The 56,123-nt window shown below is 64.4% G+C and carries 55 protein-coding genes and 1 pseudogene (1 of these 56 running past the window's edge); 33 read left to right on the forward strand and 23 right to left on the reverse strand.

The annotated features are described in order from the left end of the window. On the reverse strand, window positions 1–764 hold a 764-nt coding region (locus tag RM530_RS09580), incomplete at its 3' end, for a lyase family protein (protein ID WP_311365004.1). A gap of 188 nt (window positions 765–952) precedes the next feature. On the opposite strand from RM530_RS09580, the gene purB reads away from it, so the two are divergent. Both purB and RM530_RS09590 read left to right on the forward strand, forming a co-directional pair. Continuing rightward, the gene (gene purB / locus RM530_RS09585) at window positions 953–2,320 is read left to right on the forward strand and encodes an adenylosuccinate lyase (protein WP_311365005.1); all 1,368 of its coding nucleotides are present in this window, start codon (window positions 953–955) and stop codon (window positions 2,318–2,320) included. Beyond that, window positions 2,320–2,796 (forward strand): DUF7931 domain-containing protein, encoded by a 477-nt coding sequence (locus RM530_RS09590; protein WP_311365006.1) that lies wholly within the window; start codon window positions 2,320–2,322, stop codon window positions 2,794–2,796. The genes purB and RM530_RS09590 overlap by 1 nt, the downstream gene beginning before the upstream one ends. A 12-nt stretch (window positions 2,797–2,808) precedes the next feature. On the opposite strand, the gene RM530_RS09595 is transcribed toward RM530_RS09590, so the two are convergent. Genes RM530_RS09595 through RM530_RS18710 form a run of 3 tightly spaced genes read right to left on the reverse strand, consistent with a single transcriptional unit; the run spans window position 2,809 to window position 3,919 of the window. After that, entirely contained in the window at window positions 2,809–3,246 is a 438-nt protein-coding gene (locus tag RM530_RS09595; protein WP_311365007.1) for an acyl-CoA thioesterase, read from the reverse strand. Beyond that, window positions 3,243–3,644: a hypothetical protein gene (locus RM530_RS09600; RefSeq protein ID WP_311365008.1), complete on the reverse strand. Its 402-nt coding sequence runs from the start codon at window positions 3,642–3,644 to the stop codon at window positions 3,243–3,245. Before RM530_RS09600 ends, RM530_RS09595 begins: the two co-directional genes overlap by 4 nt. Next, on the reverse strand, window positions 3,641–3,919 hold the full coding sequence (locus tag RM530_RS18710) for a DUF1289 domain-containing protein (protein ID WP_349256214.1): 279 nt from the start codon (window positions 3,917–3,919) through the stop codon (window positions 3,641–3,643). The genes RM530_RS09600 and RM530_RS18710 overlap by 4 nt, the downstream gene beginning before the upstream one ends. Before the next feature lie 41 nt (window positions 3,920–3,960). Here RM530_RS18710 and RM530_RS09605 point away from each other — a divergent pair, with 41 nt between their 5' ends. After that, window positions 3,961–4,551 carry a hypothetical protein gene (locus tag RM530_RS09605; protein WP_311365009.1) on the forward strand — a complete coding sequence of 197 codons (591 nt, stop codon included), beginning with the start codon at window positions 3,961–3,963 and terminating at the stop codon, window positions 4,549–4,551. Window positions 4,552–4,559: 8 nt separating this feature from the next. Here the strand turns inward: RM530_RS09605 and RM530_RS09610 are convergent, their stop codons facing one another. Continuing rightward, window positions 4,560–4,844, reverse strand: a complete 285-nt coding sequence (locus tag RM530_RS09610; RefSeq protein WP_311365010.1) for a hypothetical protein — start codon at window positions 4,842–4,844, stop codon at window positions 4,560–4,562. A gap of 92 nt (window positions 4,845–4,936) precedes the next feature. Here RM530_RS09610 and RM530_RS09615 point away from each other — a divergent pair, with 92 nt between their 5' ends. Beyond that, complete coding sequence (locus tag RM530_RS09615) at window positions 4,937–6,160, forward strand: ABC1 kinase family protein (RefSeq protein ID WP_311365011.1); 1,224 nt, start codon at window positions 4,937–4,939, stop codon at window positions 6,158–6,160. Between the two features lie 39 nt (window positions 6,161–6,199). Here RM530_RS09615 and RM530_RS09620 read toward each other — a convergent pair. The 10 genes and pseudogenes from RM530_RS09620 to pdhA all read right to left on the reverse strand — a co-directional run. Then, a pseudogene (locus RM530_RS09620) lies at window positions 6,200–6,550 on the reverse strand (transposase); the annotation flags it as partial. Window positions 6,551–6,718: 168 nt separating this feature from the next. Further along, complete coding sequence (locus RM530_RS09625; protein ID WP_311365012.1) at window positions 6,719–7,282, reverse strand: GNAT family N-acetyltransferase; 564 nt, start codon at window positions 7,280–7,282, stop codon at window positions 6,719–6,721. A gap of 359 nt (window positions 7,283–7,641) precedes the next feature. Continuing rightward, window positions 7,642–8,532, reverse strand: coding sequence for a carbon-nitrogen hydrolase (locus RM530_RS09630; protein ID WP_311365013.1), 891 nt, complete (start codon window positions 8,530–8,532; stop codon window positions 7,642–7,644). Window positions 8,533–8,541: 9 nt separating this feature from the next. Beyond that, on the reverse strand, window positions 8,542–9,579 hold the full coding sequence (locus tag RM530_RS09635) for an agmatine deiminase family protein (RefSeq protein WP_311365014.1): 1,038 nt from the start codon (window positions 9,577–9,579) through the stop codon (window positions 8,542–8,544). 120 nt (window positions 9,580–9,699) lie between these two features. Further along, entirely contained in the window at window positions 9,700–10,020 is a 321-nt protein-coding gene (locus RM530_RS09640; protein ID WP_311365015.1) for a hypothetical protein, read from the reverse strand. Window positions 10,021–10,088: 68 nt separating this feature from the next. Beyond that, the gene (locus tag RM530_RS09645; RefSeq protein ID WP_311365016.1) at window positions 10,089–11,237 is read right to left on the reverse strand and encodes a dihydrolipoamide acetyltransferase family protein; all 1,149 of its coding nucleotides are present in this window, start codon (window positions 11,235–11,237) and stop codon (window positions 10,089–10,091) included. A 63-nt stretch (window positions 11,238–11,300) separates the two neighbouring features. Then, window positions 11,301–11,522 (reverse strand): hypothetical protein, encoded by a 222-nt coding sequence (locus RM530_RS09650; RefSeq protein WP_311365017.1) that lies wholly within the window; start codon window positions 11,520–11,522, stop codon window positions 11,301–11,303. 4 nt (window positions 11,523–11,526) lie between these two features. Further along, entirely contained in the window at window positions 11,527–11,949 is a 423-nt protein-coding gene (locus tag RM530_RS09655; protein WP_311365018.1) for a putative toxin-antitoxin system toxin component, PIN family, read from the reverse strand. Window positions 11,950–11,999: 50 nt separating this feature from the next. Then, window positions 12,000–13,010 carry an alpha-ketoacid dehydrogenase subunit beta gene (locus RM530_RS09660; RefSeq protein WP_311365019.1) on the reverse strand — a complete coding sequence of 337 codons (1,011 nt, stop codon included), beginning with the start codon at window positions 13,008–13,010 and terminating at the stop codon, window positions 12,000–12,002. Continuing rightward, window positions 13,010–14,098, reverse strand: a complete 1,089-nt coding sequence (gene pdhA / locus RM530_RS09665) for a pyruvate dehydrogenase (acetyl-transferring) E1 component subunit alpha (protein WP_432276087.1) — start codon at window positions 14,096–14,098, stop codon at window positions 13,010–13,012. Before pdhA ends, RM530_RS09660 begins: the two co-directional genes overlap by 1 nt. 344 nt (window positions 14,099–14,442) lie before the next feature. Between pdhA and RM530_RS09670 the strand changes: the two genes are divergently transcribed. The 6 genes from RM530_RS09670 to RM530_RS09695 all read left to right on the forward strand — a co-directional run bounded on the left by RM530_RS09670 (window position 14,443) and on the right by RM530_RS09695 (window position 22,764). Further along, a complete protein-coding gene (locus tag RM530_RS09670; RefSeq protein WP_311365021.1) occupies window positions 14,443–16,569 on the forward strand; it encodes a PhoX family protein in 2,127 nt (708 codons plus the stop codon). Window positions 16,570–16,715: 146 nt separating this feature from the next. Further along, on the forward strand, window positions 16,716–17,963 hold the full coding sequence (locus tag RM530_RS09675) for a lipoprotein-releasing ABC transporter permease subunit (RefSeq protein ID WP_311365022.1): 1,248 nt from the start codon (window positions 16,716–16,718) through the stop codon (window positions 17,961–17,963). Next, complete coding sequence (lolD, locus tag RM530_RS09680; RefSeq protein ID WP_311365023.1) at window positions 17,956–18,675, forward strand: lipoprotein-releasing ABC transporter ATP-binding protein LolD; 720 nt, start codon at window positions 17,956–17,958, stop codon at window positions 18,673–18,675. Before RM530_RS09675 ends, lolD begins: the two co-directional genes overlap by 8 nt. Next, on the forward strand, window positions 18,624–20,891 hold the full coding sequence (locus tag RM530_RS09685; protein WP_311365024.1) for a DNA internalization-related competence protein ComEC/Rec2: 2,268 nt from the start codon (window positions 18,624–18,626) through the stop codon (window positions 20,889–20,891). Before lolD ends, RM530_RS09685 begins: the two co-directional genes overlap by 52 nt. Window positions 20,892–20,981: 90 nt before the next feature. Beyond that, window positions 20,982–21,929 (forward strand): Tle-like phospholipase domain-containing protein, encoded by a 948-nt coding sequence (locus tag RM530_RS09690; protein WP_311365025.1) that lies wholly within the window; start codon window positions 20,982–20,984, stop codon window positions 21,927–21,929. Window positions 21,930–22,026: 97 nt separating this feature from the next. After that, window positions 22,027–22,764 (forward strand): ankyrin repeat domain-containing protein, encoded by a 738-nt coding sequence (locus RM530_RS09695; RefSeq protein ID WP_311365026.1) that lies wholly within the window; start codon window positions 22,027–22,029, stop codon window positions 22,762–22,764. 49 nt (window positions 22,765–22,813) lie between these two features. On the opposite strand, the gene hisI is transcribed toward RM530_RS09695, so the two are convergent. Next, a complete protein-coding gene (gene hisI / locus RM530_RS09700; protein WP_349256215.1) occupies window positions 22,814–23,290 on the reverse strand; it encodes a phosphoribosyl-AMP cyclohydrolase in 477 nt (158 codons plus the stop codon). A gap of 43 nt (window positions 23,291–23,333) precedes the next feature. Here hisI and RM530_RS09705 point away from each other — a divergent pair, with 43 nt between their 5' ends. Next, complete coding sequence (locus RM530_RS09705; RefSeq protein ID WP_311365028.1) at window positions 23,334–23,822, forward strand: transcriptional repressor; 489 nt, start codon at window positions 23,334–23,336, stop codon at window positions 23,820–23,822. Window positions 23,823–23,938: 116 nt separating this feature from the next. Here RM530_RS09705 and RM530_RS09710 read toward each other — a convergent pair whose 3' ends face one another. Continuing rightward, a complete protein-coding gene (locus tag RM530_RS09710) occupies window positions 23,939–24,775 on the reverse strand; it encodes a 6-carboxytetrahydropterin synthase (RefSeq protein WP_311365029.1) in 837 nt (278 codons plus the stop codon). Between the two features lie 112 nt (window positions 24,776–24,887). On the opposite strand from RM530_RS09710, the gene gltX reads away from it, so the two are divergent. From gltX to RM530_RS09730, 4 genes are read left to right on the forward strand one after another with little or no spacing between them, the layout of a single operon-like run. After that, window positions 24,888–26,306, forward strand: a complete 1,419-nt coding sequence (gene gltX, locus RM530_RS09715; RefSeq protein ID WP_311365030.1) for a glutamate--tRNA ligase — start codon at window positions 24,888–24,890, stop codon at window positions 26,304–26,306. Window positions 26,307–26,361: 55 nt separating this feature from the next. Next, window positions 26,362–28,308 carry a threonine--tRNA ligase gene (gene thrS / locus RM530_RS09720; protein WP_311365031.1) on the forward strand — a complete coding sequence of 649 codons (1,947 nt, stop codon included), beginning with the start codon at window positions 26,362–26,364 and terminating at the stop codon, window positions 28,306–28,308. Window positions 28,309–28,333: 25 nt separating this feature from the next. Then, the gene (locus RM530_RS09725; protein WP_311365032.1) at window positions 28,334–29,413 is read left to right on the forward strand and encodes a calcium/sodium antiporter; all 1,080 of its coding nucleotides are present in this window, start codon (window positions 28,334–28,336) and stop codon (window positions 29,411–29,413) included. Further along, a complete protein-coding gene (locus RM530_RS09730) occupies window positions 29,410–31,479 on the forward strand; it encodes a S9 family peptidase (protein WP_311365033.1) in 2,070 nt (689 codons plus the stop codon). The genes RM530_RS09725 and RM530_RS09730 overlap by 4 nt, the downstream gene beginning before the upstream one ends. Here RM530_RS09730 and RM530_RS09735 read toward each other — a convergent pair. Continuing rightward, a complete protein-coding gene (locus RM530_RS09735; RefSeq protein WP_311365034.1) occupies window positions 31,467–31,619 on the reverse strand; it encodes a hypothetical protein in 153 nt (50 codons plus the stop codon). The genes RM530_RS09730 and RM530_RS09735 overlap by 13 nt on opposite strands. 250 nt (window positions 31,620–31,869) lie before the next feature. Here RM530_RS09735 and RM530_RS09740 point away from each other — a divergent pair, with 250 nt between their 5' ends. From RM530_RS09740 to kdsB, 12 genes are all read left to right on the forward strand, one after another. Further along, on the forward strand, window positions 31,870–32,697 hold the full coding sequence (locus RM530_RS09740) for a M23 family metallopeptidase (RefSeq protein ID WP_311365035.1): 828 nt from the start codon (window positions 31,870–31,872) through the stop codon (window positions 32,695–32,697). Window positions 32,698–32,715: 18 nt separating this feature from the next. Next, window positions 32,716–33,171, forward strand: a complete 456-nt coding sequence (locus RM530_RS09745; RefSeq protein ID WP_311365036.1) for a DUF1499 domain-containing protein — start codon at window positions 32,716–32,718, stop codon at window positions 33,169–33,171. A 306-nt stretch (window positions 33,172–33,477) separates the two neighbouring features. Further along, window positions 33,478–35,763 (forward strand): TonB-dependent receptor, encoded by a 2,286-nt coding sequence (locus RM530_RS09750; RefSeq protein ID WP_311365037.1) that lies wholly within the window; start codon window positions 33,478–33,480, stop codon window positions 35,761–35,763. A gap of 57 nt (window positions 35,764–35,820) precedes the next feature. After that, window positions 35,821–36,501 (forward strand): Fe2+-dependent dioxygenase, encoded by a 681-nt coding sequence (locus tag RM530_RS09755; RefSeq protein ID WP_311365038.1) that lies wholly within the window; start codon window positions 35,821–35,823, stop codon window positions 36,499–36,501. Window positions 36,502–36,510: 9 nt separating this feature from the next. Next, the gene (locus tag RM530_RS09760; RefSeq protein WP_311365039.1) at window positions 36,511–37,164 is read left to right on the forward strand and encodes a PepSY-associated TM helix domain-containing protein; all 654 of its coding nucleotides are present in this window, start codon (window positions 36,511–36,513) and stop codon (window positions 37,162–37,164) included. A gap of 10 nt (window positions 37,165–37,174) precedes the next feature. Further along, a complete protein-coding gene (locus tag RM530_RS09765) occupies window positions 37,175–37,696 on the forward strand; it encodes a DUF2271 domain-containing protein (protein ID WP_311365040.1) in 522 nt (173 codons plus the stop codon). A gap of 31 nt (window positions 37,697–37,727) precedes the next feature. Then, on the forward strand, window positions 37,728–38,540 hold the full coding sequence (locus tag RM530_RS09770) for a DUF4198 domain-containing protein (protein WP_311365041.1): 813 nt from the start codon (window positions 37,728–37,730) through the stop codon (window positions 38,538–38,540). A gap of 4 nt (window positions 38,541–38,544) precedes the next feature. Then, window positions 38,545–39,963 carry a sulfite reductase subunit alpha gene (locus RM530_RS09775; RefSeq protein ID WP_311365042.1) on the forward strand — a complete coding sequence of 473 codons (1,419 nt, stop codon included), beginning with the start codon at window positions 38,545–38,547 and terminating at the stop codon, window positions 39,961–39,963. A 102-nt stretch (window positions 39,964–40,065) separates the two neighbouring features. Then, window positions 40,066–41,844, forward strand: a complete 1,779-nt coding sequence (msbA, locus tag RM530_RS09780) for a lipid A export permease/ATP-binding protein MsbA (protein ID WP_311365043.1) — start codon at window positions 40,066–40,068, stop codon at window positions 41,842–41,844. Further along, entirely contained in the window at window positions 41,828–42,886 is a 1,059-nt protein-coding gene (gene lpxK, locus RM530_RS09785) for a tetraacyldisaccharide 4'-kinase (protein WP_311365044.1), read from the forward strand. Before msbA ends, lpxK begins: the two co-directional genes overlap by 17 nt. Then, complete coding sequence (locus RM530_RS09790) at window positions 42,879–43,067, forward strand: Trm112 family protein (RefSeq protein ID WP_311365045.1); 189 nt, start codon at window positions 42,879–42,881, stop codon at window positions 43,065–43,067. The genes lpxK and RM530_RS09790 overlap by 8 nt, the downstream gene beginning before the upstream one ends. Before the next feature lie 26 nt (window positions 43,068–43,093). Then, window positions 43,094–43,861 carry a 3-deoxy-manno-octulosonate cytidylyltransferase gene (kdsB, locus tag RM530_RS09795; RefSeq protein ID WP_311365046.1) on the forward strand — a complete coding sequence of 256 codons (768 nt, stop codon included), beginning with the start codon at window positions 43,094–43,096 and terminating at the stop codon, window positions 43,859–43,861. 95 nt (window positions 43,862–43,956) lie between these two features. Here the strand turns inward: kdsB and RM530_RS09800 are convergent, their stop codons facing one another. Beyond that, on the reverse strand, window positions 43,957–47,232 hold the full coding sequence (locus tag RM530_RS09800; protein WP_311365047.1) for an Rne/Rng family ribonuclease: 3,276 nt from the start codon (window positions 47,230–47,232) through the stop codon (window positions 43,957–43,959). Between the two features lie 306 nt (window positions 47,233–47,538). Between RM530_RS09800 and RM530_RS09805 the strand changes: the two genes are divergently transcribed. Both RM530_RS09805 and RM530_RS09810 read left to right on the forward strand, forming a co-directional pair. Further along, window positions 47,539–48,486 carry an RluA family pseudouridine synthase gene (locus RM530_RS09805; RefSeq protein WP_311365048.1) on the forward strand — a complete coding sequence of 316 codons (948 nt, stop codon included), beginning with the start codon at window positions 47,539–47,541 and terminating at the stop codon, window positions 48,484–48,486. Continuing rightward, a complete protein-coding gene (locus tag RM530_RS09810; protein ID WP_311365049.1) occupies window positions 48,483–49,142 on the forward strand; it encodes an HAD family hydrolase in 660 nt (219 codons plus the stop codon). Before RM530_RS09805 ends, RM530_RS09810 begins: the two co-directional genes overlap by 4 nt. Window positions 49,143–49,153: 11 nt before the next feature. Here the strand turns inward: RM530_RS09810 and RM530_RS09815 are convergent, their stop codons facing one another. Beyond that, entirely contained in the window at window positions 49,154–49,735 is a 582-nt protein-coding gene (locus tag RM530_RS09815; protein WP_311365050.1) for a Maf family protein, read from the reverse strand. A 46-nt stretch (window positions 49,736–49,781) separates the two neighbouring features. On the opposite strand from RM530_RS09815, the gene RM530_RS09820 reads away from it, so the two are divergent. The 3 genes from RM530_RS09820 (at window position 49,782) to plsX (ending at window position 51,622) form a co-directional block, all read left to right on the forward strand. Next, a complete protein-coding gene (locus RM530_RS09820) occupies window positions 49,782–50,213 on the forward strand; it encodes a YceD family protein (protein WP_311365051.1) in 432 nt (143 codons plus the stop codon). 95 nt (window positions 50,214–50,308) lie between these two features. Then, the gene (gene rpmF, locus RM530_RS09825) at window positions 50,309–50,494 is read left to right on the forward strand and encodes a 50S ribosomal protein L32 (RefSeq protein ID WP_311365052.1); all 186 of its coding nucleotides are present in this window, start codon (window positions 50,309–50,311) and stop codon (window positions 50,492–50,494) included. Between the two features lie 57 nt (window positions 50,495–50,551). Next, window positions 50,552–51,622, forward strand: a complete 1,071-nt coding sequence (plsX, locus tag RM530_RS09830; RefSeq protein WP_311365053.1) for a phosphate acyltransferase PlsX — start codon at window positions 50,552–50,554, stop codon at window positions 51,620–51,622. Window positions 51,623–51,657: 35 nt separating this feature from the next. On the opposite strand, the gene RM530_RS09835 is transcribed toward plsX, so the two are convergent. The 3 genes from RM530_RS09835 to RM530_RS09845 form a co-directional block, all read right to left on the reverse strand. Continuing rightward, window positions 51,658–52,311 (reverse strand): FHA domain-containing protein, encoded by a 654-nt coding sequence (locus RM530_RS09835; RefSeq protein ID WP_311365054.1) that lies wholly within the window; start codon window positions 52,309–52,311, stop codon window positions 51,658–51,660. Window positions 52,312–52,373: 62 nt separating this feature from the next. After that, on the reverse strand, window positions 52,374–53,195 hold the full coding sequence (locus RM530_RS09840; RefSeq protein WP_311365055.1) for a Stp1/IreP family PP2C-type Ser/Thr phosphatase: 822 nt from the start codon (window positions 53,193–53,195) through the stop codon (window positions 52,374–52,376). Between the two features lie 16 nt (window positions 53,196–53,211). After that, a complete protein-coding gene (locus RM530_RS09845) occupies window positions 53,212–55,866 on the reverse strand; it encodes a CHASE2 domain-containing serine/threonine-protein kinase (RefSeq protein ID WP_311365056.1) in 2,655 nt (884 codons plus the stop codon). Window positions 55,867–55,947: 81 nt separating this feature from the next. On the opposite strand from RM530_RS09845, the gene radA reads away from it, so the two are divergent. Continuing rightward, window positions 55,948–56,123 carry the start of a DNA repair protein RadA gene (gene radA / locus RM530_RS09850; protein WP_311365057.1) on the forward strand. The gene runs 1,174 nt beyond the window's last position, so 176 of the gene's 1,350 nt are visible here — the first part of the coding sequence; its start codon is at window positions 55,948–55,950; its stop codon lies off the right edge, out of view.

The raw sequence follows: 56,123 nt of genomic DNA on the forward strand, positions 1-56,123 counted from the left end.
GTGAACCGGATCTTGCTGCGCTTCGATAATGCCGAGGCAAAGCGCTTCCCGAACTTCGGGTCCGCGTTGATGCCGGTCCCCACGGCCGTACCGCCCTGTGCCAGGGCCTTGAGCCTGGGTAGCGCGGATTCGACGCGGGCGATGCCGTTGCGGATCTGCTGGGCCCAGCCGGACAGCTCCTGATCGAATCGCACCGGCATTGCGTCCATCAAATGCGTGCGTCCGGTCTTGGTCTGCCCCGATAGTGACTTGGCCTTGCGCTCGATGGTCTTGACCAGATGCGCCAGCGCCGGCAGCAGATGCTCTTCCACGCGCAAGCTCGCCGCCACGTGCAAGGCCGTCGGAATCACGTCGTTCGACGACTGGCCATAGTTGACGTGATCATTGGGGTGCACCGTCCGGCCGAGCCTGCCGCTCGCCAGATGCGCGATCACCTCGTTGGCGTTCATGTTGCTGGAGGTGCCGGAGCCGGTCTGGAAAACATCCACCGGAAAATGCTCGTCGTGCCGACCGTCGGCGACCTCGCTGGCGGCCTCGATGATCGCGGCCGCCATGTCGGCTTCGATATAGCCCAGGGTCTGATTGACCTCGGCGGCCGTCAGCTTGACCAATGCCAGCGCGCGGATGAAGGCGCGCGGCATGCGCAGACCGGATACCGGGAAGTTCTCGACGGCGCGCTGTGTCTGCGCGCCCCACAGCGCTTTGCGCGGGACCTGCAACTCGCCCATGCTGTCTCGTTCGGTCCTGAATTTCCTGTCCTTCATGCCTCGATTCTCCGGTAGGGGCGGGCGATCGTCGCGACTGTCGCGCGCCTCGCAAGGCGCCTGGAAGCAGGCCCTGGTCCAGCAATCGGGTAATTGTTGACCAGCCCGAGTAAAATGCGCGGCCAATCATATCGGACCGGCCCTTGCGGATTACTGAGCCGCGGCCCCGACCACAGACGACGCCACGGATGAATCTGACCTCGCTTTCCGCCATTTCCCCGATCGACGGCCGCTATGCGGACAAGACCTTCAAGCTGCGCGAGATCTTTTCGGAGTACGGGCTGATCCGTTACCGCGTACTGGTGGAAATCCGCTGGCTGGAGGCGCTTTCGGCGGAGGCTGCGATTCCGGAAGTTCCCCAGCTCAGTGCCTCGGCACGTGACCGCCTTGAGGAAATCGCCGTCCAGTTCGACATCAGCGAGGCCCAGCGGGTCAAGTCGATCGAGCAGACCACCAATCACGACGTCAAGGCGGTCGAGTACTACCTCAAGGAGAAGATCGGCAATCACGGGGAGCTCGGCGCGGTGAAGGAGTTCATCCATTTCGCCTGCACCTCCGAGGACATCAACAATCTGGCCTATGCAATGATGTTGCACGATTGCCGCGATCAAGTGCTGCTGCCAGCCTGGGATCATCTGGTACGGCTGATCGGAGACCTCGCCCACCGCTACGCCGAGCAACCGCTGCTGTCGCGCACACATGGGCAGCCGGCATCGCCTTCGACGCTGGGCAAGGAAATGGCGGTGTTCGTGCAACGCCTCAAGCGCCAGCGCAAGCAGTTAGCTCAGGTTGAGATCCTCGGCAAGATCAACGGCGCGATCGGCAACTGGAATGCGCACATGGCGGCCTATCCGGACATCGATTGGCCGGCGTTTTCGGCGGCCTTCCTGAACGGCCTCGGCATCGATCAGAGTCCGGCGACGACACAGATCGAACCACACGACTTCATCGCCGAGTATTTCCATGCGGTCGCGCGCTTCAACACGATCCTGCTGGATTTCTGTCGCGACGTGTGGGGCTACATTTCGGTCGGCTACTTCCGCCAGCGCACCGTCCAGGGCGAAGTTGGCAGTTCGACCATGCCGCACAAGGTCAACCCGATCGACTTCGAGAACGCCGAAGGCAATCTCGGCATCGCCAACGCACTGCTCTATCACCTTGCGGAAAAGCTGCCGATCTCACGCTGGCAGCGCGACCTCTCTGATTCCACGGCCTTGCGCAATATCGGCGTCGGCATCGCCCACAGCAGCCTCGCCTATCAATCTGCCGAAAAAGGCATTTCCAAGCTCGAAGCCGATGCCTTGCGGTTGGGCCGCGATCTCGACGAGAACTGGGAGGTGCTGGGCGAAGCGATCCAGACCGTGATGCGGCGCCACGGCCTGCCCGAGCCCTACGAACGGCTCAAGCATCTGACACGCGGCAAACGTGTGGATCGCGTCGCCATGCGCGAGTTCATCAACGGACTCGCCTTGCCGGAAACCGACAAGCAGCGCCTGCTCGAAATGACGCCGGCGAGTTACGTCGGCAACGCGATCAAGCAGGCCAACGAGGCGTAATGAGGGGCGGCGCCTCGCTCGCTAGCAGCACGGCTTACACCGAGCGCGCCTGCGAGGCCTTGCAGACCGCGCAGCGCCAGTTGGACTGGCTCAGTCTGGCGCTGGAGCCGCGACTGTACGGATATCCCCAGTTCCATGCGCGCTTGCGCGCGTTCCTGCTGCGGCATCATCGCGTCCGAGTACGCCTGTTGTTGATCGAACCGATGCGCGTCTTGCTGCAAGCGGGGCAAGGCATCGACTTCATTCGCTCCATGAGCAGCCGTGTGGAAATCCGCACCGCCTCGCCGGAACTGGCGGTGGCGCATGAGGAATGGATGATCCTCGACCAGAGGCGCTGGCTGCACACCGCGCCACCGCCGGCACGTGGTGGGTTCGACGAGGCCCGCCCGGCCGAGGTCAGACCCAGGCAGCGGCTGTTCGACCAATGGTGGGAAGTGGCGCCGCCGGCGTCCGCACTCAGGCGCCTGCACCTCTGAAACGCCGCCGGCTCAGTTTTCCGGCGCGATGCGTTCGAACGCCATGATTCGGTCACGGATCGGGCCGGGAACCGGTATCGCGCGGTTCTCGGCGTAGTCGAACCAGACCAGCGCGGCCTGGACCACGGCGATCAACGTATCGCCCTGAACCATCCTGGATTCGGTACGAAAACTGGTCCGACCGATCTTGCGGATTCGGTAGGCGATTTCGAGCGTGGCCGGTGCATGCAGCTGCGCCTTGAAGTCACACTCGATGCGCGCCAGGATCAGGCCGAAATCCTGGCCTAGCCGTCCACCGGTCTGTGTCAGCTGGGCGAAATAATCCAGCCGCAGCGTTTCGTCATAGGTGAAGAAACGAGCGTTATTGACATGCCCGAGGGCATCCATGTCACCCCAGCGGACTTGAAGCGATTGCCGAAAGGCGAACTCGGCATCCAGCTCTGAGTTCATGCCAGGGCCCCGCGGTAGCGTTCAATCTGCTGTACCTGCCTGCGGTAGCCCCACAAGTTCCACAGCACGAAAGCGCCGGTCAGCCAGATATGGCAAACCGCGAACGGATGCGACTGCGGCGTGAAATCGAAGGAGTAGATCGTGCACCACAACAGCAGCGCACAGGCCAGCACCTGCCACAGCAGAATCAGCAGAAAACGACCGGCCAGTGACTGACGCGCAGCCGAGACACTGAGCAGCAGACCGAACGGGATGCCGCTGGCCGCCCAGTAGCGATAGGACCACTGCAGCGGCGTTTCCACATTGGCGATGAAGAAATGAGGCGCCCACCACAGCAGGGTGGCCACGGCCAGGACGAAATAGGCAAGCATCACCAATGCCGCAAGAGTTCGGTTCATCGCGAAGTGAAGGCCTTAGTGACAGTGTCGGATTCGATTATAGACAGCCGGTATTGCGCGGCGCGGCGAATCTGCTCGCGCGCCACGTGATGGGCCGTCGGCCATGCCTGAATTTCCGGCATGGTACGGCCGCACCCGACGCAGATTCCGGCGCTGTCGAGCTTGCATATCGAAACGCAGGGTGAGGTCGACTCGGGGGCAGACGCGTTGGCGCGAATCTCGGACAATTTGATGGCACGGCATGGATGGACGGTTGTCATGGGTGAAAATGACATACGCTCGCTACTATAAGCCAACTACAACGAAGAATTGCTGGATGAATGGGATAGTCCACCTGCTCGGCGCCGTGCTTCTGGCGCCGGTGCTGCTCGCCGCATGTGCGGGACAGGAGTTCTACGAGCACCTGCCGTTTACCGAAGGCGTGGTGCAGGACTACGATCTGGACGCCAGCAGCCGGCGGCGTTTGCAGTATTTCGTCTCCGACGATATTCACTTGGTGCGGGTCCGCGGTGACGGCCGTCGTGGTGTCGCGGACGGACGACTGTTCGACCGCTCCAGGCAGGAGATCGAGGAAATCGTCGTCACCGGCGGCACGCCGGGCATCGTCCTGGCCAGCGGCCTCGACTGGATGGCGGTGAGTTTCGAACGCGGGGGCTACCTGTACTTCACGTCGCGGCCGCAGAACTATGGGCTGGACGTCAGCACACGCCCGATCGAGGGGCGTTACTACCTCTACGCGCCGGACTGGAATGGTCGTTCCGGCACGATCATGTACGACAATCAGCAATATCAGGCCGTTGACGAAAGCTGGCGTTCATTTCTGCTGGTCGACCGCAGCGCAGTATCCGAAACTCGGGGCGCGCGGGCGATTCTGCCTGGACGCACCCTGGACACGAGTCGCCGCTAGCAGCCTGCTCAGCGCCAGACCGCGCTGTCCGCCAGTCGTTCGAAGGGCTCCCGTAGATCCTCGAAGGCCTCCGGCGCGGTCGCGCCGATCAGGCTGTAGCCCTTCGAATCACGCACCGTCAGTGTCACCAACGCGCGATGGGCGCCACTGTGCAGGCGGTAGCGCCGCTCGAAGCGTAGCGCGGGCATGCCGTCCAGCATGATCTGCACGGGCACACCGGCTTCGTAGTCCAGGCTGTGCTGTCGCGCCTGCGCTTCCTTCCCTGTGGCGCTTGGGTATGCTGGGTGGTCCATTCGACAGGTGCACTCCTCCAAGACCCGTGGTCAGACAAGGTCGTCGTTCATCCCGTTTGTTCCTGACTGGTGCTCGCACGCTGGGGCGCTCGGTGTTGGGTTCCGTTGGTGCGCTGGCGCGAGGACAGTCGCGGGATCAGGTGTGGCAGGCGGTGGGTGAGGACTGGTATCGCACGCTGTCGGAGATGAAGGGTGCAGCGATGAAGTTCGGGCAGATGGTCTCGCAGTACGCGGACGTGCTGCCGGCTCCGCTGGCGGAGCAGTTGCAGAAGCTGCAGCGCGACGCCCAGCCGATTCCGTTTGAGGAGGCCCGTGGGATTCTGGACGAGGTATGGGGTGAGGTGCAGTGGCTACGGTTGCCGTGGGTCGATCCGCAGGCCATGGCCTGTGCCTCCATCGGGCAGGTGCACGCGGCGCGGCTCGACGACGAGCGCGACGTGGTCGTCAAGATCCGCCATCGCGGCGTGACCGACGACATCGATTCCGACATCGCGATGCTGGGCCGCATGCTCAAGCTCAGCCGGGTGATGCCGGTGGATGCCAAGGCGATCGACGAGGTGCTGGCCGAAGTTGCGGATCGTCTGCGCGAGGAGACCGATTACTGCATCGAACTGGCCAATCTCCAGGCCTTGCGGGCGAGCAATGACGATCCGGCGGTGAGGCTGCCCGAGCCGGTCATTGATTTGTGCTCGGATCGCTGCCTAGTGCTCGAACGCGTCGATGCCGCGTCCCTGGAAGAGGCCAAGTCCTGGCCTCAGGCCGAGCGCGACCGGCTCGGCGACACCCTGATGCGATGGACCTTCGACCAGGTGTTCCGGCACGGCGTGCTGCATGCCGATCCGCATCCCGGCAACTTCGGTTTCTATCGCGACGGCGGGATCGCGGTCTATGATTTCGGCTGCGTCAAGCGCATCGCGCCGGAGATGGCCGCGCAGATGCGCGATTTCCTGCGTGCGGCCGACCGCCGGGACTGGTCGGCGATTCACCAGTTGCTGATCGAACTGCATGCACTACGCGGTACCGCCGGCGATCGCGGGAAAACGCCGGCCTTGGCCGATCTACAAGCGCTGTATCAACGTGTGCACGAGGCCATCTACGGCAGCCTGTTCGCCGAGCAAAGCTATGACTTTTCCGATCCGGCGGTGCTGGAGCGCTCACGTGCGCTGGCCACACGCTCGATCAAACATGTGGCGGACTTCCGTCCGGTGCGTGACATGGCCTTCGTGATGCGGACGCTGAGCGGAAAGTACTGGCTGTTGCGGGCGCTGGGTGCGCGCGTCGACTTACGGTCCATCATCGATCGTCACACGGCCTGATCTGAACGAAACTGGACGCATGATTCAGGCGACAACTACCTTGACACGCACCGTCTCGGCCTTGGGCTCGCTGCGCTCCGCAGGCTGTGCCAGCGCCTGCGTCGCCGCCTTGCGCCAGTCTTCCAGCTCGCTGGGAAACAAGCCCTTCTCGCGACACCACGCCGCCTTCTGCGCCTCGCTCATCGCTGCCGTCGCCAGCACCGATTCAAAGCGAGCCACAGCCGTCCAGCCACCGCTCTTCTTCCCGGACGCCAAAGCTTCCGACCTCCATCGTTCCAAAGTGTCCGCCGACACGCCCACCTCAGCGGCCACAACCTTCACGTCTGCACTCTCGGGCGGTAGCAACCGCGCAACCGCTCTGTCCTTGAATCCTTGTCCATATCGAGCCATGTCTAATTCCTGTCGCCCCCTCTCCGTGGTTTTCCAATCGAGACGACAACTATTCTGACGCGGGGGGCGCACCGCCGGGCTCGCGGTGCACGAGGTCATCGTCGCCGCGTTACAGGCGGGGCAGAACGCACGAATTGGTTCGGATTGAATAGGGGAAACAGTAAACTGTCACCGTAACCGTAACCCGGCATGGCTTGCTCCCGACAGGCGGTACAGAAAGTGCTGACGCAGGCCGGTGTTTTCCGGAACATGAGGATGCTCGAAGGTACCAGCCTGCCGCATACCCAAACGCTCCATAACGGCGCGTGATCTGTGGTTGCCGAGCGTTGTGAAGGACACAATTTCTTCCAACTGGAGTACTTGGAAACCGACACGAAGAGCCTCCGAAGCAGCTTCCGTAGCAAACCCTTTGCCCCAATGCTGAAACGCAAGACGCCACCCGACCTCGACGCAAGGAGAAAAAGGGAGTTCTGCCGATGGTGTGTGCAAGCCGACAAAGCCAATGAACTCTTGCGAGGCTTTGCATTCGGCTGCCCAGAAGCCCCACCCACGCTCTTCGATGAGTGACTGACAACGGTCAGCCATGGCGTCACTCTCCGCACGCGTAAGAAGAGTCGGGAAATACTCCATCACCTTTGAATCTGAATTGAGCGCAGCAAACGGCTCGCGATCAGCAGGTAGCCATTGCCGCAAAAGAAGACGCTCGGTTTCAAATTCGATCAGATTAGCCATGAGCCTGATGGTATTGACGCATAACGAATAGGGATAGATCGCGCGCAGCCGCGATCTATCCCGGGGGTTACGGTGACGGTATACAAAACGCACGAATTGGTTCGGATCGAATAGGGGAAACAGTAAACTGTCACCGTAACCTCGTAACCTTGGTGTCCACCGAGATCACGGGCAGACCGCGCCGTTGGAACTCGCGCGGGTCGAGCTGGCGAGCGGGGTTTGAGGCGCTTTGGAGGTTGGTGAAAGGCTTTGGGTTTCGCGCAAAGACGCAAAGCCGCCAAGGAAAACAAACGTCAAAGTCTTTTGCCGTTCTTCGCGCCTTTGCGGCTTTGCGCGACACATCAGCTTCTACTCGTGTCTCACCGCCTGAAGCGACAAGTCAGTTCCGAATAGGCATCGATGCGGCGATCGCGCAGGAACGGCCAGCAGCGGCGCACGTTTTCGGAGCGTGCCAGGTCCACGTCCACCACCAGCACTTCCGCGCGCTCGGTGCCGGCTTGGGCCAGGAATTCGCCCTGCGGGCCGACCACGAAGCTGGAGCCCCAGAACTGCGCGCCGCTCAGAGTGCCGGTGGGATCGGCTTCGAAACCGGTGCGATTGGCGACGATCACCGGCAGGCCGTTGGCGACGGCGTGCGAGCGCTGGATGGTGGTCCAGGCGTCGCGCTGGCGGCCCTTCTCGGCCTCGTCGTCGTCCGGATTCCAGCCGATGGCAGTGGGATAGAACAGCAGGTCCGCACCGGCCAGCGCCATCATCCGCGCGGCTTCCGGGTACCACTGGTCCCAGCACACCAGCACGCCGAGCCGGCCGACCGAGGTGTCGATCGGCTCGAAGCCGAGATCGCCCGGGGTGAAGTAGAACTTTTCGTAATAGCCGGGATCGTCCGGGATATGCATCTTGCGGTAGATGCCGGCCAGCGAGCCGTCCGACTCCAGGACCACGGCGGTATTGTGGTATAGCCCCGGCGCGCGGCGTTCGAACAGCGAGCCGATGATGACCACGCCCAATTCGTGCGCGAGTCCGCCCAGGAATTCGGTGGACGGGCCGGGAATGGCCTCGGCCAGGTCGAACAGTTCGGTGGATTCGTACTGGCAGAAGTAGGGCCCGGTGTGCAGCTCCTGCAACAGCACCAACTGCGCGCCGCTCGCGGCGGCTTCGCGAATCGCGGTCTCGGAGGTCCGGAGATTGTGGTCGCGGTGGTCGTCGCAGGCCTGCTGCACCACGCCGACACGGAGAATTTTGGGCTTCATCACCGTAGATTACCGTCGGCGATCGAATGCGGGAATCTGCATGGTCGTGCAATGCAGGCTGCCGTACTGGTGGATCAGCGCGCGGCAGTTCACGCCGACGATCGTCCGGTCCGGAAAGGCCTCGCGCAGATGGGCGATGGCGAGATCGTCCATCGGGTCATCGTAGGTCGGCACCAGCACACCGCCGTTGACGATCAGGAAGTTCGCATAACCGGCCGGCAGGCGGCGGCCGTCCGCATCCAGAATCGGAGCCGGCAGGGGCAATGGAATCAGGCGGTAGGGCTGGCCGTCCGCACGCGACAGGCCGGCCAGTTCCTGGGCCATGCCGGTCAGCAGCGCGTAGTGCGGGTCGGAGGTGTCCTCGCAGGCCTGGTACGCGATCGTGTCCACGCTGCAGAACCGTGCCAGCGTGTCGATATGGCCGTCGGTATCGTCGCCAAGCAGGTCGCCGTGCTTGAGCCACAGCACGCGATCCACGCCCAGCATCAGCTTGAGCCGCGATTCGATGCCAGATTTGTCGTAGTCCGGATTGCGCGTGGGCGTCAGCAGACAGCGTTCCGTGGTCAGCAGCGTGCCGATGCCGTCGGATTCGATGCCGCCACCCTCAAGCACGAAATCGACGGATTCCAGCGTATAGCCTTCGAACGCACCGGCCGCGTGCAGCTTCTTGCTGATGAGATTGTCACGGTCTGCAGAGAACTTGCCGCCCCAGCCATTGAAGCGGAAGTCCAGCATCACCGGTGTACCGTTTCGAAACACCGTGATCGGTCCATGATCGCGCGCCCAGACGTCATCGCTGGCGGCGGCGTAGATCCACAGGCGGTCCGGCGGTATGCCGGCTTCGATCAAGCGCTGTTGCAGGTCCACGGTCCCGGATTCGCGGCTGATGATCAGCGGCGCGAACCGGGCGATCGCGCAGGCCAGTTCCACGAAGTTGGTTTCCACCGCATCGAAGATGCCGGCGAAATCGCCATCGGCGCGCGGCCAGGTCAGCATCACCGCGATTTGCGGATGCCACTCGGCGGGCAGGACGGTTGAGGTCGGCATGGGCGTTCCGGGCGGAGGTTGGGGAGGCAAAGTCGCCGAGGGTGGCCGCGCCTGCGGCACCTTGAAAAACGCCCCGGCCAAGGGCCGGGGCGCGCAGTTTAGCGGATTGGTGCGTCGAGTTTAGGGTACGAGCCGGTCGCGATGGGCCACGGGAGGGGGGGCTCCGGGCACGACGGCATCAATTACCCGATCTTTCTCGAAAAACACCGAAAAGCCATCGTAGTTCCAGCGGTTGATCAGTGGCTGCTTGGGCGCGGTGCCGCCTGCTGCGGAGCGGCTGGCCGGTTCGCCGTAGCGGCGCTGTACCTCGGCCATGCTGGTGCCGCGAGTCGGGAGCGTGAGCTTGGCTTGCGCGGCTCCAGTTTCGGGCGCGCTCAATACTTCGGCGGTCGCGCAAGCGGCCCAGGCCAGCATCAGTCCAGAAATCAGAAAACGCAGCATGTGTATGGCCTCCGGAGTTCGTTCGGACTATAGCATTGCCGCAAATCACCGCCCCAAAGTCGTGTGGTTCACGTCGCCTTCTGCAAGTCCTCGATCATCGCCGAAAGAAAGCGCGTGGCTTCGCCGCCGGTCACGCAGCGGTGGTCGAAGCTGACCGACAGCGGCAGGATCCTGGCGATGGTGATCTGACCATCGATCGGGACCACCGCATCGCGAGTCGAACCGGCGGCGACGATCGCGACGGTGGGCGGCACCACCACTGGCGTCGCGTACTTGCCGCCGAATCGGCCGAAGTTGGACAGGGTGATGGTGTAGCCGCGCAGTTCCTCGGGTGGCATCGTGCGGCTCTGGGCGGCCTCCTTCATTTTCACCAGGCCGGCGCGCAGCGAGGCTTCGTCGCGGTTGGCGACGTCCTGCAATACGGCGACGAACAGGCCCTCGTCGGTATCCACGGCCATGCCGACGTGAATCTTGCCGAGCACGCGTCGGCCGATGTCGTGCTGGTCGTACCAGGCATTGAGCGAGGGTTCGCGTTTGCAAGCGGCCACCAGAGCGCGCAGCAGACGCATGGTCAGATCCTGCTTGCCTTGCCAGGCGTGAAGCACGGCGTCGTCGGTGACGGTCGCCGTGGCGATCTCGTCACGCGCCTGCGACATGGCGTTGGCCATGGCCTTGCGCGGTCCGCGCAGTTTTTCCAGTGGCCCGACCTCGCTCAGCACCTTGTGCACGCGTTGCACGTCGGCCGCGGTGATCATGCCTTCGGGCCCGGTGGCGGTGATGATCGTCAGGTCCACATTGAGGCGGTGCGCCAGCGCTCGTACCGCGGGTGTCACCTTGAGTCCGCCCGCCGTCCCGACGCGCGTAGCCCTTTCGGCGACGACCTCGTTGCCCTGCTTCATGGCGCCGACGACCACGCCGGTATCGCGGATCGCTTCGGATTCGGCTTCGGTGGTTGCCGGCGCAGGCGCTGCCTGCACGACTTCATCGCCTTCGAACTCAACCAGGGGTTTGCCGACCTCGACGGTGTCGCCATCGGCCGCGCACAGCCTGGCGATGCGCCCGGTCACCGGACTCGGCACCTCGACCACGGCCTTGGCGGTTTCGACCGAAACCAGCGGCTGGTCGACCTTGACCTCGTCGCCGACCTTGACCAGCCATTCGCGGATATCGGCTTCCTGCAGGCCTTCGCCGAGATCCGGTAATTTGAAGATGCTCATGGGTTCTCCTTCTTGGGCGCAAGTCTTGTCGCTTGCCCGCCCATTGCTATTCCGTTCTCGAGTTCACGCTGAAAAATGTGCGTCGAGCTTGTCCAGCGCCTTCAAGCCGTCCTCGACCGAGCCATTGGCCGCGAGCGCACGAAATCGTGTCTCAGCGTCGAACTCGGCAATGGCCTGCGTCGAAAATTCCTCGATGAGCTTGTTGATACTGATGTTCCGGCGCTTCGCGAGCGACTTCAGTCGCAGGTGTTTGTCGTCGGGTAAGCGAATGGTCAGTGTCGCCATTGGGCTACCTCTTCAATAGAGCTTCGGGCGTGACTACATTGATGTCGGCGAATTTGAGCTCGCCGCGTGCCAGATTGCGAAGATTGTTCGTGATCAGCCATTGAGCCTGACCGGCGACGGCGAGCTCGATCAAATGGTTGTCGCCTTCGTCGCGCAGGTTGGGGCGCCACAAAAAGTAAATCGACACCCACTCGCTGGTTGAATACAAAGCGTTCAAAAGGCTCCGGATTTCAAGTGAGTCGAGCGGGCAGGATCTGCGGATATCCGGCCTGCTCGGCACATCCTCATATTCACTGAACAGCGCGTTTCCGATCAGCAGCCGGTAGCGGCCAGTCAAGCACCCGCGCAGAATCTCGCGAGCGGGTCCCGTTCGGCCGATCAGTGCCGCAATCAGCACGCTTGTATCGATGACGATCCGTTGCTGCATTGATGCAATGGTTGCGCATATGCTGTCATCCGTAAAGCTGTACGCCGGGCTCAGCCCAGCGGCGCCACTTCGAAGACCTTGCGCACCTCGACGAGGATGCGCTGCATGTCCGGGATGTAGGCGCGCTCGCGCCGCGCCAGCGGCATGATCGTGTCGTAGCCGGAAACGCGCATCACCGGCGCGAACAGTGTCAGCAGGCCGTGCTCGGCGAGGTTGGCGGCAATCTCGGAGGCCCAGCCGCCGGCGCGCGGTGATTCCTGGATGATCACGCAGCGGCCGGTCTTGCTCACGGATTCGAGGATCGTGCCCATGTCCAGGGGCTTGAGTGTCGCTATGTCAACCACTTCGGCGGAGATGCCTTCCTCGGCCAGGGCGTCGGCCGCCAGCCGCGTCTCGTGCATCATCGCGCCCCAGGACACCAGGGTGATGTCGGTGCCGTCGCGTTCGATGAAGCATTCGTCCAGCGGCAGGGCTTCGCCGTTGTCCTCGATCGATTGCTTGAACAGCCGGTAGATGCGGGTCGGCTCCAGGAAGATCACCGGGTCCGGATCGCGCATTGCGGCCAGCAAAAGACCGTAGGCGCGGCTCGGCGAGGACGGACACACCACACGCAGTCCCGGCATGTGGGCGAAGGTGGTTTCCAGGGATTCGGAATGATGTTCCGGGGCGTGGATGCCGCCGCCATTCGGCGCGCGGATCACCATCGGGCAGGACAGACGCCCGCGCGTACGGTTGCGGTAGCGGCTGGCGTGGTTGACTACCTGATCGACGCAGGGATACATGAAGCCCGAAAACTGGATTTCGGCGACGGGTTTGAGGCCCTGCGTCGACAGGCCGATCGCCATCGCGGCGATCAGGGTTTCGGCCAGCGGTGTGTCGATCACGCGATCCGGGCCGAATTCGTCGAGCAGGCCGACGGTGGCGCGGAACACGCCGCCGTTGCGGCCGATGTCCTCGCCGAGCATGACCACATCCGGATCGCGCCGCATCTCCGAGCGCAGCGCCAGATTGATCGCCTCGATCAGGGCCAGGTTGGCGACTTCGGTCTTGGTGCCGTCCATCAGTGCGCCCCCTCGACCGGTCCGCGTGCCGCCACTTCCTCGCGCTGCCAGTGCATCGAGGTCGGCAGTTCGGCATAGAGATGATCGAAGATCGTTTCCGGCGGTTCGGCCTCCATGGCGGTGAAGGCTTGAGCTGCGGATTCCGCTGCCGCCACTGCTTCGCTCTGTAGCGACTCCTCGTCTGCGCTGCTCCAGGCGTTCTGCGATTCGAGATAGGCGCGCAGCCGTTTGATCGGACAGCGCGCCCAGGCGGCCTTGACCTCGTCCTCGCTGCGGTAGCGGCGCGCATCGTCGGCGGTGGTGTGGTCGTGCAGGCGGTAGGTGATGGCCTCCACCAGTTGCGGCCCTTCGCCGGCTCGTGCCGCCGCGATCGCCTGGTTCAGGATTTCATAGGTGGCGATAGCGTCGTTGCCGTCGACCTGCTGGCCGATGATGCCGCCGGCGATGCCCTTCTGCGCCAGGGTCTGCGCGCCGGTCTGTTTGTCGCGCGGCAGCGAGATCGCCCACTGGTTGTTGGTCACCAGAAACACGATCGGCAGGTTCCAGACCTTGGCCGAGCTGACGGCCTCGTAGAAATCGCCCTTGCTGGTGGCGCCGTCACCGCAGGACGCCAGTACCACGCGGTCCTGCTTGCGCAGCCGGAACGCGTAGGCGACGCCGATGGCGTGCGGCACGTGTGTGGCGATCGGTACCGAAAGCGGATAGTCCTGGCGCGCCGAGTCGGCGGCGTAGTCCATGCCGCGCTCGTCGCCTCCCCAATAGAGCAGGATCTCGGTCATGCTCACGCCGCGCAGGAACTGCGCCGCGTATTCGCGATAGGCGGGGATGTAGACATCGTCGGCGCGCAGCGCCATGCCGACGGCAGTGCCCACGGCTTCCTGACCGAGGCAGGCGGCGTAGGTGCCGAGCTGCCCGGTTCTCTGCAGGGCCACGGCTTTCTTGTCGAAGGCGCGGGTGCGCACCATGCTGCGGTACATGCTCCTGACGCGATCCGGGTCCGCTGCCCCGTCCGGCAGGGCCGCCAGGGGGCGGCCCTCGGTATCCAGATACCGTGTCAGGATGATTTCAAAGCTCGCGACACGCTTGATCGCGTCTTTCGGTTCGTTCACTTCCTCACCTCGCACAATGTCTTGGCCCGTTACGCTTCATCGCGGCGTACGGTTGACCGATTGCGCCAGTGTAGCGGCGTAGCATCGAAAGCTGCATGCGGCGATCTCGGGGATGGTTGCGATGCCGAAAATCATCTCTTTCGATCAGTCGCTTACCGGCTGGTGCCGGTCGTGCGTGATGGCACCGAGCCGGCCGGCATGAAGAGCGGCTTCTGTCACGAAACCATCAGCGTGATGTCACATCGCCCATCTAGGATGTCGGCGCGTTTGCATATTTGACCGCGCCATTTGGCGGTCTCCTAATTTTCTGAAGGGGAGCCAGCTTGAGCCAGCACGATCATGATCCGGTCACCAATCGATCGGACAACGAAACTTTCGACTCTGTCCTGATCAAGTACATATCTCGTCGCGGGCTCATGCAGGGCACCGGCGGTGCCGCTGCGATGACCCTGCTGGGCAGCGTTGCTTTGGTCGCTTGCAGCGATGACGACGACAATGACGGCGGTGGCGACACGGATATGCCGACATCGCTGGGCTTTACCGCCGTTCCGCACAGCGATGCCGATACAGTCCTGATTCCGGCCGGCTATTCAGCCCGCGTCCTGTACGCGCTGGGCGATCCGATTGCCGCGGGCGTGGCCGACTATTCCAATGACGGCACGCAGGGGGACTTCGACCAGCGCTCGGGCGATCATCACGATGGGATGCACTATTTCCCGATTGACGGAAGCTCCAGCAACGGCATCATCGCCATCAACCATGAAAACCTGACGCGTGCCTATCTGCATGCCAACGGTCCGACCGATATCGACGGCGTTCGTCCGCAGTCCGAAGTCGTCAAGGAAATGAACGCCCACGGCGTCGCAGTCTTCGAAGTCAAGGCCGAAGGCGGCGTCTGGAGCGTCGTGCAGGATTCCAGCTTCAATCGCCGCATCACGCCGTTCACCGAAATGCGCCTGAGCGGTCCGGTGGCCGGTAGCGACTATGCCAAGACCCAGTTCTCCACCGACGGCAGCAAGACGCGCGGCACGTTCAACAATTGCGCCAACGGTTACACCCCCTGGGGCACGTATCTGAGCTGCGAGGAAAACTGGGCATACTATTTCCACCGCGACGAGGGCGATGATCGCGGCGCCAGCGAGAACGCGTTGCTGGCGCGCTATGGCATCAGTCCCGGCGCGGCCGGAAATTATGGCTGGACGACGGTGGAGGGCGATGCGTTTCAGCGTCTGGACATCACCGTCAAGGGTGCCTCGGCCGCGGTCGACTACCGCAACGAGGCCTATACCTACGGCTACATCGTCGAGATCGATCCCTACGACAAGACCGTGACTCCGGCCAAGCGTACGGCCATGGGCCGCTTCTTCCACGAAGGCTGCTGGGTCGGGCCGGTCGAAAGCGGCAAGCCGCTGGTTTTCTACATGGGCTGCGATGCGCGCAACGAATACATTTACAAGTTCGTCAGCGACCAGGCCTGGGACTCTGCCGATGCCGATGCTGACGATCGTATGGCGGCGGGTGACAAGTATCTGGGCGCCGGTACCCTTTACGTGGCGAAGTTCAATGCCGACGGTACCGGCGAATGGCTTGAGTTGAGCCAGGGCGTTAACGGTCTGAGCGGCGACAACACGACCTATCCGTTCGCGACTCAGGCGGACGTACTGGTGGCGACCCGTCTGGCGGCCGACAGCGTCGGCGCCACACCGATGGACCGCCCCGAGTGGGGTGCGGTGAATCCGGTCAACGGTGAGGTTTACTTCACGCTGACCAATAGTTCCAGCTCGAGCAGCGGACGTGGGCAGGGCGGTGGCGGATCGTTGCCGGTCGACGCCGCAAATCCGCGCAGCTACGACGACGATGCCGATGGCGACAGCGACGGCAACGCCAACGGCCACATCATCCGCTGGAAGGAAAACGGCGACTCCGATGCGGTGAGCTTCAACTGGGACATCTTCGCCTTCGGTTCACCGGCGGCGCTGCCGGCCAACATCAACCTGTCCCAGCTGGACGCGAGCAACGACTTCTCCAGCCCGGACGGGCTGTGGTTCGACGACGGCGGCATCCTCTGGATCCAGACCGATGACGGTGCCTATACCGATGTCACCAACTGCATGATGCTGGCCGCGATTCCGGGTGCGGTCGGTGACGGCACCACGGTGACCACGTCCAGTGGACAGGACAGCTTCGTCGGTGTGCCGCCGGGCGATACGCTGCGTCGCTTCCTGGTAGGTCCCAAGGAATGCGAGATCACCGGTATCACCATGACGCCGGATCGCAAGACGATGTTCGTCAACATCCAGCATCCGGGCGAGGACGGTGATGTCGCCGCGCCCAGCAGCAACTGGCCGGCGGCCAGCGGCGTGGCGACCGATGCGGGAGCGTCCGGAGCGCGTCCGCGTTCTGCCACGGTGGTGATCACCAAGGACGATGGCGGCGTCATCGGCTTGTAGGCCTCAGCACAGCCGCAGGCGTTGCCTCGATACGAAGAACGCCCGCCCATTGGCGGGCGTTCTTCGTTTGAGTGCCCGCTTTCGGCGCGGGCGGTGGAGCGAGTGCGCACGTTTCGCACATTGCAGATGTGCTCTAATTCTTCGCCATGTACAAACCCCTCGAACTGTTCATCGGCCTGCGCTACACGCGGGCCAAGCGGCGCAATCACTTCATTTCGTTCATCTCCGCCGCTTCGATGGCGGGGATCGCCATCGGCGTGATGGCGCTGATCACGGTGCTGTCGGTGATGAACGGCTTCGAGCAGGAACTGCGCAACCGCATCCTCGGCATGGCCTCGCATGCGACGATCTCGGCGTTTCGCGGCGGGCTGGAGGAATGGCCGGTGATCGCCGAGGCCGCGCAGAAGCATCAGGAAGTCGAAGCGGTGGCACCGTACATCGACGGTGAGGGCATGGTGCGGGTCGGCGGTGAGCTGTCGGGCACACTGCTTCGCGGCGTGCTGCCGGACATGGAGGCGCAGGTCTCCGACGTCTCCGCCCACATGAAGGCCGGCTCGCTGGATTCGCTGCAGGCCGGTGAGTACAAGATCGTGCTCGGCGCCGAGCTGGCACGCGCGCTGGGCATCGGCGTAGGCGACAAGGTGGATCTGATGATTCCGCAGGCCAGCGTCACGCCGGCCGGGGTGTTGCCGCGCTTCCGTCGTTTCACCGTGGGCGGTGTGTTCGAAGTCGGCATGTACGAATTCGATCGCGGTCTGGTGATGATCCATCTGCAGGACGCCCAGGCTCTGCTGCGCATGGGTGAAACGGTCAGCGGCGTGCGCCTGAAACTGCACGACCTGTTTCAGGCGCCGCGTGTGTCGCGCGAGGTCGCGGCCGATCTGCCGGGGCTCTACTACGTGTCCGACTGGACGCGGCAGCACTCCAATTTCTTCAGCGCCGTGCGCACCGAGAAGATGGTGATGTTCATCATTCTTTCGCTGATCGTCGGCGTGGCCGCGTTCAACATCGTCTCCACACTGGTGATGGTGGTGCAGGACAAGCAGGCCGACATCGCGATACTGCGCACGCTCGGCGCCTCGCCTCGAACCGTGCTGGGCGTGTTCATGGTGCAGGGCACCTTGATCGGCCTGATCGGTACGCTGTTCGGCGTGGTACTCGGCGTGCTTCTGGCGATCAACGTACCGACGCTGGTGCCTTTCCTGGAAAGGCTGACCAATCACCAGTTTCTGGATCCCTCGGTGTACTACATCAGCAAGCTGCCCTCGCAACTCGAATCGACCGACGTGGTGCGCATCGCCCTGATGTCCTTCGTGCTGGCGGTGTTGTCGGGACTGTATCCGGCCTGGCGCGCGTCGCGCGTGATGCCGGCGGAGGCGCTGCGCTATGAATGATCGGGCGATGGGGGCGCCGCAAGCGGTGGTGGTGCACGCCCAGGGCCTGTGCAAGACCTTCAAGGACGCACGCGTCAATCTGCAGGTCTTGCGCGACATCGATTTCGAACTGCGTCGCGGCGACTGTGTAGCCATCGTCGGCGCCTCGGGTTCCGGCAAATCCACCCTGCTGCACCTGCTCGGCGGCCTCGACGCGCCGAGCGCCGGCGAAGTCTGGGTGGAAGGCGAGAACATGGCGAAACTGTCCGACGCCGCGCGCGGGCGGCTGCGCAACCGTTCGATGGGTTTCGTCTACCAGTTTCATCACCTGCTGCCGGAGTTCACGGCGCTCGAGAACGTGGCCATGCCGCTGCTGATTCGCGGCCTCAAGGTGCCCAAGGCGCGCGAGACGGCAGCGGAGCTGCTGGGTCGGGTCGGGCTCGGCGAACGGCTCGAACACAAGCCGGGCGAACTTTCGGGCGGCGAGCGCCAACGTGCCGCAGTGGCGCGTGCCTTGGTGACTCGGCCGGCCTGCGTGCTGGCCGATGAGCCGACCGGAAATCTGGACACGGATACGGCGGCCCGCGTGTTCGAACTGATGCTGGAACTGAACCGGGAACTGGGAACCAGTCTGGTCGTGGTGACGCACGATCCAGTGCTGGCCTCGCGCATGGATCGCGTATGGATGCTGGACCACGGACATCTGCGTCTGCGGGAGGCCGCGCCGGCCTGATCGCGGCCTTCGTCGCCGGTGTGCTGCTGGTTCAGCAGCTGCCGGCCTTGCCGCCGCTGGCCGTGTTGCCGGCGCTGTTGTTGCCGCTGCCGGTGCTGGGCCGCTGGCGTTGGCCGTATGCGGTTCTGGTGCTGGCCGCGACCCTGACGATCCTGCGTGCCGACCTTCGCCTTGCCGACCGCTGGCCACCATCGCGGCATGGCGAGGACGTGGTGCTGCGAGCCTGGATCGACGGTCTGCCGGAACGTGAGTTCGGGGATTGGCGCTTCGTGGTGCGGCCCGGCGACCGCGATCTTCCCCAACGCATACGCGTCAGTTGGTACCGCAGTCAGGCGCCATTGCGCGCCGGCCAGTGCTGGGACTTCACGCTGAGGCTGCGCACACCGCATGGCTCACTCAATCCTGGCGGTCTCGACTACGAACGCTGGCTGTTCTCCAACCACTACGGCGCCACCGCCTATGTCCGCGAGGCGAGCCGCTGCGCGGACAGTGACCGGCACTGGGGCGTGGACCCGATTCGCCAGACGCTTTCCGACCGGCTGCACGCTGGGTTGCCGCAACATCCCGGCCTGCCGCTGCTGAACGCGCTGCTGATCGGCGATCGTTCCGGACTCGGCGACGAGGACTGGCGCGTGCTGCGCGAGAGCGGCACCAGTCATCTGGTCGCGATATCGGGGCTGCACGTGGCGCTGATCGCCGGTGTGGCGTTCTGGCTGATGCGTTGGGCCTGGGCCTTGTGGCCGCGCCTGTGTCTGTTGTGGCCGGCGCAGCGCGTGGCAGCGATCACCGCTGCGCTGGCGGCCGCCGCTTACTCGGCGATGGCCGGATTTTCGCTGCCGACCTTGCGTGCCCTGCTGATGTTGCTGGTGTTCGTCGTCGCCAGTCTGCTCGGGCGTTTGAGTTCGTCGTTCATCACTTTGGGGCTGGCCGCGGTCGTGGTGCTGCTGCTCGATCCGTTCGCGGCGCTGGCGCCGGGCTTCTGGCTGTCGTTCGGGGCGGTGGCGGCGATCCTCTATGTGGTCTCTGGCCGCGCGGCGCCAGCGACACCGTATCGGGGATTTCTGCGACTGCAGGCCGTACTCGGGCTGCTGCTGATTCCCGCCAGCCTGTGGTACTTCGATGGCGCCAGCCTGATTGCGCCGATCGTCAATCTGCTGGCCGTACCGTTGTTCGCGATCGTGCTGCCGGTGCTGTTGCTGGCGACCGGGCTCGCGCTGTGCTGGGACGTCATGCTGCCGCTGCTGGGCGTTTGCGCCAGTGCGCTGGCGCAGCTGATGCAGGGGCTGGCCTGGCTGGTCGATCATCTCACCTGGGCCTGGCAGCCACTGACCGTCAATGGATTTTCCGTGTTGCTGGCCGCCGCCGGCGTGCTGCTGCTGGCGGCGCCGCGCGGCCTGCCCCTGCGGGTGCTGGGTCTGTTGCTGTGTGTGCCGCTGCTGTTCCCGCCGAAACAATCGCCCGAGCAAGGCTTTCGCCTGACGGCGCTCGATGTCGGGCAGGGGCTGGCGGTGGTGGTGCGCACGAAAACCCACACCCTGGTCTACGACGCCGGCCCGGCCTACGCCGGCGGTTTCGATGCCGGCGACATGGTGGTGGCGCCGTACCTGCGCTCGCAAGGCGTGCGGCGCGTCGACCGGCTCATGCTGTCGCACGGCGATAACGATCATGCCGGCGGTGTCGCGGCGATCCGCGCGGCGCTGCCGGTGGTGTCGGAGCTGGGCGTCGAGCGGCCGTGTCGCGCCGGCGCGCGCTGGAACTGGGATGGTGTGCAGTTCCGCGTGCTGCATCCGGATGTCGCACTGGTAAGCGGGTCCGACAACAACCGGTCCTGCGTACTGCGCATCGACGCGCCGCAAGGTAGCGCCCTGCTCAGCGGTGATATTGAACGCGAAGCGGAGTCACACCTGCTGTCGACGATGCCGGACGCGCTCGCCGCCGACCTGCTGCTGGCGCCGCACCATGGCAGCCGCACCTCGTCCAGCGAGGCCTTCGTCCATGCCGTCTCCCCACGGCTGGTGATTTTCGCGGCCGGTTGGCGGCATCACTTCGGGCATCCGCATCCGGAGGTTGTGGCGCGCTATCGCGCGCTCGGGGCGGACATGGCGACGACCGGTGTCGAGGGTGCCGTGAGTGTTCGTTTCGAAGGAGTAGGGCGGCCGGTGCAGCGCTGGCGGCGGACGCACCGTCGTTACTGGAACGCGCCCGCCGAGCCCTGATCCGCCCAGGCCTCGCGTAATCCCTAGCTGGACCGAGGTCCGGCAGGGGTTTAGTTTTGTCGGCACGTCAGCACATTTGCGAGATCGACGATGAACGTGTCCGGAGCCGTCTCAGGAAGCAGTACCGATGCCGCACAGCGTGCCGCTGCAATGGCGGCGCTGGACGGGGCCGACCGCCAGTGGCCCGATCCGCGAGCTGCCACGGGCTTGATGCCGGCCAGCAACGAAGCCTATTTCCACCCGCAGTACGCTACGCTGATGCGCGAGCAATTCGGCATCGGCCCGGGCGTGTCGATGGTGAGCTTCTCGGAGAGCGTCGCCGGCACTGCGCGACAGCCGATCGATCTGGAACTGGCGCAGCTCGCGCAGGATGTCTACGACGTCAACGGCCAGGGCATCGACGGCTGGAGCCGGCTCGACGGTGACGCCCTGCGCGCCGCCGGTATCGACCCCGGCACGCTCGAAGACAGCGACAGCGGACTGCGCGCCGCGATCTACCAGAACGACGAAGGGGAGACCGTTCTCGCGTTCGCGGGCTCCAATGACGGACCGGACTGGCTCAACAATCTGCAACAGGGCATCGGCATGGACGCCGAGCAATACGATCAGGCCACGGCGCTGGCGCGCCGCGCCGCCGTGGCCTTCGGTGATGAGCTGGTGATCGTCGGGCACTCGCTGGGCGGCGGTCTCGCCTCCGCTGCCTCGCTGGCCACCGGCAACAGCGCCGTGACCTTCAATGCGGCGGGGCTTTCGGACAACACCATCGAAGACCTCGGCCTGGTGCCGGATGCGGCGCGCGAGACTGCCGAAGCCGGCCAGATTCGTCGCTACAACATCGAAGGCGAAATCCTCACCTGGGAACAGGAAGATGCCTACGGCGATTCCTGGATCCTGCCGGATGCCCTGGGCCATGAGGTCGAAATGGCTGATCCCGACCCGCTGGGCGGCCTTTCCAGCTTGTGGCCGCCAAACGTGATCGGGCACCGGATCGAGCTGCACGGCATGGGCTCGGTGCTGGATGCGATGCGCGCCGGTTGATCGCACACATTGACAAGGTCTGCTCCGGACCGCGAGGATCAAGGCAGATGGAGCTGCACGGGCGCCGCTGTCGGCCGTCCGTCACCTTGAGAGACCGATGCTGCGACTGATCGCGAACCTGGGCGTGCTGGCCGCGCTCATCGTTCTGTCGGTGGGCTGTGGCGATGCGGCGACACCCGGGAAAGCCATGCCGTCCGGATTTACCGAGCCCAGGAATATCGTGCTGGCCGAGGCAGTGGCGGCCAATGACGTGGAGGGCGTGCAGGCTGCGATCCGGGCGGGCGGCGACGTGAATGCACGGGGGGAAGAAGGCGTGGGCCTGCTGCATTGGGCGATTCTCAATCGCGCACCCGATGCGCTCGGAGCCCTGCTCGATGCCGGTGCCGACCCCCTGGTCACCACCGAGGCCGGACGCGCCGCCATGCACTATGCCGCCGTGGCGGATGATCCCGCGTATCTGAAAGTGCTGCTGTCGCGCGGCGCATCCACCGAGGTCCGCAACAGCCGCAACGGCCACACGCCGATTTTCGACGCCGTGGGGGGGCGCGGCGCCGAATCGCTGAGCCTGCTGATCGAAGCCGGAGCGGACGTCAATGCCGCTGCGCCGATGGGCGATACGCCGCTGCATGAGGCCGCTTCGGTCGGTGATTTCGATGGTGTGAAGCGCCTGCTCGAAGCGGGTGCCGATCCGTGGGCACGCAACGCGCAGAAGGCTACGTTCCAGGCCTATCTCAGGGTCGGGCCCGCCGAATCCGCTTATACCGAGAAGGCGCAGCGCCAGCGCGAGGCCATCCGCAACTGGCTGCGTGCGCAGCGCATCGAAGTCGACTTCTGAGCGGCCTACTGTTGGCGCTCAGCGCTCAGAAGGATGCGCAAGCCCGCGTCTATAGTTTCGTGGGATTCGGCACGTCGCCGTAGACGGCGAGCGGGTCGAAAGTCTTTTCGGATTCCCGGAACAGCAGGCCGCGTTCGAAGTCGCCGGGTCCGGTCGGAATCTCCCGGTAGAAGCAGGAACGGTAGCCCACGTGGCAACTCGCGTCGCCGGCCACTTCCACTCGCAACCAGATCGCGTCCTGATCGTCGTCGATGCGCAGTTCCACCACTTTCTGCACCAGCCCGCTGGTGGCGCCCTTGTGCCACAGCACCTGCCGGCTACGGCTGAAGTAGTGCGCTTCGCCGGTGGCGATGGTGCGCTTGAGCGCCTCGGCATTCATGTAGCCCAGCATCAGCACTTCGCCGGTGGCGGCGGCGGTCGTCACGCAGGGCAGCAGACCGTGCTCGTCGAACTTGGGCGCCAGTTCGGTGCCTTCTTCGACTTGCTCGATCGTCCTGCGTGCGTGGAAGTGGATGTCCTCGGCCATGATTGGGGCGGTGCGCAAAGGGCGCGTGTTATAACATAGGACCATGACGCGCGCGAACAGCCGAAAAACCACACAAAAGCCGCGCCCGGCCAAGCTCGCCGCGGCCCGTTTCGACGAAATCGAAATCCAGTGCGAACAGCGCGGCCTGCGTCTAACCGAGATGCGGCGCGAGGCCTATCTGCTGCTTGCCGAAAAAAATGCGCCACTGTCGGCCTACGACCTGCTGGAAGGCCTGGAAGCCCGGGTTGGCCGCAAGCTCGCGCCACCCACCGTGTACCGCGCGCTGGATTTCCTGCTGGAGCAGGGCTTCATCCACCGTATCGCTTCCAGCAGCAAATACCTCACCTGCGACCATCCGGGCGAGGCGCATGAAAGTATCTATTTCATGTGCAGCAACTGCGGCACCGCCCGCGAGATCGAGGACACGCGCATCGCCAAACTGCTGTCCGAGGACGCCAGCGGCGTCGGTTTCTCACCGCAGCGTCACGTCGTCGAGGTTCAGGGCGTGTGCAAGGACTGCGGGACTGCCTAAATGAGCGTTTTCGCGCAAAGACGCGAAGAGCGCCAAGAAGGTTTCAAAAATGCTTCCGCTTTTCCTTGGCGACTTGGCGCCTCGGCGCGAGCCCCAAAAGCGCATGGGGTACCCGCTCAGAGCCGCGCCACCGCGCCCTTCATGACCCCTTCGTAAGCACGCACCTCGATCTCCGCGCCAGGGCGCAGTTCGGCCACGCGCCGCGCAATGTGCTCGGCGATGCGCTCCACGGTGCTGTCGGCGTCCAGCAGATCGCTGCGGGTTTCCGGCATCGCCAGTTCGAAGCGACCTTCGGCCGAGTCATATCCGTAGCGGATGCGGCCGTTGCCGCGCGCGATGATGTCCTCGCGGCTGCCGAGATAGATGTCGGTCCAGCGCATCGCCCATTCCGTTTCGAGTTCACTGTCGCGCTCGCCGTTCACGCGGATGTGCAGGCGCGAGCGGTGTCCATGTGCAATCCGCTGGCACAGGCCGTTGTGTTTCTTCAGGCCGTGCACGTAGTGATAGAAGATGCCGTCGATGTCCTCATGGTGCAGCCGCAGGTCGATCGCATCGACGCTGGGCGGAACGATTCCGAGGAAGCTCGGCGCCAGGAAGGTGCCGATCGCGACGGGGTCGATCTCCGCGGTGTCGAGCAGGCTCACCGCCGCCGGCGGCGACACATGTTCGATCGCGCCGAGGTCCGACTTGAAGATCAGTTGCGTGCGCTCGATCGTCTCGTCGAATTGCAATTCGGGCGCGAGACGGGGAACCAGCAGGGTGTGATCGACGCTGGAATCGATGGCGCGCTTGAGGCGTCGCTTGACCTCGCCGAAGTCGAGCACCATGGACTGGTCATCCAGCTCGCCGTGCAGTTCCACGTCCACGATCCAGCTTTCGCCGACCAGGCCGCGCGCGGCATCAAGAATTGCGCTGTCGATGACAGTCAGGTGTTCGACGAAAAGGCTGGTCACAAGGATTCAAGGGCCGGACGAACAGGCATTCTACAGCCTGTCGACGCGGGCATCCTGTAAACTGCAGGGCTCTTTTCGCCCCGTCCGGCGCCGCACGCACAACCTCTTCGAAATGTCCATCGTCACTCGCTTCGCCCCCAGCCCGACCGGATTTCTCCATATCGGCGGTGCCCGCACCGCGCTGTTCTCCTACCTGTATGCCAGGCGCCGTGGCGGCAGGTTTCTGCTGCGCATCGAGGATACCGACCGCGAGCGCTCGACCCAGTCGGCGGTGGACGCGATCTTCGAGGGCATGGCCTGGCTGGGCCTGAAGTCCGACTTCGAGATCGTCTACCAGACGCAGCGCTTCGATCGGTATCGCGAGGTGATTGCGCAGATGCTCGAAGCCGGGACGGCCTATCACTGCTATGCCTCGAAAGAAGAGCTGGACGCCCTGCGCGCGCAGCAGCAGGCCAACAGGGAAAAGCCGCGCTATGACGGCCGCTGGCGTCCCGAGCCCGGCAAGACCTTGCCGGCGCCGCCGGACGGCGTGAAGCCGGTGGTGCGCTTCCGCAACCCGGTCGATGGCGATGTGGTGATCGACGATCTCATCAAGGGCCGGATCACGGTGGCCAACCGCGAGCTGGACGATCTCATCATCGCCCGCGCCGACGGCACGCCCACGTATAACTTCTGCGTGGTGGTGGACGATCTGGACATGGGGATCAGCCATGTCATTCGCGGTGACGATCACGTCAACAACACGCCGCGCCAGATGAACATCTTCCGCGCGCTCGGCGCCGAGCCGCCGGCCTACGCGCATGTGTCGATGATACTCGGCGGCGACGGTGCCAAGCTGTCCAAGCGTCATGGCGCGCTCGGCGTGATGGAGTATCGCGCCATGGGATTCCTGCCGGAGGCGATGCTCAATTATCTGGTGCGCCTCGGCTGGAGTCATGGCGACCAGGAGCTGTTCACGCGCGAGGAAATGGAGCGGTACTTCGACTTCGACCACGTCTCGTCCGCGCCGGCGCGATTCGACATGGAGAAGGCCTACTGGGTCAACCACCAGTATCTGAAGACCGCCGATCTGGCGGTGGTGGAACCCGAATTCGACTGGCATCTGCGCCGGATGAATCTGGATCCGGCGGCCGGTCCGGCACTGTCCGAGGTGATTCTGGCGCAGCGCGAGCGCTGCCGCACGCTGCTGGAAATGGCCGAGAAATCCGCCTTTCTGTATTCGGAGATCGAGTCCTACAACGAAAAGGATGCTTCCAAGCATCTGACGATCGCCGCCGCCGACATCCTCAAGGCGCTGATCGAGCGGCTCGGCGCGCTACCGGTCTGGGACGCCGAAGCCATCCACGGCGCCGTTCATGGCGTGGCCGAAATGCACGGCGTCGGCCTCGGCAAGGTGGCGCAGCCGATCCGTGTCGCCGTGGCCGGCATGGCGGTGTCGCCGCCGATCGACGAAACCCTGCGTCTGCTGGGGCGCGATCGAACAATCATGCGCCTCGGCGCCGCACTGAATCACATCGGTTTGAGAGCATAAGCAACCGCGCGCCTTTCCCCCTCGGAGGAAGGCGTCCAAAGCGACACAAGAAGACATGTCTATCGAAATCAGTTTTCCGGACGGCAACAAGAAGTCGTTCGATATGCCCGTGACCGGGCTCGAAATCGCCCAGGGCATCAGCCCCGGACTCGCCAAGAAGGCGATCATCGTCAAGGTGGACGGTGCGCAGCGGGACCTGACGCGGCCGATCGAAAAGAGCGCCGCGATCGAGATCGTGACCCGCGATCAGCCCGAAGCGCTGGAAGTGTTGCGCCACGACGCCGCGCACGTGCTGGCGCAGGCGGTTCAGGAACTTTTCCCGGGCACGCAGATCACCTTCGGCCCGTCCACCGAAGTGGGCTTCTATTACGACTTCGCGCGTGACGAACCCTTCACCGAAGCCGATCTCGAAACCATCGAAAAGCGTATGCGCGAGATCGTGCAGCGCGACCTGCCGATCGCACGCGAAGTCTGGAATCGCGACGAGGCGATCGCCTATTTCCAGAAGATCGGCGAAAAGTACAAGGCCGAGTGGATTCGCGAAGGCATCTCGCCGGATGAAGAACTCAGTATTTATCGTCAGGGCGGCGACTGGCTGGACATGTGCATGGGGCCGCATCTGCCATCCACCGGGCGGCTCGGCAGCGCCTTCAAGCTGACCAAGGTGTCCGGCGCCTATTGGCGCGGCGATGCCAACAATGCGCAGCTGCAGCGCATCTACGGCGTGGCCTTCGCCAACGACAAGGATCTCAAGGCCTACCTGCACATGATGGAGGAGGCGGAGAAGCGCGATCACCGCCGCCTCGGCAAGCAACTCGACCTGTTCCACATCCAGGAAGAGGCCGTGGGCCAGGTATTCTGGCACCCCAAGGGCTATTCGATCTACCGTTCGCTCGAGGCCTACATCCGCCGCAAGATCGGCGCGAAGGGCTATGTCGAGGTCAAGACGCCGCTGCTGCTGGACCGCAAGCTGTGGGAGCGATCGGGCCACTGGGAGAAATACCACGAGAACATGTTCATCGCCGAGGTCGAGGAAAGCGAAAACCATCACAGCTCGCTCGCGCTCAAGCCGATGAACTGTCCGGGTCATGTGCAGATCTTCAACCAGGGCATCACCTCGTATCGCGACCTGCCGCTGCGCATGGCCGAATTCGGTTCCTGCCACCGCTACGAGCCGTCCGGCGCCCTGCATGGCCTGATGCGCGTGCGCGGTTTCACCCAGGACGATGCGCATATCTTCTGCACGCCCGAGCAGATGCCGGTGGAAGCGGCCAACGCCGGCCGCCTGATCTTCGAGGTCTATCGCGAACTGGGTTTCGACAAGGTTGACGTGAAGCTCTCGACCCGGCCCGAGCAACGTATCGGCGCCGACGCAGTCTGGGACCGCGCGGAAGCGGAACTGGTCAAGGCCTGCGAGATGATGGGCGTGGACTACACGCTGCAACCGGGCGAGGGCGCGTTCTATGGCCCGAAGCTCGAGTTCACCCTGCACGACGCCATCGGCCGCGCCTGGCAATGCGGCACCGTACAGGTGGATTTCAATCTGCCGGAGCGCTTCGAGGCGGAATACGTGGCCGAGGACGGTTCGCGTCAGCGGCCCGCGATGCTGCACCGCGCCGTGCTCGGTTCGATGGAACGCTTCATCGGCATTCTGATCGAGCAGTACGCAGGCACCTTCCCTCTGTGGATCGCGCCGGTGCAGGCCGTGGTCGCGACCATCGTCTCGGATGCCGACGATTATGCGGCCACTGTCCAGGCCGCTTTTGCCAAGGCGGGCCTGCGCAGCGAACTCGATCTGCGCAACGAGAAAATCAACTACAAGGTGCGCGAGCACTCCGTCGGCAGAATCCCGGTGATCGCCGTGATCGGCCGCAAGGAAGCCGAGGATGGCACCGTGGCCTTGCGCCGTCTGGGCACGCAGCATCAGAAGACCTTGCCGCTGGACGAGGCGATCGCCCTGCTGACGGCCGAAGCCCTACCACCTGATCTGCGCCCCGGATGATTCCGGGTACACGGAGCCTCATGGAATGCTGATCATCACCGCACAACTGGTTGCGGGTCTGGTGTTGCTGGTGTTCGGAGCCGAATGGCTGGTGCGCGGCGCCGCACGTCTGGCCAGCAGTTTCGGCGTTGCGCCGTTGATCGTCGGCCTCACCGTGGTGGCCTTCGGCACCAGCGCGCCGGAGCTGGCGGTTTCGGTGCAGGCGGCGTATTCCGGTAGCGCCGACATCGCGCTCGGCAATGTCGTGGGCAGCAATATCTGCAACGTCCTGCTGATCCTGGGCCTTGCCGCGATCGTGGCGCCGCTGGTGGTACACCGTCAGCTGGTAATCCTCGATGTGCCGCTGATGATCGGAATTTCGGTGCTGGTGCTCGTGCTGGGGCTCGACGGGCGGATCGGGCGCGGCGACGGTGTGCTGCTGTTCGTCGGGCTGATCGGCTATGTCAGTTTTTTGCTGATCAAGTCGCGTCGCTCCGGCGGTGAGGTCCCTGAGGAGCTGAAGGACGCGATCGGCGAGGAGGGCGCCAAACCTGCACCGGTATGGAAGGATCTGCTGCTGATCGTGCTGGGTTTGGCCGCCCTGGTCGGCGGATCGAATCTGTTCGTGAGCGGGGCGGTCACGATCGCGACGCTGCTGGGCTGGTCGGAACTGGTGATCGGCCTCACCGTGATCGCGGTCGGTACCTCGCTGCCCGAGATCGCCACCTCGGTGATGGCCGTGATTCGTGGCCAGCGCGACATTGCGGTCGGCAATGCCGTGGGCAGCAACATCTTCAATCTGCTGTCGGTGCTGGGTATCGCCTCGATCGTTGCGCCGGATGGCATCAGCGTGCCGGCGGACGCGATCAATTTCGATCTGCCGGTAATGATCGCAGTGGCCGTGGCCTGTCTGCCCATCTTCTTTTCGGGGCATCGCATCGACCGCTGGGAGGGCGGATTGTTTTTCGCCTACTACGTGATCTATACCGCCTACCTGATTCTGCGCTCGACCCAGCATGAATTGCTGGGAGCGTTCAGCACCACTTTGGCCTGGCTCGTTCTGCCGCTGACCGCCGTCACCTTGCTGGCGATCGGCCTTAACGCCTGGCGCGTGCAACGGCGATGAGCGCACCGCCGACGCCCCCGCGCGCGCGCCGGACAGTTCACGAGCATCAAGACGCCCACGGCACGCGCGCGGATCCCTACCACTGGCTGCGCGACGACACGCGCCAGGATGCCGAGATGCTGGCGCATCTGCGCGCCGAGAATGCGTACTGCGACGCGGTACTGGCTCCGCACGCGGTGCTGGAGCAGGCGATCTACGACGAGATCGTGGCGCGTCTCAAACCGGACGACAGCTCCGTGCCGGTGTTCGACAACGGCTACTGGTACACGGCCCGCTACGCGCCCGATCAGCAGTACGTGATCCACCTTCGCCAGGCCGGCAGCCTGGACGCGGCCGAAGAAATCCTGATCGACGGCAACCGCATGGCACAGGGCAGTGACTACTTCGAACTGGGCCACTACGAGATCAGCCCGGACAATCGCTGGATGGCCTATGCCATCGACCGGGTCGGCCGCCGCGAGTATGAAATCCGCATTCGCGATCTGCACAGCGGTGAAGACCTGCCGGATCGAATCGTCCGCGCCGAGGCCGACCTGGCCTGGGCCAACGACAGTCAAACCGTGCTGTACATCGCCAAAGACCCCGAAACCCTGCTGGGTGATCGCGTCATGGCGCACCGGCTCGGCGAGGTCGAAGACCGCTTGCTGTACCGCGAAGAGGACGACCGCTTCTTCATGGGCGTTTCGCGGTCCAAGGACGGGTGCTGGCTGCTGATCGGCCTCAACGCCACACTGACCTCGGAATGCCGCTATGCCGATGCCGGCGGCCCGGAGTTTCACTTCGAGCCCGTCATCGCGCGCGAGCAGGCGCATGAATATGAAGCCGAGCCGCTGGGTGAGGACTTCATCATTCGCAGCAATCGCGGGGCGCGAAACTTCAGGCTGGTACGCGCGCCCAGATGTTCGGCCGGCGATTCCGCAACTTGGGTCGAACTCATCGCCGGACGGGACGACGCGGTGATCGAGGACTTCGACGTGCACCGAAACTGGCTGTTCGTCAACGAACGCGTCGATGGTCTGTTGCGGCTGCGTCGTCTCAGCTGGGACGGAACGCTGGATCAGCAGCTGGGTCCGGACCACGCCAGCGCCGATGCCGCCACCACGATGCTCGATGCGTTGCCGGAACTCGACGCCCCGGTGCTGCGCTACGTGCACAGCTCGCTCGCCAGCCCGGCCAGCACCTACGAACTCGATCTGCGCAGCGGCGAACAGCGGCTGATCAAGCGCCAGCCCGTGCTGGGCAGTTTTGACGAATCGGACTATGTCAGCGAACACCGGCGCGTCACCGCGCGCGACGGCGCGCGTGTGCCGGTATCCATCGTCTACCGGCGCGGTACGGCGCTGGACGGCACTGCGCCGGCGCTGGTCTATGGATACGGCGCCTACGGTCTGTCGCTGGACCCGAGCTTCTCCAGCTCTCGTCTGGCCCTGCTGGATCGTGGCTGCGTCTGCGTCATCGTGCATGTGCGCGGTGGCGAGGAACTCGGGCGCGACTGGTACGACGGCGGCCGGCTCGCCAACAAGATGAACAGCTTCCACGACTTCATCGACGTCAGCGAATGGCTGGTGCAACAAGGCTATGCCGCGCGTGACCGCCTGTTTGCCAGCGGCGGCAGCGCCGGTGGCCTGCTGATGGGCGCCGTCGCCAACCTGCGTCCCGATTTGTACGCCGGCATGCTGGCGCACGTGCCGTTCGTCGACGTGCTGAGCACCATGCTCGACGACAGCCTGCCGCTCACGACCAACGAATACGACGAATGGGGCGACCCGTCCGAGGCCGACGCCTACGGCTGGATGCGTGGCTATTCACCCTACGACAATGTGCGCGAGCAGGCCTATCCGGCGATGCGCGTCACGACGGGCCTGTGGGATTCGCAGGTGCAGTACTGGGAGGCCGTCAAGTGGGTCGCACGATTGCGCGAGGCGAACACCGGTGATGCTCCGATCCTGCTGCAAACCGAACTCGGCGCCGGTCACGGCGGCAAGTCCGGTCGCTACGAGCGCCTGCATGAAGTCGCGCGTGACTACGCGTTTCTGATCTGGCGCGCCGGCCTTCACAAGGCCTGAGCTGTAGGGTGGGCAAAGCGTAGCGTGCCCACCCTACGCCCGCTACGAAGAATCGAGCCGAACGCTTCCAGCCGGTGCACGCCGTGGCGGCGGCACAGCTCGGCAATGGTATTTCGATTGTTTTCGATCAGCGGGTGCATTGCAGAATTCTAACCCGAGGGCCACTCGGCTTTTCGCACTTTACTGTTGCGCGGCTGCGCGGAGTTGCGGCCGTACGTCGATGACATCCACTACAGATACGAGTAAACGGGATGAACTGGGAGCGTTGCGCGAGGAGATACAGGCCTTGCTCCGAGCTTTGGAGTCCTGGAAGGAAGGAGGCTGAGTACCGTTTGCGAGTTCAGGATGCCGGGTTAATGTATGCATGCGCCAACTACCGGGAAAACGTCGATGCTGCGAGCGGTCTTGCTGTTGTGTTGCTGCGCGGCCGTCACGCCGCTGGCGCAGGCCCAGTCTCTGAAGATGGATGGCCAGTGGGAGCAGGGTGGCCTGATCGTTGGTCAGACCGACGCGGGCGCCCAGGTCTGGTTCAACGAGCAGGCGCTGCCGGTTTCTTCGGACGGCGTATTCGTCTTCGGTTTCCATCGCGACGATCCGGCACTGGCAAGTATTCGGGTGCGTGACGCGCAGGGCCACGAACATACCGAGACGCATTCCGTCGCTCAGCGCGACTACCCGGTGCAACGCATCGACGGTCTGCCGGACAAGATGGTGACTCCGCCCAAGGCGGTGCTCGACCGCATCGCCGACGATGCGAATCGGGTCAAGGCTGCGCGTTCGCATGAATTGCCGCGCACGGACTTTGCGGACGGGTTCGTGTGGCCGGTGCAGGGACCGCTGTCCAGCGTCTACGGCAGCCAGCGCATCCTCAATGGCGTGCCCAAGCAGCCGCACTACGGTGTGGATATCGCGGTGCCGACCGGAACGCCGATCGTCGCCAGCGCCGGCGGCGTGGTCGAGATGGCGGACCCGGACCTTTACTACACCGGCGGAACGGTGATCATCGATCACGGTGCCGGCGTCAGTTCGACCTATCTGCACATGTCTCGGCTGGACGTGAAACCGGGGCAGGAAGTGAAGCGCGGTCAGACCATCGGTGCCGTCGGGGCCACCGGTCGTGTCACGGGGCCGCACCTGTGTTTTCGCTACAACTGGCGTGAGTCGCGGCTCGATCCGCAACTGCTGCTGCCGACACACGGCGAGAGCGCGACGCTCTGAATCGGACAGGGGAACCCTATGCGGCTGTTGGTCAATATCGTGATCGTGCTGCTGATCGCGGGCGGTGCCTACGGGATTTACAAGACGCTGTCGACGCCCGACGATCTGTTTGCCCTGACCGGCGACTTCGCCGCCTGTCCGCCGCGCCCCAGCTGCGTGTCGTCGATGGCGGGCGACGCGATACACACGATCGCGCCGCTGAACAGCGCCTTGGGCCGTGAGGAGACGATGCGTCGTCTGCGTGACCAGATCCAGGCCATGGGCGGCAGCATCAAGCATGAACTTCAGGGGTATCTGCACGCCGTATTCCAGACGCCGAAGATGCATTTCCACGACGACGTGGAGCTGTTGTACCGAGCCGACGGACGGGTCGAGGTGCGCTCGATTTCCCGCCTGGGCTATCGGGATTTCGGCGTCAACCGGAACAGGATCGAAATGCTGCGTCGTCGCTTCGACGATACGCCGGCCTCCTGAGCGACTGCGCAGGGCCGCCGGCGGGCGCTTCCGTCAAAACAATTCCCCAGATCCAGCAGTGCCGTTCGCGCGCTGACTTAGACTGATTTCCTCCCGCAAATGGGAATCTGTTGCATCTCGCATGTGATTCTGGATTAGAATAAGTCGTATTCACGTTGAGCCCGCGTCACAACGTGTCAGGCATGCGGCAATGCCCGGGGATGGTGTAGGGCCGGCCGGAACACACCGATCAGAAATAACGACGCCTCATGTTTGCAGGCGGACGCCTCACAGCGTGCCGTCGATGATCAATTAGGGAGCATCAGCATGACTTTTCGCCGCACGGCCGTCGCGACTGCGATTTTGAGCCTGTACAGCGCGCCGGACCTGGTTCACGCCCAGGCCGATCAAACGAACAATGCCCATGCCGGCGATGTTGCAATGGCGGACAGCGTGCAGGTTCTGCCGACTGTTCAGGTCGAAGGCGAGGCGATCGATCCCTACAAGGTGAATGAGGCGCAGTCGCCGAAGTTCACGGCGCCGCTGCTGGATACGCCGAAGTCGTTCACGGTGATCTCCGAGGAATTGCTGCGGGATACCGCCGCAAGCTCGTTGCAGGATGCCCTGCGCCAGGTGCCGGGCATCACCTTTGCGGCCGGCGAGGGCGGCCAGCCGATCGCCGATCGTCCAATCATCCGAGGCATCAATTCCACTTCGAACGTGTTTGTCGACGGCATGCGCGACATCGGCTCACAGACCCGCGAAGTGTTCGCCCTGGAGGCGGTGGAAGTGCTCAAGGGTTCCGATTCGGTCTATGCCGGCCGCGGTTCGGGCGGCGGCAGCGTCAATCTGGTGTCCAAGACCGCCAAGGGCGAGGACTTCACGCGCGGCACGCTGATGTTCGGCACGGCTGACACGCTGCGCGGCACCATCGACCAGAACTGGGCGATCAACGACACCGTGGCGTTTCGTCTTGGCGTGCTGGGTGCCAAGGGCGGAACGCCGGGGCGCGACAGTGCGGTGGACTTTGACAAGTGGGGCGTTTCCCCGTCGCTGGCCTTCGGTCTGGGCACGCCGACCCGTGTGACGCTGGACTACTACCACCTCAGCGACAACAGCATGCCGGACTACAGCATTCCCTACGATCTGGAGACCGGCGTGCCGGCGACCGAGACGCTGGGTGTGGATGCCGACAGCTTCTACGGTCTGGTCAATCGCGATTTCCGTGAGGGCGAGACCGACATCGCCACGGTGTTCGTGGACCATGATCTGGAGAACGGGCTGCACCTGCGCAATGCCACGCGCTGGGGCAAGTCGACCAATTCCTACGTGGTGAGCAACCCGGACGATTCGGCTGGCAACGTCGCCAATGGATCGGTCTATCGTTCCACCAAGAACCGCTGGAGCCAGACCAAGACCATCGCCAACCAGACCGACCTGACCGGGCGCCTGGTCACCGGGTTGCTGGAGCACAGCTTCGACTTCGGCGTGGAATTCACGCGCGAAAAGAAGGAGCAGGACGGCTATACGATCACCAGCGCCAATCCGCATGTCGATGCGGACGGCAACGTCACACGCAATTGCGACGATCCGCTGCTCGACCCGACCCAGCCGTCCTACGACTGCACTGACCTCTACAACCCGAACCCCTACGATCCCTGGGCCGGCACGATCGCGCGCAACGACAAGCCGTCGTTCTACCAAACCGATGCGACGGCGATCTATGCCTTCGACACGATCAAGTTCAGCGAACAGTGGCAGGCGAGCCTGGGTGTGCGCTGGGATCGCTACGAGACCGAAGTCGAAACGCCGTCGGACCCGGCTGCCAACGCGCATTCCAGCGATACCTTCATCAACTACCAGCTCGGCTTGGTCTACAAGCCCGTCAGCTCTGGCAGCATCTATGCCTCCTACGGCACGGAAACCACGCCGGCACCGCTGGGTTCGGGTGACGAGGATGCGCCGTTCCCAGGCTCTCCGGACGACTGCACACAGCGCTGCCGCGCCGACAACACCAATATCGATCCGGAAGAGACGGAAAACTTCGAAATCGGCGCGAAGTGGGAGCTGTTCAATCAGCGTCTGCTGCTGACGGCGGCGATCTTCGACCTTTCGCGCGAGAACGCCTACATCGAGGTGGAGCCGGACGTCTTCGACACCGCCGGCGAAACCAGCGTGCGTGGTGCCGAATTCAGCTTCTCCGGCAGCATTTCGGAGAAATGGAAAGTGTTCGGCGGCTATTCCTATCTGGATTCGGAACTGGTCCGTGCGGCCACCGGCAGCGTCGCCGAAGGCAAGGAACTGCCGAACACCCCGGAGCACAGCTTCACCCTGTTCAGCAACTATGCGATCACGCCGGCGATTACCGTGGGCGGCGGCGCCAACTATGTCAGCGAAGTCTACGGCAGTCTGACGTCCGACCCGGTGAAGAAGATACCGGACTACTGGCGCTTTGATGCCATGGCGTCCTGGGCGCTGATGCCGGACCTCGAACTGCAGCTCAACGTCCAGAACATCACCGACGAGGTCTATTACACCAAGGCCTATGCGGCGCACTATGCGGCATTGGGTTCGGGACGCCAGGTTCTGGTGTCCGCCAACTTCTCGTTCTGAGCCTGTCGACGAGGGCCCGGTCCGGCACAATGGACCGGGTTCTTCGTCACTATTCGAATGCTGATCTCGATTCCAGATGTACTCGACGCGCAACAGCTCGCGCACTGCCGGCGCCAGCTGGAGTCCGCGCAGTGGATCGACGGCAATGTCACCTCAGGACATCAGTCGGCGCGAGCCAAGCGCAACCGTCAGCTGCCGGAGGACTCGGCAGCCGCGCGCGAGGTCGGGGCCACGATACTGCGAGCCCTGTCGGCCAATCCGAGATTCATCGCAGCGGCCCTGCCGGCGCATGTCTTTCCGCCGCTGTTCAACCGTTACGGTGTGAAGGAACGTTTCGGGGCGCATGTGGACAATGCGGTACGACAGCATCGCGGCAGCGGCGCGCGTATCCGCACCGACCTGTCAGCGACGCTGTTCTTCGCCGAGCCCGCGGAATACGACGGCGGCGAACTGGTGGTGGAAGACACCTATGGCAGCCACAGCGTCAAGCTGCCGGCCGGCCATCTCGTGGTCTATCCGTCGAGCAGTCTGCATCATGTCACCGAAGTCACGCGCGGCGAGCGTCTGGCCTCGTTTTTCTGGATTCAGAGCATGGTTCGCGACGAATCGCAGCGTCGTCTGTTGTGGGATCTCGATCAGTCGATTCAGCAGTTGGCGATGACGATGCCCGACCACGCCGCCGTGCTGCGCCTGACCGGCACCTATCACAATCTGTTGCGCCGCTGGGCCGAGGTCTGAGCGCGCACGATGGAACCGCCAGCCGCGATTCTGGAGACGGCGCGCCGTCAGCAACGGCGCTCGGCCTGGCTGCGTACGCTCACGCAGTGGCACTGGATCAGTTCCGGGCTGTGCCTGATCGGCATGCTGCTGTTCGCCGTGACCGGAATCACGCTCAACCACGCGGCTTCGATCGGTGCCACACCCCAGATCGATACCGTGGAGGCGCAGTTGCCGGAGGCCCTGCTGGAGTCCCTGCGCACGCAGACGGCTTCACGCCCGGACAAGGCGCCGCTGCCCGCTGCGCTCAGTGCCTGGCTGGACCATCGCGTACCGCATTCGGTGAGTGGTCTGCCGGCCGACTGGAGCGAGGACGAAATCTATCTGGCGATGCCCAGGCCCGGCGGCGACGCCTGGATCAGCGTCGATCTGCGATCGGGCGAGTTGCTGTACGAGGAGACCGATCGCGGCTGGATTTCCTATTTCAACGACCTGCACAAGGGGCGCAATACCGGCGTCATGTGGCGCTGGTTCATCGATGTATTCGCAGTCGCCTGCGTGGTGTTCTGCATCACCGGCCTGCTGCTGTTGCAACTGCACTCATCGCGTCGACGCTCGACCTGGCCGCTGGTGGGGCTCGGTCTGCTGCTGCCGCTGTTGCTGGCATTGCTGTTCATACACTGAAGAGGCTTGAATGAAACGCTTGTCATTGATCATCGGCGCGTTGCTGAGTGGCGCCGCCCATACCGCCTCGGGCGCCAAAATGGACCTGAGCGTCGAGGTGCCGCGCCTGTCCGTCGCCGAATATCACAAGCCCTACGTGGCCGCGTGGATCGAGCGTGAGGACCGCAGCGTGGCGGCAACCTTGTTTGTCTGGTACGAACTGGACAAGCGCGGCCGTGAGTCCGGTGACAAGTGGCTCAAGGATCTGCGCCAGTGGTGGCGTCGCGGCGGTCGCGGTCTGGACATGCCGGTCGACGGCATCAGCAGCGCAACACGCGCGCCGGGTGTTCACGCGCTGAGCTTCGGTGCGGACAGCGCGGCGCTCAAGGCGCTCACGCCGGGCCACTATCGGCTGCAGGTGGAGGCGGCGCGCGAGGTCGGCGGCCGCGAACTGCTGAGTCTGGAATTCGACTGGCCCGTGGACGGGACATTCACTGACAAAACCCAGGGCGACAGCGAACTGGGCCGTATCGAACTCAAGATCGCGCCCTGAATCGCGCGCTCACACGAACCTGGAGATGAACATGTTGAAGCGAACGAGTGCCGTGCTGCTGATGGCTGCCTGCCTGGGTCTCACGCCGGTGGCGGCGCTGGCGCACAAGTTCTGGCTGCTGCCGAGCGCAACCGTGCTGGCATCTGACCAGTGGATCACCGTGGACGCCGCGGTTTCGAACGACCTGTTCTATTTCAACCATGTGCCGGGCCGGCTCGACAGTCTCACGATCACGGCGCCCGACGGCAGCAGCATCGAGCCCGAAAACCAGTACAGCGGCAAGTTCCGCAGCAGCTTCGACGTGCATCTGGCGCAGGACGGCACCTACCGCATCGCCCTGGTCAATCAGGGGCTGTTCGCGAGTTGGGAAGTCGACGGCGAACCCAAGCGCTGGCGCGGCGATGCCGAGAGCTTCGCCAAGGAAGTGCCTGCGGATGCCACGAAGCTGCGCGTATCCGAATCCAGCGGCCGTACCGAAGCCTATGCCACTGCCGGGGCGCCGACCGAGACTGTGTTCCAGCCGAGCGGCGTTGGCCTGGAACTGGTGCCTTCGACGCATCCCAATGATCTGTACAGCGGCGAGACCGCGAGCTTCGGATTCCTTCTGGACGGCAAGCCCGCTGTGGGTCTGGAAGTGGGGGTCGTTCCCGGCGGCACGCGCTACCGAGATCGGCAGGACGAAATCAGTCTGACGACAGACGACAAGGGGCAGGTCGAAGTCAGCTGGCCGGCGCCGGGCATGTACTGGCTCAATGCCGAGTTGGAGGACGACAAGACTTCGATACCGCAGGCCACGCAACGGCGCGTCGCGTATGCCGTGACGCTCGAAGTGCTGCCCCAGTAGTTCCTTGCGTTTGATCGGTAACGCCGCGGCGGGGCTGTCTCTGGCGGCGCTCGCCGCGCTGCTCTGGCTGTGGCAGCCGGCGTTCGTCTGGCGAATGCCAGGGGCCGATCGGATCGCCGTGGCGGTCGCCGCGTGCCTGCTGTGGTTGTCGCTGTGTGTCTGGGCGCGTCGGGGTCGCGGGCGCACGCCTCCGGAGAGCGCTTCAGGCACGGTTGCCGTGGTCTACGCCAGCCAGACGGGGAGCGCCGAGCGTCTGGCGAATCAGACTGTTTCGTCCCTGGAGGCCGGCGGCATCGGTGCTCGTCTGATACATCTTAGAGGCCTGGATTCAGCGGCGCTGCCGCGATCGGCTACCGAGGCCGTGCTGTTCGTCGTCAGCACCACCGGTGAGGGCGAGCCGCCGGATGACGCCCGCGCGTTCGTCGAGGCATTGCGACGTAGGCCCGCCGCGGTCCGGGATCTGCGCTATGGACTGCTGTCGCTGGGAGACCGCAGCTATGCGCAGTACTGTGGTTTCGGTCGCGAATTCGAATCCCTGTTGCGCACGGGAGGGGCGACACCGTTGTTCGAGACGGTGGAAGTTGATAACGGCGATGCGACAGCGATCGAACGATGGCACGACGCACTGGCCGTACTGGGTACCGAGGCGCTGCCGCCGCTGGTGCCCGAGCCCTTCTTGCGGATGCGGCTGGAAGCGCGCCGTTTGCTCAATCCCGGCAGCCCTGGCGGGCCGGTGTTTCACCTGAGCCTTGCACCGGAAATGGGAACCGTGCCGGATTGGCAGGCGGGCGATATTGCCGAGATTCGTTTGCCGGGCAGTGCCGGCCTGATCCGGGAATATTCTCTGGCCTCGGTACCGGCCGACGCGCGTCTGGAACTGCTCGTGCGCCAGCAGCGTCACGCTGATGGCTATGGGGTCGGTTCCGCCTGGCTGACCCTGGATTGTCCGCTGGGTGGACCTGTCGATGTGCGTGTGCGACGCAACAGCGCGTTCCACGCACCGGAGGGTTCGCGGCCGATGTTGCTGATCGGAAACGGCACCGGGATCGCGGGTCTGCGGGCGCATCTCAAGGCGCGTGCCGCCGCGAAGCTGGGCGGCGCCTGGTTGATCTTCGGCGAGCGTCAGTCCCGCCACGATTTCCATTTCCGTGAGGAGATCGAAGATTGGCAGCGCACTGGCGTGATCGAGCGTGTGGACCTTGCGTTTTCACGCGATACCGCGCAGTGCATCTATGTGCAGCAGCGGATCGTCGAATCGGGCGCTGCTCTGGACGACTTCGTGCACCGCGGTGCCGCGATCTATGTCTGCGGCAGCCTTGAGGGCATGGCGCCGGGCGTGGACGCAGCCTTGCGTCAAGTGCTGGGGAGCCCTCTTCTTGAAAGCCTTGCCGCCGATGGCCGCTATCGGCGGGATGTCTATTGAGCGCATGCGAAGGCCCGGGGGCAGGTTCCGCAGCTCTGGCCCTTGAGCACAACCGGACGCCGAGCGCGTTAACATGCGCGACCTCCTGAATTTCAGTGCTCGATGACGTCAAAAAAGGCCGGTTCCCCAACGGGGGCGGATACCTACAAGCGATTGCTCGGATATGCCGCGCCGCACTGGCGGGTGTTCATCGTCGCGGCGCTGGGCATGGCGCTGTTCGCACTGGCGGATGTCAGCTTCATCTATCTGGTCAAGCCGCTGCTCGACGGCAGTTTCGTCGAGAAGGATCCGTTCATCATCCGCATCATGCCGCCGGCGATACTCGGCCTGTTTTTGCTGCGCGGTGTGTCCTCGTTCATTTCCACCTACGGCATGTCCTGGATCGGCCGCCGCGTGATTCGCGACCTGCGCCAGGAACTGTTCGATCACCTGTTGAGCCTGCCGGTGTCGTTCTACGACCGCGTTCCGTCCAGCGCTCTGATCACGCGGCTGTCCTATCACGTCGAGCAGGTTGCGGAATCGACCACCACGGTCGTGACCACGGTGCTCAAGGAAGGCCTGACTGTGATCGGCCTGATCGGGTTGATGTTCCATCTGGACTGGCGGCTGACGCTGTTCACGATCATTGTCGGGCCGATCATCGCGGTGCTGATCCGCTTCGTGAGCGCGCGCTTTCGCAAGATCGGCCGGCGCATACAGGATTCCGTGGGCGGGATCACGCATGCGGCGGACGAGGCGATGCAGAATCATCGCGTCGTCAAGATCTACGGTGGGGAAGGCTACGAACGCGCCAAGTTCGAGAAGGTCAATGACCACAATCGCTGGCTGGTGCTGAAGATGACGGCGACCCAGGCCAGCAGTACCGCCCTGGTGCAGTTCATCGCCGCCTGGGCAGTCGCGGGCGTGGTGTTCTTTTCGACCCGACCGGACATGCTGGCCGATATCACGCCCGGAACGTTCGTCTCGTACATGGGGGCGATGCTGGCCCTGCTCGGGCCGATCAAGCAGCTCACCACGATCAATGAACGTTTGCAGAAAGGGATTGCCGCTGCGGACAACATTTTCACCCTGATGGACGAGCGAACCGAGCCGGACCAGGGCACGCGGCCGCTGTCGAGAGCGCGCGGTGACATCGAATACCGCGACGTCGACTTCCGTTACCGTGCCGACGCGCCACTGGTACTGCGTGATATCGGGTTCACCATCGAAGCCGGTACGACGGTGGCCTTCGTCGGCCGTTCCGGCAGCGGCAAGTCGACGCTGCTGGGCCTGCTGCCGCGCTTCTACGATCCGAGTGCCGGAACCGTACTGGTCGATGGCGTGGACGCGCGCGACTATCCGCTGGGCGCGCTGCGACGGCAGATCGCGGTGGTCGACCAGCAGGTGCGTCTGTTCAATGCCAGCGTTGCCGAGAACATCGCCTACGGGCTTGAATCGAAACCCGACCGCGCGGCGATCGAACAGGCCGCCCGGCACGCCTACGCCTGGGAGTTCATCAGGAATCTGCCACGCGGGCTGGATACTGCAGTCGGTCAGAACGGCGTGACCCTGTCGGGCGGACAGCGCCAACGGCTGGCAATCGCACGCGCGCTGCTCAAGGACGCGCCGATCCTGATTCTGGACGAGGCGACCTCGGCGCTGGACACCGAATCCGAGCGCTACATCCAGCAGGCGCTGGAGCATCTGGTCAAGGGACGCACCACACTGGTGATCGCCCATCGTCTGTCGACGATCCAGAACGCCGATCGCATTGTCGCGATGCAGGACGGCGCGATCATCGAGACCGGTACCCACGAGCAACTGCTCGATGCCGGCGGGCTTTACGCATCGCTCTATCGCATGCAGTTCGAGGACGCCGCAGCCGATGCGAAAGTGGCTTGAACGTCGCTGGTACCACGGTTCCGCTCCGCTGCTGCTGAGGCCGCTGTCCAGCATCTATGGCGGCGTGTCGAGATCGCGCGCCGAGCGTGACCGGCTCCAGGCGAGTCAATTGCCGGTGCCGGTCATCGTGGTCGGCAACATCTCGGTCGGCGGTACCGGCAAGACGCCGTTCGTGATCTGGCTGGTGGAGCGCCTGCGCGAATGGGGCATGAACCCGGGCGTGATCAGCCGTGGCTATGGCGGTCGCGCCAAGACCTGGCCGCAGGCCGTGACCGCGGCATCCGATCCCGCCCTGCTTGGCGACGAGCCGGTGCTGATCGCCGCGACCCTGTCCTGCCCGCTGTTCGCGGCACCGGACCGCGATGCCGCCGCCAGGGCCTTGCTGCAGCAGCACCCGCAGGTCGACGTGCTGGTCGCCGATGACGGCCTGCAGCATTACCGACTGTCGCGACAGCTTGAAATCTGCATGGTCGATGGCCGGCGCGGATTCGGCAATTGCCAGCTGCTGCCGGCCGGCCCGCTGCGCGAGCTGCCGCAACGCCTGGATTCCGTGGATCTGGTCGTCGTCAACGGCGGCGGCAGCGAGGTGCCCGAATGCCGCGCGCCGGTGATTCGCGTGCGCGTCACAGTGCAGACGGCGATGCCCCTGGCAGGCGGCCCGGGCCGGGCACTGAGTGAATTCGCCGGCATGCGGGTGCACGCCGTGGCGGGTATTGGTGACCCTTCACGCTTCTTCTCGGTGTTGACGCGATTCGGAATCGAACTGGTGATGCACCCATTTCCCGACCATCACCGTTTCCGTCCGCGGGATCTGGAATTTGGGGATACCGCTCCGGTGCTGATGACCGACAAGGACGCAATCAAGTGCGCGGGCTACGCCGATCCGCGCCTGTGGCGCGTGCCGGCCGTGCTGGAACTGGCGCCAGACGCGCTGTGGTCTGTGCGAAAATCGGTGGATGTGATGCGTCAGCGCTGGGACGCCCGAAAAGGCGCCCCTGTGCCCGCACAGCCCGCGTTGGACAAGAGTGCCGAACATGGATAAGCGATTGTTGGATCTGTTGGTCTGCCCGGTGACGCGCGGTCCCTTGCTGTGGAACGCGGACCGCCAGGAATTGTGGTCTCGCAGTGCGCGCCTGGCCTATCCGGTGCGTGACGGCATTCCGGTCATGCTGGAAGAGGAATCGCGCCCGCTTACGGACGAAGAGCTGGAGCGGCTGCGCTGATTCGGCGCACCGGCAAGGGCCATGACATGAGTTTCAAGGTTGTGATCCCGGCGCGCTTGGCGTCCACGCGCCTGCCGCGCAAGGTCCTGCGCGATATTGGTGGCCGTCCGCTGATCGCCTGGGTGGTCGATGCCGCGCGCCGCAGTGGGGCCGAAGAAGTGATCCTCGCGGTGGACGATGCTGAAGTCGAGGCGGTCGCCGCCGATTTCGGCATTCCCGTGGTGATGACCAAGCCTGAGCACCCGTCCGGCACCGATCGCATTCATGAAGTCGCAGTACGTCGTGACTGGCCGGGTGACACCATCGTGGTCAATGTCCAGGGTGACGAGCCGCTGATGCCGCCCGAACTGATTTCGAACGCCGCGCAGCTGCTCGCCAATGACCCGCAGGCCGACATCGCCACGCTCTGTCATCCGCTGCATGCACTGGAGGAATGGCTGGATCCGAACGTGGTCAAGCTGGTCCGTGATGCGCGCGGCCGAGCTCTGTACTTCTCGCGCGCGCCGATTCCCTGGCAGCGTGACGGCGCGTCACGCGGCACACCGAAGCTACCGGCTGAACCGCCCCTGAGGCACATTGGCATCTACGCCTATCGCGTGGCGGCGCTCAAACACTTCGCCGCTCTGCCGCCAGCGCCGCTGGAGCAGGTCGAAGCGCTGGAGCAGCTTCGGGCGCTGTGGAACGGCTTGACGATCCTGGCTGGCGTGGTGGAGCAGTCGCCACCGCGGGGCGTCGATACCGAAGAAGACCTGGCGGCCGTGATCGCATATCTCAGGCCTGCTTCAGGCGCCTGATCGAAGGACCTCGCGGTGCCCCTCGACAGGGCAAGACGCCAAAGAAAAAGGCCGGATTTCCCGGCCTTTTTCTTTGCTCCGCTCGGGTTCTCCGATCAGGAGCCCGCTCCCGCGGTCTTCTCGGCCGGCTTCTGTGTCGTTTCGTTGCCGCCATCATCGACCGACGGCGATTCGTCGTCGGACGGTGTCGCTGCCTCGGCTTGCACGTCATCACCGCCCGGGGTCTTGTCGGGACGCGGCGATTCCACAGGCTTGAGGGTTTGACGAATTTCAGGCTCGACCGTCTCGTTGGCCTGGATCAGGCGCGGCAAAAAGCTCTGGTTCCTGACCGGCGACAGCGGACGCGTTTCGGACACCACCGGTTCGGAGGTACCGGCACTGCCCGCGGCCGGCGCCAACAGGCGCGGCAAAAAGTCGCCACGCACGCTTTCGCTGGGTCGAACCAGGGGCTTGCCGTCGGCATCGTGGTGCGCCGCAGGCATTTCCGGCTGTTCGACGACCGACACAGACGCGGCTTGAGCCTCGGGCTCGTCAGCCGGGGGTTCTTCTGAGTCTGCTTCGGCGCTTGCCGCGGCGGTTTCAGTTTCAAGGGTCGCTTCATTCTTGAGCTTGGCCTCGGCTTCAGCGGGAGTGGGCTCCTGCATGTCGGCTTCGGCGAACGGGGCTTCGGAACGCTTTTCGGCCAGCTCCTGCTCGTCCACTTCCAGATTCACGGCCGGCTCGGCGGCGCTGTCGGCCTTTGTGGCCTCGGCCTCCATGAACTCGGGTTCCGTGGTCTGCGCTTCCAGCGGCAATTCGGCCTGGTCGGGGACCGCCTTGCCTGTTTCGGTCTCTGCGAGCACAGGCTTCGGGGCGATCTCGTTCGCCCTGTCGTCCGCCCTGTCGTCCGTCTGTCCGGCCTCTGATTCGGCTACAGCTTCCTGCTTCCTTGGCGCCTCGACAACGCCGGCTTCCGTGACGACTTCGGTGCTGCGCGCTGCATCTATGGTCTGCGAATCCGTCTCGTCAGAGGGAGGAGCGCTTTCGGACGACGGGCCATCTGCGGCCGCGCCTGCGGAAGTCGGCGCGCCGGTGCCGCGCGAACGCTCGCCGCGGTTGCGGTTGCGGCCGCCACGCCGGCGACGGCTGCGCTTCGGTCGATCCTCGTCCGGGGTGGCGGGCTGCTCAGCCGAGGATTCGGCTGTAGCGGTGGCGGCGTCCCGAGAGGCCTCAACCTCGGCCTCGGCGCCTACGGTTGGTGCTGTGGCGACCGCTTGCAGCGTATCCTTATCGGCTTGTTCGAGCTCCTGCGCTTCTTTGCGGGCACGGCCCTGACGCGGCGGACGCTCGCGCTTGGCTTGATCCTGCTGTGGCTGCTGCTCGCGCTGTGCGTCCGCACGAGCCTCGTCGCGCTTCGCTTCGTCCTTGCGCGGGCGCTCCTCACGACGCGGTTCGTCGCGACGCGCACCCTCATTGCGGTTGCGTCCGCCGCGGCTGCGACCGCCACGACGATTGTTGCTGCCGCCGTCGCGACTCTTGTTTCCGCTATTGCGTGAATCCTGCCCGCCCCGGCGGCGCGAGGTCCCGGTCTCCGCGCTGGAATCGCCGGCCGACGCAGTACCGCGGCGCTGGCTGCGGACCGGCGCGGCTTCCTCGGCCACTGAGGCATCACCAACGAACCAGCGCTTCAGGCGGGCCCAGAGCGATTCGGTGGGGGCGGCGGCGGTCGTCGCAGCGACCACGGCGACCGGTACGGTCTGGGCGGCCGGCGCCGGGCTTGGCGGCGACACGACTTCCACCGCGGCACGCGTGAGCGCTCTTTGCGGCGGATTGCTGGCTTCCACATACGCGGCGCGCTGGGGCGCCTGGAAGTCGTTCGGAAGATCGTAGCTGACGGCGTCGTTCTGATCCTGCGACAACTGATCGGCGCGGACACGCAGAATTTCGAAGTTCGGCGTTTCCAGGGTCTCGTTCGGAACCACCGTGACGCGCGTGGCGCAGCGCGCTTCGATGACTGACAGCGCGTCGCGCTTCTCGTTGAGCAGGAAAGTGGCGACGCTGACCGGAAGCTGTGCGATCACACGTCCGGTGCGGTCCTTCATGCACTCTTCCTCGATCAGGCGCAGGATCGACAGGCCCAGCGATTCGACGCTGCGAATCTGGCCGCGGCCCTCGCAGCGTGGGCACGGAGTCTGGGTATGTTCGCCCAGCGACGGCCGCAGGCGCTGGCGCGACATCTCCAGCAGGCCGAAGCGGGAAATGCGTCCGAGCTGAATGCGTGCCCGATCGATCTCGCAGGCCTGACGCAGACGGTTTTCGACTTCGCGCTGGTTCTTCTGCGCGTTCATGTCGATGAAATCGATCACGACCAGTCCACCGAGATCGCGCAGGCGCATCTGTCGAGCAATCTCGTCGGCCGCCTCGCAGTTGGTCTGCAGTGCGGTTTCCTCGATGCTCTTGCCGCCGGTGGCGCGCGCCGAGTTGATGTCGATCGAGGTCAGCGCCTCGGTCGGGTCGATGACCACCGAGCCGCCGGACGGCAGCTGCACCAGACGCTGGTGCGCCGATTCGATCTGCGATTCCACCTGAAAACGTGAAAACAGCGGAATCGTATCCTGATAGAGCTTGAGCTTGTGCACATGCTGCGGCATCACCTGCTGCATGTGAGTACGCGCCTGCTCGTAGGTCTCCTGGTGGTCGACCATGACCTCGCCGATGTCCGGGCGCAGGTAGTCGCGCAGCGCGCGCAGGATGATGTTGCTTTCCTGATAGATGAGGAATGGCGCCGCCTTGGTTTCGGAAGCCGCGAGGCACTGACCCCAGATTTCAGCCAGATAATCGAGATCCCACTGCAGTTCCTCGGGCGTGCGGCCGATGCCATTGGTGCGCACGATGACACCCATGCCATCCGGAATCTGCAACTGGCTGAGCGCTTCGCGCGCTTCGTCGCGTTCCTCGCCCTCGACCCGGCGCGACACTCCGCCGGCACGCGGGTTGTTCGGCATCAGCACCAGGTAGCGGCCGGCGAGGCTCGCAAACGTGGTCAGCGCGGCGCCCTTGTTGCCGCGCTCTTCCTTTTCGACCTGGACCACCAGTTCCTGGCCTTCCTGAAGAAGATCACGGATGTTGTTCGACTTGTTCTTGTCGGGGTCGCCCTTGAAGTAGCTGCGGGCGATTTCCTTCAGCGGCAGAAAGCCGTGACGGTCCGCGCCGTACTCGACGAAACAGGCTTCGAGGGAGGGTTCGACCCGGGTGATGCGGCCCTTGTAGAGATTGCCCTTCTTTTGCTCTCGTGCTGCGGTTTCGATGTCCAGATCGTAGAGCTTCTGGCCATCAACGATGGCAACGCGCAACTCCTCGCGTTGCGTCGCGTTGATGAGGATACGCTTCATGTTGTGCGGTCTCGTGTAACGCTCGACCGCGGACGGGCGAGGGGCGGTGCGTATCTGAGTTCGCGCCGGCCCCGAAATTCGTTAACCGCCCGCGGGAGCGCGGGTGGAACTGCTGAATGCCCGCGCGCACCAATGCGCTGCGAGCCTAATTCGATACGAGGAACGGATAACCGCCATAGCCAATTTGCTATAGTCATTGTCCCGTCCTTCGACCGTGACGGTCGCCCCTGACGATGTTCGGAGGCCGCAAGCGGCAATCCCAACATCGTCAAACATCACTTTTTCAAGCTGCGGAGCGTCGCTATTGTGCCTGCGCCCCAGGGTTTTCCACAAGTCCGCCATCTCAGCGTTGAAGGTAACGATGAGGGGCAGCGTTTGGACAACTTTCTTCTGAAGCATCTGCCGGGCGTGCCGAAATCGCACGTCTATCGTTTGCTGCGTTCCGGACAGGTGCGCGTCGACGGCGGACGCTGCAAGCCCGACCGCCGTTTGCGGCTGGGTGAGGCCGTGCGTGTGCCGCCGGTGCGCGTTGCCGAGCGCGGCGAACCGGTGCGCCCGCCGGATCGCGTGCTGGACCGCCTGAAGTCCGCGATCCGCCTCGAAAACGAAGATTACCTCGCGCTAGACAAGCCGGCGGGCTTGGCCGTTCACGCCGGCAGCGGGCTGGATTACGGCGTGATCGAAGCGATTCGAGCCTGGCAGACCTATGACTATGTGGAGCTTTGTCATCGCCTGGACCGCGATACCAGCGGCGTGCTGTTGCTGGCGAAGTCGCGCAAGGCGCTGTTGCGCGCGCAGAATGCGTTTCGGGATGGTTTGGCGCAAAAGCGCTACCTGGCCCTGGTGATCGGCGCCTGGAACGGCGGTGTGCGCGAGGTCGATTCGCGGCTGCTCAAGAATTTCCCCCAGGGCGGCGAGCGCATGGTGCTGGTGGACGAGCACGGCAAGCCTTCACGAACGCGTTTTACACCGACACGGCGTTTTGTCGACGCCACCTTGTGCGAGGTCGATATCTTTTCGGGGCGCATGCACCAGATCCGGGTCCACGCCAACGAAGTCGGGCAGGGGGTCGCCGGCGACCGCAAGTACGGATTCCGTGATGCGCAGAAGCCGATACGTGAAGCCGGCTTGAAGCGCCTGTTCCTGCATGCCCGCGGTCTGCAGCTGCCTGCGCAGGACGGTTATCCGACGCTCCGGGTGGAAGCGCCGCTGCCTGCGGAGCTGGAGGCCGTGCTCGAACGGCTCCCCTCATGAGTCGGCGTTTCGAATTGTTGATCTTCGACTGGGACGGAACCCTGGCCGATTCGGCGGCCACGATCGTTTCGAGCATGCAGCAGGCGATCACCGCCCTTGAGCTTCCGCGCCGCAGTGACGACCAGATTCGCGAGCTGATCGGTCTGGGGCTCGTCGATGTCATGGAGCGACTCTATCCGGGCATCGATGCGCAGCATCTCATCGGCTTGCTGGAGGCCTACCGCAAGCGCTTCGTCGGGCATGCCTCCGGCGAGGCGCCGCTGTTTGCCGGGGCTCTCGACACGCTGCGTCGGCTCGATGTCATGGGTTTCCGCATTGCCATCGCCACCGGCAAATCCCGCGTCGGGCTGCGCCGCGCGCTGGCGCACCATGGCGAACTCGCGCGGCTCGTGTCCTCGTCGCGCTGTGCCGACGAAACGGCGTCCAAGCCCCACCCGAAGATGCTGCACGAGCTGCTGGAGGAGGAGCAGCTGGGGCCGGAACAGGCGCTGATGATCGGCGATACGGAGTATGACATCGCCATGGCCCGTTCGGCCGGACTGCTGGGGCTCGGCGTGGCCTGCGGCGTCCATGCGCCGTCGCGCATTCGCGCCGCCGGTGCCGCGGGCGTGATCGACGGAGTGCAGGACCTGCCGGCCTGGCTGGCCGCTTCGTGAAGTTCAGGCTCTCAGGGCAGCGGCCAGCCAGCCTCGCTCAGCAGCCGGCTCAGCGCGATCAGCGGCAGTCCGATCAGAGCGGTCGGATCGGAGGTGTCGATGGATTCGAACAGCGTGATGCCGTAGCCCTCGCACTTGAAGCTGCCGGCGCAGTCCAGGGCCGGCTCCAGTGCGAGGTAGCGTTCGATCTGATTCGAGTCGAGATGGCGCATGCGCACGGTCGTCGTGTCCAGCGCCTGTCGCGCATCGCCGACCGGCGAGATCAGGCAGACCGCCGTGTGAAAGCGTGCCAGTCGCCCTGACAGCTGCGCCAGTTGGGTGCGCGCCGAGGCGAGTGCGCCCGGCTTGCCGAGCAGCTTGCCTTCGCAGGCGGCGACCTGGTCGGAACCGATGACCCAGGCGCCGGGATGGCGGTGGGCGACGTGGCGGGCCTTGTGCTCCGCCAGCCGTTCCGCCAGTGCCGCGGGCGGCTCGTCGAACCCCGGTGTTTCGTCGATATCGGCCGCCTCGGTGAGGAATGGGAGGCGCAGCCGGCCGAGGAGTTCGGCCCGGTATCGGGACTGCGAGGCGAGAATCAGGGCGGCTGCAGACATTTTCTTCTTTGACAAGCATTTGGGCGCTCACTATTATCGCGCGCCCATGACGGTCCCTCACATCCTGCCGCAGAGAATCCGCGCCGAAAGCGCGGTTCGTCGGCGACAGCGCATCGAGGGTCGCCTCGGCCTGGAGCAACTGGAGCGCTTGCGCGAGCTTGCGGCCGGTGAGACGGGGCAGCTTGAGACGAGGCTGGATGCTTCGGCGGACGCGGACGGCAGCTGGCATGTGCGGGGCTCGCTGGAAGGACGGCTCGAGCTGGTGTGTGAACGCTGCGCGGAGACGTACGACTGGTCGTTCGATATTGATGTGGACTGGCGTCTGGTCGAAAGCGAGGCCGAAGAGCAGCGCTTGCTGGCTGAGTGTGAGCCCGTGTTGATCGAAGACGACTGGCTGCCGGTTCGGCAGTTGATCGAGGACGAAGTCCTGCTCGCGGTGCCGGTCATGCCGGTTTGCGAACGGAATACCTGCCGCTGAGCGGCATGCGATAATTTTTTGTGGAACCCAGTCGTCGAATTGCTTGACGCGAATTAAATCAGGATCGCGCACGCGCGGTCTCACGGAGTTGAAAAATGGCTGTTCAGAAATCCAAGAAGTCCCGCTCGATGCGCGGTCACCGTCGTTCGCACAACGCGCTCAAGCCGCCTGCGCTGTCGGTGGACCCGACTTCAGGCGAGACGCATCTGCGTCACCACGTGACCGCGGACGGTTACTACCGCGGCCGGAAAGTGATCGAGAAGAACACCCCAGAAGTCTGAACCGGCGCGTGCCGAGGCACCGGAACGGGGTTCCGGCGCGGAAGATTTGGGGGAACATTGACTGACACTCCAATCACCGTAGCCGTGGATGCAATGAGCGGCGATCACGGCCATACGGTCGCGGTCGAATCCGCTCTTTCGTTTTTGCGCGATTATCAAGACGTCAAGCTGATACTCGTGGGGGACGAGGCCGCCCTGCGCTCGGCACTGGGGCGCTCGATTCCGCCGCAGATCGAGATTCAGCCTGCGTCCGAGGTAGTCGCGATGGACGAGCTTCCGTCGCGCGCACTGCGCACGAAGAAGGACTCTTCGATGCGTGTGGCGATCAATCTGGTCAAGGACGGCCGCGCCCAGGCCTGTGTGTCGGCGGGGAACACCGGCGCCCTGATGGGAATTGCCAAGTTTGTGCTCAAGACGCTGCCGGGCATCGATCGCCCGGCGATGCTGTCGCCGATGCCCACGCTCAAGGGGCATACCCACATGCTGGACCTCGGCGCCAATGCCGTATGCACCGCGGAGCAGCTGTTCCAGTTCGCGGTGATGGGATCGGTGCTGGTCAGCGCGGTCAACGGTTTGTCGAAACCGAGCGTGGGCCTGCTCAATATCGGCTCCGAGGAGATCAAGGGCGTCGAGTCGATACGACAGGCGGCGAGCCTGATCCAGCAGGCGGATCTCAATTACGCCGGATTCATCGAAGGTGACGAGATTTTCACCGGCGCGGTCGATGTCGTGGTCTGCGACGGGTTCGCCGGCAATGTGGCGCTCAAGACCAGCGAAGGCGTGGCCAAGCTGGTTCGCCAGTTCATGAAGGAAGAATTCACGCGCAACATGTTCACCAAGCTGTCGGCGATCGCGGCCCGGCCTGTACTGCAGGCCTTTGCCGACCGTATCGACCCGCGTCGCTACAACGGCGCGAGCTTTTTGGGCTTGCGCGGCGTGGTCATCAAGTCGCACGGCGGTGCCGACGTGCTGGCTTTCGCCAACGCGATTCGTGTGGCGCGACTGGAAGTGCAGAAAGCGGTGCCGATGCGTATCAGCACCTTGCTGGCGTCCACGCTCGGGGAAAGCGCCACTGCGGACCCGATGCAGGAAACCGGGCGCTGGATGGCTGCAGGCGGCGAGTCCTAGCCATCAAGGCCGCCGATCGAGCCGTCCCACTTCTCTTATTCCTGCACGAAGCGGATGCGTGTTCCGCTGAGCTCGAACTCGTCGCCGGTTTCAAGCCGGCGTGCAGCAGAACCGATCGCCGTGCCGTTGAGCTGCGGTCGACCCCGTCCCTTGTCTCCGCTGACATGAACGATGTAGTAACCATCGGCACGACGAGTGATCGCCACCACTTGAACCCCGGGCTTGCCTAGCGTGGTCAGCGCCTTGGTCAGCTCCAGCCCGCGCCCGGCGTTGGCGCCGCTGATCACTTCGAGTCGCCCGACAGTGGGCGCCGTGGGCGCTGGCGCCGCGCTGGCGGTGGCCGCGTCGATCTGGCTGGGCTTGAGGATCACGGTTTGATCGAGCGCATCGTCCTGGTTCAGCAGGGTGCTTTCGTAGCGCAGGAAATTGCGACCGACGGTGACGGTGTCGCCGTGCGAGAGGGAATGCTTGGCGACCTGGCGCCCATTGACCTGGGTGCCGTTGGTGGAATCGAGATCTTCCAGGAACGAGTCCTGAAGAATGGTCACGATCACGGCATGACGCCCGGACACGGACTTGTCGGCGAGACAGATGTCGTTGTCGGGATGGCGTCCGATCGAAACACGTTCCTTGTCGAGAACGACTTCGCTCACGGCCCCGGCCGCGTCCGTGACGATCAGTTTTCCCATGTCGCGTCGACCCACCTAAGAATGAAACCCGAAAGTACCGCGCCAATTCACCCCGAAACACACTAGAACCACTCCACCAAACGTTCGTACCAGCGCTTGCCTCGGGCCAGCGACTGATCCAGGCGCGCCAGAATGACCGCGATATTATCCTTGCCTCCGGCTGCGTTGGCGGCATCCACCAGCGCGCTTGCCGCTTTCGGGAGGTTATCAGCAAACCGCCGCAGGCTTAGCGCGATTTCCTCGTCGCTGAGCAGGTCGCAGAGCCCGTCGGAACACAGCAGCACGATGTCGCCCAGTTGCAGGCTGTCCTCGATCAGGTCGACTTCAACGGAGCTTTCCACGCCCAGGGCGCGGGTGACGATGTTCTTGCGCACCAGGCGCCCGGCTTCCTCACGCGTGTAATGACCGCGTGCCACCAGTTCTTCGAGCAGGGAATGATCGCGCGTGATCTGGTCGAGTTCGCCTTCGCGCAGCCGGTACAGGCGCGAGTCTCCGACATAGGCGATCGACAGGCGATCGTCATGCAGCAGACAGCAGACCACCGTGGTGCCCATGCCCTGGCATTGCGGTTGCGATTCGGCGACATGCTGGATCGCGTTGTGCGCAGCCTCCACGGCCTGGCGCAGCAGCAGCGCCTCGCTGGAATAGCCGCTGGCGGCTTCGATCTGGCCATGTTCGCGCTGATCCCAGTCGCGCCGCACGATGTCGAGGATCGTGGCGACGGCGATGCCGCTGGCGATCTCGCCAGCGTTGTAGCCGCCCATGCCGTCGGCCAGCACCAGCAGGCCAAGCCGAGGATCCTCGGCGATCGCGTCCTCGTTATTGGTCCGTACCCGCCCTGGGTGAGTCAGCAGCGCAGTGGCGACCTTGTCCTGTAGTGCCATCGTGGCCCGGTCCGGATCAGCTCAGAGTCTGCAGCAGCACGCGCAGCTCGGCTGAAAATTCGGCGCCGAGCGCGTAGCGTCGTTCAAGCGGTTTGCTCATGGCGCGATCCAGGATCGGTGAGACGCCGGCGGGAAGCTCCGGCCGCAGCGTGGTCGCAGGCGCCGGCGTTTCGTTGGCGATGCGGTACATCAGCGTGGCCAGCGAGTCCGCCTGGAACGGCAGCGCGCCGGTCAGCAGCTGGTAGAGCGTGACGCCGAGCGAGAACAGGTCCGACCGACCATCGACCTTCTTGCCGGCCAGCTGCTCCGGCGACATGTAGCTGGGCGTGCCCAGCACCATGCCGGTCCTGGTCTTGCTTGAGTCAGTGATGCGGGCGATGCCGAAGTCCATGACCTTTACGGTGTTCGATCGCTCCACCAACATCAAGTTCGCCGGTTTCACATCCCGATGAACCACGCCCTGCTGATGCGCGTAGTCCAGCGCTTCGGCCGCGTCGGCGATGTGGCGCAGCACATCGGTGACCGGCAGCAGCGCATTCGCCTTGGTGTGGCGCGTGAGGTCGTGGCCGCCGACGAATTCCATCGCGATGAACGCCAGGTCGTGTTCCTCGCCGGCGTCGAAGATCGAGACGATATTCGGATGACTGAGTCGCCCCGCGGTTTCGGCCTCGCGGAAGAAGCGGGCGCGCGCGTCGTCGAGCTCGTCCTCTTCGAAGTTCTGTGCCAGGGCCATGGTCTTGATCGCCACCTGCCGGCCGATCTTGGGGTCGCGTCCCAGATAGACGATGCCCATCGCGCCCTTGCCGAGCTCCTTTTCGACCTGGTAGCGCCCCAGCATCGGCTTTTCCATCTGCTCGGTCTTGTCCAGCACCATCGTGCCGCCGGGATGCGAGCTGCCGCCGCCGAGGATCACGGTTTCGGACAGGCGCCGTGCGCGTGTCAGCTTCTCCGCCACATCGCGGAAGTCGCGGTCATGTCCGGCGATGAACTGATAGACCGACTCGGCCTTGTTGAACTGGCGCCGGCGTTCGAAATCCAGCGCCAGGTTGTAGAGCAGCTCCAGCAGCTTGTCGTCGACCGGCTGCACGCGTCGGAACTTCTCGAAGGCCATGTCCAGTTGGCCCTGGCCCTGGAATGCGAGGCCAAGCATGCGGTTGGACTCGGCGCCTTCGACTTCGGTGCGTGACTTCAGCACTTCGGTGATGCGCAAGCGCTTCACCGTCATGAACAAATGACCGCTCACCAGCAGCAGGGCGGGCGTGACCAGTTTCAGCCACAGGCCCAGATCGCTCATCAGATAAAGCTCGGTACCCACGAGCGCGATCACCAGCACCGTGGTCAGCACGGCGGCCACGGCCGGCCCCAGTGCCGGCGACAGCAGCGCGAGATACAGCGCCGCGGCCAGCAGGGCGCCGATCTCCGCGAACGCCGCCCATTCTGGGCGAACATAGAAGTCGCCCTGCAGGATGCTCGAAACGGTGTGCGCCATTGCCTCCACCGGCGCCATGCTCGGTGAAACCGGCGTCGCCAGACTGTCGCCGATGCCGGTGGCAGTCGCGCCGATCAGCACCAGTTTGTCGCGGAACTGGCTGGCCGGCACCGTGCCGCTGAACACGTCGAAGAACGAATAGACCTTGAACGCGGGCTTGCCGCCCTGATCGCCGTAGAAGTGGGTGTACATCTGCAGGTCGGGGCGTGTCGGGATTTCGAGTCCGCCGAGCGCGATGCCCTCGCCGAGCCGGACCTCGATGTCGTCCACCCCCAGGTTCAGCGCCGCGGCCGCCATCGCCAGCGACAGTGACGGATAGTAGGCGTCGTAGTACTGCACCACCAGGGGTTCGAAACGCATGGCGCCGTCGACGTCCGGCAGCGTGTTGAGGTGGCCGATCATCGCGGCGGCGCGCCCGATGCCCGCCACCGGGATCTGGGCCGCCAGTGCCGGAACCGGCAGCAGGCCCTGCGTGCGCGCGTCGATCCGGTCGACGACGTGGCTCAGGGCGTTGCGGCTGACGTAGTCCGGCAGCGGCGCGTCGGGTCGTCCGATCGGAACGCCGATGCGGAAATGCAGGGCCAGTGCGACGTTGCCGGCGTCCGAAAGCGAGCGTCGCAGCGTGTCGTCCACCGACAGGCCGCGCCGGGCTTCGAGCAGCCGCGCGGCGAAGCGGTCCAGGGCCGCACTGTATTCGGTGGCCAGCGCGGATCGGTGATAGCGCTGTGCGAGCACGCCGGCCGCCGCATTATTGGCCGCGAGCGCATCCAGCGCCGCGCCGAATTGCTCGATCTCGGACGGCACTGTCTGGATCAGCGGCGAGGCGGCAAGCTGATCCGACAGTTCGCGCAGCGCCGCCAGGCCCGGATCGAGCTGATCCTCGAAGTAGAACACCGTGTTGCCGATCGTCTTGGCGCCGCCGTCATGCAGCAGATCGATCATTGCCGCATGCAGATTGCGCGGCCATGGCCAGCGCCCCAGGCGGTCGATGCTGGCGTCGTCGATCGCGATGATCGCGATGCGGTCGCTCGGCGTCTCGTCGCGCAGCTGCACGCCCACGTCGTAGGCGCTGCGCTCCAGGGTCTGGACGGCGCGTCCAAATACCAGATAGGCGAGCACGACGAACAGCACGGCGAATACCAGGCCGGCCGCCCAGTCCCTGGACCCTATGGAAGTCTTCACGACCAGCCCCCCGCGATCGCTTTCGATATCAAGGTCATACTACGGCCTTTCCCCCCGGCTTAGGACACTGCCCGAACCGCGATGGCCAAACAGCGATCGATTTATGTCTGCCAATCCTGCGGCGCGACAGCCCCCAAATGGGCGGGTCAGTGTCCGGAATGCGGCGAATGGAACACGCTGGTCGAAAGCGTCAGCGATACCCGGCGCGGCGGCTATGCCGGAAGCTCGCCGGTGCCCGAAGTCCAGACCCTGGAATC

It is taken from the genome of Banduia mediterranea, assembly GCF_031846245.1.
GTDB lineage: Bacteria > Pseudomonadota > Gammaproteobacteria > Nevskiales > Nevskiaceae > Banduia > Banduia mediterranea.

What these genes read in the sequence shown, in the direction of transcription:
- RM530_RS09650 (WP_311365017.1), bottom strand. Translation starts at nt 11,522, where the DNA reads ATGGCGACACTGACCATTCGCTTACCCGACGACAAACACCTGCGACTG.
- purB (WP_311365005.1), top strand. Translation starts at nt 953, where the DNA reads ATGAATCTGACCTCGCTTTCCGCCATTTCCCCGATCGACGGCCGCTAT.
- RM530_RS09590 (WP_311365006.1), top strand. Translation starts at nt 2,320, where the DNA reads ATGAGGGGCGGCGCCTCGCTCGCTAGCAGCACGGCTTACACCGAGCGC.
- hisI (WP_349256215.1), bottom strand. Translation starts at nt 23,290, where the DNA reads ATGGCCGAGGACATCCACTTCCACGCACGCAGGACGATCGAGCAAGTC.
- gltX (WP_311365030.1), top strand. Translation starts at nt 24,888, where the DNA reads ATGTCCATCGTCACTCGCTTCGCCCCCAGCCCGACCGGATTTCTCCAT.
- RM530_RS09750 (WP_311365037.1), top strand. Translation starts at nt 33,478, where the DNA reads ATGACTTTTCGCCGCACGGCCGTCGCGACTGCGATTTTGAGCCTGTAC.
- RM530_RS09760 (WP_311365039.1), top strand. Translation starts at nt 36,511, where the DNA reads ATGGAACCGCCAGCCGCGATTCTGGAGACGGCGCGCCGTCAGCAACGG.
- RM530_RS09735 (WP_311365034.1), bottom strand. Translation starts at nt 31,619, where the DNA reads ATGCACCCGCTGATCGAAAACAATCGAAATACCATTGCCGAGCTGTGC.
- RM530_RS09685 (WP_311365024.1), top strand. Translation starts at nt 18,624, where the DNA reads ATGGATGCTGGACCACGGACATCTGCGTCTGCGGGAGGCCGCGCCGGC.
- RM530_RS09605 (WP_311365009.1), top strand. Translation starts at nt 3,961, where the DNA reads ATGAATGGGATAGTCCACCTGCTCGGCGCCGTGCTTCTGGCGCCGGTG.
- RM530_RS09660 (WP_311365019.1), bottom strand. Translation starts at nt 13,010, where the DNA reads ATGGACGGCACCAAGACCGAAGTCGCCAACCTGGCCCTGATCGAGGCG.
- lpxK (WP_311365044.1), top strand. Translation starts at nt 41,828, where the DNA reads ATGCGAAAGTGGCTTGAACGTCGCTGGTACCACGGTTCCGCTCCGCTG.
- RM530_RS18710 (WP_349256214.1), bottom strand. Translation starts at nt 3,919, where the DNA reads ATGTCATTTTCACCCATGACAACCGTCCATCCATGCCGTGCCATCAAA.
- RM530_RS09790 (WP_311365045.1), top strand. Translation starts at nt 42,879, where the DNA reads ATGGATAAGCGATTGTTGGATCTGTTGGTCTGCCCGGTGACGCGCGGT.
- RM530_RS09835 (WP_311365054.1), bottom strand. Translation starts at nt 52,311, where the DNA reads ATGGGAAAACTGATCGTCACGGACGCGGCCGGGGCCGTGAGCGAAGTC.
- RM530_RS09635 (WP_311365014.1), bottom strand. Translation starts at nt 9,579, where the DNA reads ATGCCGACCTCAACCGTCCTGCCCGCCGAGTGGCATCCGCAAATCGCG.
- RM530_RS09640 (WP_311365015.1), bottom strand. Translation starts at nt 10,020, where the DNA reads ATGCTGCGTTTTCTGATTTCTGGACTGATGCTGGCCTGGGCCGCTTGC.
- RM530_RS09765 (WP_311365040.1), top strand. Translation starts at nt 37,175, where the DNA reads ATGAAACGCTTGTCATTGATCATCGGCGCGTTGCTGAGTGGCGCCGCC.
- RM530_RS09770 (WP_311365041.1), top strand. Translation starts at nt 37,728, where the DNA reads ATGTTGAAGCGAACGAGTGCCGTGCTGCTGATGGCTGCCTGCCTGGGT.
- RM530_RS09610 (WP_311365010.1), bottom strand. Translation starts at nt 4,844, where the DNA reads ATGGACCACCCAGCATACCCAAGCGCCACAGGGAAGGAAGCGCAGGCG.
- RM530_RS09645 (WP_311365016.1), bottom strand. Translation starts at nt 11,237, where the DNA reads ATGAGCATCTTCAAATTACCGGATCTCGGCGAAGGCCTGCAGGAAGCC.
- RM530_RS09630 (WP_311365013.1), bottom strand. Translation starts at nt 8,532, where the DNA reads ATGAAGCCCAAAATTCTCCGTGTCGGCGTGGTGCAGCAGGCCTGCGAC.
- RM530_RS09820 (WP_311365051.1), top strand. Translation starts at nt 49,782, where the DNA reads ATGACGGTCCCTCACATCCTGCCGCAGAGAATCCGCGCCGAAAGCGCG.
- RM530_RS09690 (WP_311365025.1), top strand. Translation starts at nt 20,982, where the DNA reads ATGAACGTGTCCGGAGCCGTCTCAGGAAGCAGTACCGATGCCGCACAG.
- RM530_RS09745 (WP_311365036.1), top strand. Translation starts at nt 32,716, where the DNA reads ATGCGGCTGTTGGTCAATATCGTGATCGTGCTGCTGATCGCGGGCGGT.
- RM530_RS09725 (WP_311365032.1), top strand. Translation starts at nt 28,334, where the DNA reads ATGCTGATCATCACCGCACAACTGGTTGCGGGTCTGGTGTTGCTGGTG.
- RM530_RS09840 (WP_311365055.1), bottom strand. Translation starts at nt 53,195, where the DNA reads ATGGCACTACAGGACAAGGTCGCCACTGCGCTGCTGACTCACCCAGGG.
- thrS (WP_311365031.1), top strand. Translation starts at nt 26,362, where the DNA reads ATGTCTATCGAAATCAGTTTTCCGGACGGCAACAAGAAGTCGTTCGAT.
- RM530_RS09800 (WP_311365047.1), bottom strand. Translation starts at nt 47,232, where the DNA reads ATGAAGCGTATCCTCATCAACGCGACGCAACGCGAGGAGTTGCGCGTT.
- RM530_RS09625 (WP_311365012.1), bottom strand. Translation starts at nt 7,282, where the DNA reads ATGGCTAATCTGATCGAATTTGAAACCGAGCGTCTTCTTTTGCGGCAA.
- RM530_RS09740 (WP_311365035.1), top strand. Translation starts at nt 31,870, where the DNA reads ATGCTGCGAGCGGTCTTGCTGTTGTGTTGCTGCGCGGCCGTCACGCCG.
- RM530_RS09755 (WP_311365038.1), top strand. Translation starts at nt 35,821, where the DNA reads ATGCTGATCTCGATTCCAGATGTACTCGACGCGCAACAGCTCGCGCAC.
- RM530_RS09655 (WP_311365018.1), bottom strand. Translation starts at nt 11,949, where the DNA reads ATGCAGCAACGGATCGTCATCGATACAAGCGTGCTGATTGCGGCACTG.
- RM530_RS09705 (WP_311365028.1), top strand. Translation starts at nt 23,334, where the DNA reads ATGACGCGCGCGAACAGCCGAAAAACCACACAAAAGCCGCGCCCGGCC.
- msbA (WP_311365043.1), top strand. Translation starts at nt 40,066, where the DNA reads ATGACGTCAAAAAAGGCCGGTTCCCCAACGGGGGCGGATACCTACAAG.
- RM530_RS09595 (WP_311365007.1), bottom strand. Translation starts at nt 3,246, where the DNA reads ATGAACTCAGAGCTGGATGCCGAGTTCGCCTTTCGGCAATCGCTTCAA.
- rpmF (WP_311365052.1), top strand. Translation starts at nt 50,309, where the DNA reads ATGGCTGTTCAGAAATCCAAGAAGTCCCGCTCGATGCGCGGTCACCGT.
- RM530_RS09600 (WP_311365008.1), bottom strand. Translation starts at nt 3,644, where the DNA reads ATGAACCGAACTCTTGCGGCATTGGTGATGCTTGCCTATTTCGTCCTG.
- kdsB (WP_311365046.1), top strand. Translation starts at nt 43,094, where the DNA reads ATGAGTTTCAAGGTTGTGATCCCGGCGCGCTTGGCGTCCACGCGCCTG.
- RM530_RS09815 (WP_311365050.1), bottom strand. Translation starts at nt 49,735, where the DNA reads ATGTCTGCAGCCGCCCTGATTCTCGCCTCGCAGTCCCGATACCGGGCC.
- RM530_RS09695 (WP_311365026.1), top strand. Translation starts at nt 22,027, where the DNA reads ATGCTGCGACTGATCGCGAACCTGGGCGTGCTGGCCGCGCTCATCGTT.
- RM530_RS09675 (WP_311365022.1), top strand. Translation starts at nt 16,716, where the DNA reads ATGTACAAACCCCTCGAACTGTTCATCGGCCTGCGCTACACGCGGGCC.
- RM530_RS09810 (WP_311365049.1), top strand. Translation starts at nt 48,483, where the DNA reads ATGAGTCGGCGTTTCGAATTGTTGATCTTCGACTGGGACGGAACCCTG.
- RM530_RS09730 (WP_311365033.1), top strand. Translation starts at nt 29,410, where the DNA reads ATGAGCGCACCGCCGACGCCCCCGCGCGCGCGCCGGACAGTTCACGAG.
- lolD (WP_311365023.1), top strand. Translation starts at nt 17,956, where the DNA reads ATGAATGATCGGGCGATGGGGGCGCCGCAAGCGGTGGTGGTGCACGCC.